A 57,671-nucleotide genomic window follows, 5' to 3' on the forward strand; every position below is an offset into this window, starting at 1 on the left:
CCAGCACGGCGAAGATTTTAATGAGACCCAGGAAAAGCACCGTTTGAATGAAGCATTCGCTTCCCTGCAGCAAGGAGAAAGCAGCGAAGACAGCAGTTCCCATGATAACAGCATTTCCGTACCCGGCATTCCAGCTTCTGAACAGGCCAGTGCCTCTGAATGGAAAAACCTGTTTGAAAAAGCAAAAACATTTTATCACCAGGCACCGTGGGAACGGATCGAAGACCAGGAAATATTCATTGTCCGGGACGAACAGACAGATCAAACAGCGTATTGCAGTATTTTGAAAGGCAATACAAGCGTACACGGCATTGCCGTCTACCATGGAGAAGAAGGAAAAGACGCGCTGTACAGCCTTCTTCACGGAAATAATTACCAGGCCCTGCACCAAAAGTGCATCATATTAACGTTTGACAGCCGTGAGGACCTTGAGACAGAAGATGCCCGTATTATCGACGAATCCGGAGCTGCCTTCGGAGAAGGACAGGAATGGCCTGTTATCCGCAGCATGCTGCCCGGGTATTACCCGTGGTTTTTAACGTCTTCGGAGACGATATTCATGACGAAAGTTCTCGAGCAGGCCGCTGTAGTAGACGAGCATGTTCGAAACGACAGCAGCTTCCTGGAAGAAACACCTAAAAAACAGCGCCGTGCCCGTCTGTATACGAACGGAGCATGGATTGACACAGAGCTTCCCTTTACATCATCAGATGAGCCGCTCCGCTATACCGGCGGCTTAAAAGTAGACCAGTGGACGATGACCCGTCTGCAGCAGCAGCCGCAGATTAAAACAAAGCTTGCGCTTGGCGTATTCACGCTTCCAAATGCTCTTCAAAGCGAAGAAGAAGAACGTCCCCTTCTCGTAGAGAGCTCCATCTGGTTTAACGCAGCCAATGAAAAAATGATCGACCACAAGGAATTTCCTTTCTTAAAAAGAGCTGCGTACCTGCAGAACAAATTAGTAAATATTATTTTCAACCATTTAAAAGGACGCCCTTCCCAGATTTTAGCCGCTGATCCGGAAATCTGCGACATTCTGATGCCCGTTGCTAAACAGATTGGAGTAGAAGTATATTTAACATCCAAGCTGCCTCCAATGGAAAAATTAATGAAGCAGATGGCGAAGTCCAAATAATAAATAAAAAACAAGGTTCAGATTAAAAAATCTGCCTTGTTTTTTTATTTATAAAGCGGGATAGTTAATATATACAAACGTTTTCCTGCGCTTTTTCTCTGTTTGTCACACTATCTTTAATTAAAAAAGGAGGCGGCAGAACATGAAAGCTTTAGAAGGAAAAATTGCCCTTGTAGCCGGAGCTACAAGGGGAGCCGGCCGGGGTATTGCAGTGATGCTTGGAGAAGCCGGGGCCACAGTCTACTGCACCGGAAGAAGCACCCGCGGCGCTCCATCCGACTTAAACAGGCCGGAAACCATTGAGGACACAGCAGAAATGGTCACGGCTTACGGCGGCCGGGGAATCCCTGTACAAACGGACCATACGGTTATTTCTGAAGTAGAATCTTTATTTGCACGAATTGACCGCGAACAGCAGGGCCGGCTCGATTTAGTCGTCAACGACATCTGGGGCGGCGAAAAGTGGACGGAATGGAACACGCCTTTTTGGAAGCACAGCCTGTCCAATGGCCTGATGATGCAGGAACGGGCGGTTCACAGTCATATGATTACCAGCTTCCATGCAGCCCGGATGATGGTCAAAAATCGCAGCGGCCTGATCGTAGAGATTACGGACGGCACCGATTACAGCTACCGCGGTAATCTTTATTATACGCTTGCCAAATCTTCCGTTATTAATCTCGTTACTTCCATGTCCGAAGAGCTTAGTCCTTATAATATCTCCGCCGTTTCTCTCACTCCCGGCTTTCTGCGTTCTGAAGAAATGCTGGATCACTTTGGCGTGAGTGAGAGCAATTGGCAGGATGCAGCCGCTAAGGATTCGCATTTTGCCCAGTCAGAGACACCGTTTTTTATCGGGCGTGCGGTAGCTTCGCTCGCCGCAGATCCAAAAGCTTTTTCAAAAACCGGCCGCTCTCTTTCGAGCTGGGGTCTATCTGAAGAGTATGGATTTAAAGACATTGATGGAAGAAAGCCGCACTGGGGCAATTACTATAAAACCATCAAGCATATGTATTAACCCCCAGAGGGGGGCGGGGAATTATTCTGCTTCCCCTACGATGGTAAAGCGCTCGTTGACATGCTGTGGGTTTTCAATTTCATCAAGCACAGCGATGGCATAGTCGGGATAGCTGATATAGCTGTCCCCTTTTTTATTCATCATAAGGTGATCTTTTCCGGTTTCATAGGAGCCTGTTTTCGGACCGTCCGGGTCAAACATTGCTGCCGGACTCAAGAAAGTCCAGGTAATGCCTTCTGCCTGCTCAAGCTGAGTTAACAGTTTGGCCATACCGCCCGCCATCGGTTTATAGGCATCCGGAAATTCCGGTGTATCAATCAACCGGGTCGTTTTATCTTCGTCCACAAACAAGCTTGCCGCTCCGCCTACCACAATCATTTTGGTATCTATTTTCTGCAGCGCCGGTATAAGTACATGTCCCGCCTGAACATAAGGCTCTCCTTCAAAGGAACCAAACGCATTGACTACTACTTCATAGGGAGCCAGATCTTCTGCTGTTATATCAAAAATATCTTTCTCCACTACTGATACTTCCGGCGTATCAACTTTAGATGAGTTCCGGACAATTGCCGTTACTTTATGTCCTCTGTTCAACGCCTCTTGTGTGATTAATTTCCCTGCTTTACCTGTTGCTCCTATAATTCCAATATTCATCTGTCATCCTCCTATTTGTAACTGCTATTGTTACATTGATGGTTTGAAAAAATCTCTTTCTTAAGAAAAGAGATCGTTCATAATATTCTTCAGTGAGATGCCGGCGAGTTCCTGCTCCATTGCATGCCGGGCGCTTCCGAAAGCCGTATCAAGAGCCCCTTGAATATTCTGTCCCACCGGACAGCGCGGATTGGGACTCGGATGTACCCCAAACAATGCTTCCTCTTCTTTTTGCACTGCCTGATAAATATCCAAAAGCGTGATAGCTTCCGGCTGTGCAGCCAGAGCGAAGCCGCGGATACCTGCCTGGGACTCAAGAAGTCCTGCTTTTTTCAGCATACTTCCAATCCTTCGAATAACGACAGGATTCGTATTCACGCTTCCAGCAATATATTCAGATGTGAGCTTTTCCCTCGGCACCGAAGCAGACAACGCTAAAATATGGACTGCTACTGAAAATCGGGTATTAATCATTGCTTCACCACCATTGTAACCATCTTAGTTACATTACAGTCGTTTGTCAACTGTCTTTATTCATTATTTTCCTCATAAAAAAAGCGCCGTGCAGGCGCTTTTTCTTCTGTTCTTAGCGTGTATTCATTTCACTTGGCTGAGGTCCTTTTCTTTCGCCCCGGTCCAATTCGTTTATTTTCTGCATCTCTTCTGAAGACAATTCAAAATCAAATACATCGAAGTTTTCTTCAATACGGGACGGAGTAACCGATTTAGGAATAACGATGGTATTATTTTGAAGGTGCCAGCGCAGAACGACCTGTGCCGGAGTTTTGCTGTGTTCTTTAGCAATACTCTGAACAGCCTCATCCTTTAAAACATCTCCGCCCTGCATTAATGGGCTCCATGCCTCCACAAAAATATCATGCTTTGCACAAAACTCTTTTACTTCTTTCTGAGCAAGGTATGGATGGCATTCAATTTGGTTGAGCACCGGCTTAACATCACATTCATCCAAAATACGCTGCAGGTGGTCGACATCGAAATTACAGACGCCAATTGCTTTTACCTTCCCATCGTTATACAGCTTTTCCATTGCTTTATACGTATCCACATAATCATCAAATTCCGGAGTCGGCCAGTGGATCAGATAAAGATCGACATAATCCATGCCCAGTCTTTCCAGACTTTCGTCAAAAGCACGGATAGTATTATCGTACCCTTGATCAGCATTCCATACTTTTGTTGTTATAAACAAATCTTCGCGATTAATGCCGCTGTTTTTAATTCCACGGCCTACGCCATTCTCGTTTTTATAAATCATAGCAGTGTCAATAGAGCGGTAGCCTGTCTGAATCGCTTTTTCTACTGCTGAGGCGGCTTCGTCGTCCTCAACCTGCCATACTCCAAATCCAAGCTGAGGCATTTTTAATTTATTGTTCAACGTTACGTGCTGCATCCTATCGCTCCTTTAAATACTATTTCGAATCCAGAAATAACTATACCATTTCTTATTTAAACATGCTTCTTCTTTGATTTTCCGGAATAATTGCCCATTAAACGTTCGTTATAAAAAATTAACAAAATTGAAACATACTGATTAAAACCTTGAAGTGTAAGGGAAATGTCAATACTTTCCCAAAAAATTATTAATAGGCTGTTGTGTTTTATAAAGAACGGGTCTATACTGTCGATACGTTCGTTATAGCGTATTAAAAATAATTTTTTAAAGAACAGGAGATTGAGAATGCCCGCTTGGTTTGAAACATCTAATGAATTTATACAATGGTCGTCCCCGTTTGTTTTTCTTGCTCCTTTTTTATTGTCTTTATTCTGGATAGCAGGAGCACTCGTGTTTGCATGGTACAGAGAGCGCAGAGAACCGCTTGACTTAAATGAGATCAACTGGCCTCACGTTAATATATTGGTACCCTGTTACAACGAAGAAGAAACCATAAGGGAAACAATACGCCTCCTTCATGAACTTCCTTATCCGTCTTTTGATATTATCGCGGTTAACGATGGAAGCAGTGACCATACAAGCGATGCTCTTCATGAACTTGTTGATCATTATCCAAATTTAAGAGTTATTGACTGCCTGGAAAATAAAGGAAAGGCAAATGCCCTTCACATGGCCGCTCATGCTTCTAATGCAGAATATCTTGTCTGCGTAGACAGTGATGCCATTCTTGATCCTTATGCTATTCACCACCTGATCCGGCACTTCTTCCACAGAGGAGAAAGAGTCGGCGCCGTTACGGGGAACCCGAGAATCCGTAATCGCGACACGCTTCTCAGCCGGATGCAGCTCGTAGAATACGCTTCTATCATTGGCTCTATCAAAAGAACCCAGCGCGTTATCGGAAAAATTATGACCGTTTCCGGCGTCGTTGTTGCTTTTCGCAAAAAAGCGCTGATTGACGTGAATCTCTGGGACCGCGACATGATTACAGAAGATATTGCTGTTTCCTGGAAGCTCCAGGCCAATTTCTGGGACATCCGTTTCGAGCCGCGTGCTTTATGCTGGATGCTTGTTCCGGAAACCGTTAAAGGCATCTGGAATCAGCGCGTCCGCTGGGCTCAGGGCGGACAGGAAGTAATGTTCCGGTACTGGTACCTGATGTTCAGCTGGAAGCACCGCAGGCTGTGGCCCATTTATATCGAGCAGTGCATCAGCACGCTCTGGTCTTTTGCATGGGTATCCGTCACTTTCTATTTGATTATGTTCTCGGATTCCCCGCAGGATCTGTTGATCTGGCTGACGTTTACATCGTTCGCTCTTGTCCTTTTATGCCTGATCCAGCTGTTTGTTTCGATTCGTATCGACTCGCAGTATGACCAGATTAAACGTTACTATTTCTGGGCTGCCTGGTACCCGATTTTCTACTGGTTTATCAACGCTTTTGTTGTTGTAGCCGCTATGCCTAAAACAATCAAGTCCCGTCTTAAAGGAGGATATGCTACATGGAACAGCCCAGATCGTGGCCAGCGCAAAACCGATTCATAATCAAGTCCCGCCAATCCTATCTGACCACTTTTGTATCGGTTATTCTTACGCTTGTACTTTGGGCCTACAGCGCAGTGGTCGCATGGTTTTTTCTAAGCGCAGCACTGTTTATTAACGACCCCTACTCCAGTTTGTTAAAGATCACTTTTAAAATAAACAACGGGGAAATACGAATGTTTATGTTGAGTACGCTGATAGCCTTTGTTGCTATGCTCGTGCTGCTTCTACTGTGGAGAAAATACAATTACCATCGTTTCGGCTCACTAAGAAGAAGAAATTATCCGCCTGATTCCACCAAGGCTGATATGGAAGAGCTCGGCCTTATGTCTAAAAAAGATATCAATAAACTAAAAAGTTCCCGCTATGTTACTTTCACGAAAAGTCCAGTAAGAGAAATCTCAAAAGATACAAAAAGTTCCGTAAGAGAAATCTCAAAAGAAAGGAAGCGGTCATGAAATTGAAAAAAGGAATGAGCATACTTCTGGTCATTGCGGTTATAGGAGGAATGGCTGCGTTCCTTATCCCTCATTACCAGGCTGAAAGCGAAAAAATTCATAAGCTTGAGGAGCCTTTGAATGATGAGGGCTGCCTTGGCCTGAACTACCACCGCGTAAAAGATGGCAGCGTCTGGAATAAAGGCGTTCAAGCGATGACCAACTCTGATGAACTGACTACGTATACTGTCTACTCCGATGATTTCGAAGATCAGCTCGATAAAATGATCGAAGAAAATGCCACCTTCGTTACTCCCGATGAACTTCGTGAGTATCAGGAGCAGGGGGAATTCCCTCCTAACTGCGTCTGGATTTCTTTTGATGATGCAGATAAAACAATTGTAGATGAAGCTCTTCCTATTCTCGAAGAACGGGATATCCCCTTCACTGTATTTGTTATCTCCGGACAGGTCGGCGAAAATGATTTCGAAAGCCAGCCGCTTGCAGACTGGGGCGATTTGAGAACTCTCCGCGACAGCGGACTCGCTACGATCGGCTCACATACGCATGACCTTCACAAGCTCGCAGAGGAAAATCAGGATAAAGCAATCTTCCTGGAAAAAGAGAATGAAGATTTATTTGAAGAAGATCTGGCTAAAAGTGTGGAAGTACTGGAATCCCAACTTGATATTGACGTAACCGAATTCGCTTATCCTTTTGGTGAAGGCTCTGAAGACCTTGCAGACATTTCCCGCGCCCAGGGAATCGAGGGCACACACATTCTTGCTCCACGGGTCATTATGCCCGATGAAGACCCTCATTGGACCAACCGTATTCTGTTGAGTACACCATTCTTTGAAGAAAACATTGATCCTTATCTGGAACGAAACGATCCGGAAGCTTCATAACCACAAAAAACAAGAGAAGGCAGCTCAGCTGCCTTCTCTTGTTTCGTTTTTACCATGGAAGCCACTTTTTATAAAAGGGCTTCTTCTTTCTGCCAACGGCTTTCTCTTCATAGAAATAATCGAGTACGTCTCCATCGTCTGCTTTCCATATTCCGATGCCGCCATATCCTCTTGCGGCGGCCATCTTTTCAGCTCTTTCTATCGTAAGTGGGGAAGAAAAATAACAGGCAGCTTCTTCTGTTTCCCAAAAACACTCCCCGTTTTTATACTCTTCGATAAAGGCTTTATGAAGAACAGCTTCTGCCACGGCTTCATGGGTAGTCACATACCTGCCTTGAAAAGAACCATCTTCCTGTTTTGTCCATATGCGTCCAAAAGCGTTGACGCCAACCAGAATTTTATTCCGGTCTTTTTTTTTGATGGAGCGGTCCACGCAGTCATACACCTGTTGATGAAAATGATCCGGGGCATGAGGCTGGGGAGGCTCATCGTCGACTCCCTCGGTATAGGACATAATTTTCAGGGCGTCTGTATGCTCCGCCAGAAATCTATAATCGGCCCATCCGGTCCATTCCTCTAGATCATAGGAAGTGCCGGTTGCAGCTGGAACTGTTTGATGAAGCAGCCTGCCTTTCTGGTGAAGAACGGAAGCTAATTCTTTTATAAATTCATTCATCGGCTGTCTATCACCGGGATAGACCCACTCCAGATTAATGGTGACTCCATCCCAGCCGCCCTGCTCGCATATTTCTGCAATTTGGCTGATATAAGAAGATTTGTCCTGAAGAACGCTGTGGGCAATGGCTCCATCCGGTTCATCCAGTTCAAAGCTGAAGTTGGAAAAAACAAGCAGTATATCTGCTCCGCGTTCTTTAGCCGTCTGCTTATCCTTTTCGTTAATATCTCCCGGCTCAATGTGTCCCCCGTGTTCGAAATAATACGTATCAAACGCTGCATACGAAAAAGAATGAGTATAGAGCGAGGCTGTGCCGGCTGCATCGTATTCAATCGATATCTGTCTTGGAGGCGTTTCCTTCAGGTCTGGTTTTTTATTAAAGAGAAGCCCTGTATACACTTCAAGCTGTCGAAGCAGAGAAGCATTGTCAGCATCCCCATACACCATAAACCTCGGAAGGGCATAACGGTCATGCCGAAGCCCCGGCTCTGCCGGTTTTCCTCTAGGCCGGATTCTTTCCGGATAAACACTCCATCCTGCCTGTATGCTTTCTTTTTTCAACACTTCCCGGATAACAGGGTGCACCATTGTATCCCCTTCGTCGGTTTGAGGATAATAGGCTCCAAACGGAAAACAAAATTGATCAGCCTGATGCTTTCTCTGCTGCGGCACTGACTCCATAAAGGCAAAGGGAACTTCTTCATTTTTGACTGTTAAATATCCCGGATTTGCAGAAGGAATTCCTTTGGTTTCCAATGTTACAACATATCGTTTTCCCTTTTGAAAAGCATACGGTTTTAATACAGCCTCCTCCGTCTCCTCTCCCCATCCAGGCACATACGATGCGGCTTCAACAGGGTCTTTCCCTTCGGCTTCTTGAATCGAAACGGTCATTCGGAATGGATACCAGGATCCTTCCGCTCTGCCCCAGTGGAACTTGATGAGTTCGGCTGTGAAATCAGCCGCCGCTTCATAATAAAAAGAAGTGTGTATTTTTTCTCCGGCTTCACTTGTGCCGGCTGTTTCCTGCTGGTTCGGTGTATGTTTTTCTATTTTCCCTTTATGTTCAGTCCACTCTGCGCCAAGGTAGGCCTGAACGGCAGAATTCCAAAGCTGCATATCTTCTCTAATCAGTTTCTTATAGGCTTTGCTGCTCATTGGAGAGCCCTCACCGCTGCCGAGCAGTCCTATTAATTTTACCGGCCATGGGGCAACTGCTTCAATGTCGGCAGAGACGTCCGTGCTTACAGCGGTGCTGTCCTGTTCTGCATTAAGCCGGGCATGTGCACGGAACGTACCGTTTCCCAGATTTTTAGTGATAAAGCGTACAGTCGTTTCTTTCCCCTGTTTCAATTTCATTTTTTCGCTGAAGGAAAATACTATCCAGTCGTTTTCTGTCCAGTCTGAAGACAGGCTTCCACTAAAGACGGACTTCTCGTTAATCCTTATTTCCACTTCTACTTCGTGCGGGACCCCGGCATGTCCGCAGGCAAAAATAGTAAGATCCTGAACAAGAGCTGTTTTTTTCGGCTGAAAGGTGATGGACGATTCAATCGGCTGCCCGGTTTCCAGATCGGTGCCGAAAATAGGAAAAGCCAAAGAATCTTCCAGAAGTCTCCGCTCATACATTTTCGGTGATCCTTCCTTTTCCTCCCACATTACAATCCCGTCCTCTATCCAGGGCGGCGCTTCAAGAAAAGGGGCGGATGCCGTGCTTCCATCTTCCTTGTTCAAAACGTAATGATGCGCGTCATACGTATGATGGAGAAGTTCAGTCAGCCCGGTATCCACATAAGAAGCGATCTGTTTCCAGGACAAATACCCCTCTTCCGGAATTCGCTTTCGCTGCCTGGAGGCAATAACAGCAATGCCAAAAGGAATGGCTTCCGTTATCAGCCACTGTGCTGCTGTATCCATACTTTCCAATGCATCATCGAAATGAATAACGGCAGGAGGGTTTCCAGAGGTACGTCCCTCATACCATTCCGTAAACTTCGAAGGAGAAACAAATACATATCCCTGGCTCTGAAGCATATTTATCTGCGCTTTTATATCGTCAATATGGGAAACCAGCTCGTCCGTTTCGCTTCTTTTGTCTGTTACGCCGTGATAGCATAAAATAACCGGATATCTGCTCATGCCGGGCCCTCTTTCTTTTTATATCGTATTCTTCTTTTTTACCCATACGCTTACAGCTAAAAACATGAGTCCGGCCAGTACATGGGCAAGGGTCCAGATAAAATTGCCAACGATAAAATAAACCGCCGCTGCAAGACCCAGGTTCCATACCCCGAGCAGAATCCATACTAATACAAGAAACAGCTTAAACTTACTACTTTTCATATAATTTCCTCCTTTTCTTCCTGGCTTCTATGACGTATTCAGGCAGAATTAATGGTAAAATAATGGTATTCATACTGAGAAAGAAGGAATATCTATGCTGCGCTTACTGCTTTTCCCTCTCCTTTCTCTTATTCTTCTGTTGTTTTTGACCGGACTATATTTATTACTTGAACCATACGAACATGCCTTCTTCACGTTTTTTACGCGAGACGTTCTTCTACTGCTCACAGGCGGGGCCCTTGTTCTGTTTTTGTTTTCCATGCTTCCTGCTTTCACAACGCTTTACAGAAAGCGCAGTAACATAAAATCCCAACGAAAGAAGTGAAGATACATGGATTCTTTCATTATATATGTGCTGTTGGGATTTATTTATTTCCTTGCGGCTCTAGCTGTCCTTATTTTTCTGCTTGGAAGCCAGCCTGTCGCGGCCCTGGTTATTTTAGCCATCCTTGCTGTCACCGTCTACCCTGCCAAGAAAACATTGGATGGGTGGAATAGACGCTGGCTCGACAAAAAGCAGCGCTGATAAAAACAAGCAAAGCAGGATCTGTCTGCTTTGCTTGTTTTTTTATTACCGGACCCGGCTCAAGCGTCGTCTGCGTGCCAGCTTATTTCCCTGCACTGTAATAACAGTACATACAATAACCAGCACCAGACCGATCACTCCTGCCAGCCACAGACCTCCGGCCACAGCAAGAATTGTAAACATTGCCGTCATCAGTACATACACCGCAGCAGCTCTCGGCTCCCAGTAAGCGGACCGATTCAACTTAAAGCCGGAGTGGTTCCGCAGGACAAAGAACAAAAGTGCATGCATCAGGATACCGATAATAAACCAGCCTTGAAAATTAGAAAAAGGAATATCATAATACCAGCCTCCTTCATTCCAAAGCCAGTACTCCTGCAGCTTATAGTTAACCGGATCGAGAACGAAATCAATGCCGACTACAAGAAGACCCCCCAGAAAGATAAATCCCGGCGCCCGGCGCCATCTGCTTGCTGCAGGAAGCAGCCAGTAAATATACTTTACAATATTATGCGACGTCGCTACAATCGCCACCCACGCGGCTCCTATTGTGAGCGGCACGCCGAGAATCATCATTCCAAAATCAGAATTATACTCATAGCTCCCAAAAAATAAGTTGTACTGGACTCCAACGCCTTCAAGCGTCATCGAAAAAAAGAAAATGATCAGTGCCAGTACAGTACCAAGCGCTGTTCCATACGTTCTCGCAAGGTAAACAGCACCAATCAGACCGGCTCCCCATAAATAAACGGCATTGGCCCATTCCAGCCAGGAGGGCACCAGGTCAAGCAGAAGAAGGACAACTCCAATACTGTACCAGGCCAGAAAAAATCGAAAAAGCCAGTGATCCCAAGCAGTATTTCTCATCTAATACCCCGCTTTGACTATGTATTGTACTTTCTCTAATATACAGAAGCGTTCGTTATAAGAAAAGCAAAGCGCCGTGAATGTTTTTTGGCAGAATAAAGGATCCCTCCTTGAGGGATCCTCTTCCATTTATTTCTGTGTTGCCTGTGGATGGTTATTTGTAACGATATCCAATTCTGCAGCTTTCGCGTTGGCTTCTACCTGTTCCGGATTTTTGCATCCTGGAATCACTGTAGAAACGGCCGGGTGTTTCAGACACCATGCCAGCGCCCACTGGGACATAGGAACGCCTTCCGGCACTTCCGTATTGTATAACGTTTCTACCATTTCCAGCTTTTTGCGGGTTTCTTCTTTGTCGTGACGGTGACGAACATCATTATCTGCAAATACAGCACCCGGTTTATATTTCCCGCTTAAATAGCCGCTTGCCATTGGAACACGTGCCATGATGCCAAGATCCTGCTCTTCACAGAGAGAGAACACTTCTTCTTCCGGCGTCCGGTCCAGGCGGTTATAAACGACCTGCATGCTTTTGGCGCCAATATCAGCCGCATGTTTTGTCTGGTACGTATTATCGTTTTTACTGATCGACAAGCCGATATGGCCTATTTTTCCAGCCTCCACCTGCTTATCAAGCATTGTCCAAAGCGCATCATTATCAAATTCTTCATCTGTTCCTGAATGAAACTGATAGATATCAATATAATCAGTACGTAGAGCCCTGAGAGAATCCTCCAGCTGCTTTTGCACATCTTCTGCTTTGTAATGGCGGGTGCGTTCATATAAATCATGAAATTTGTGGCCGAACTTGGTAGCAAGCACCCAGCGGTCCCTGTTCTTTTCGATGGCCGCTCCTATGAATTCCTCGGATAAGTGGTCTCCATAACACTCCGCGGTGTCGATAAAATTAATGCCGGTTTCTTCCGCTTTGTTAAAAATGGCATCCACTTCTTTTTGTTTATAATCAATGCCCCATTCTCCGCCAAACTGCCATGTTCCAAGGCCAATAACGGATACATCTAAATTGGTTTTTCCTAATCTCCGGTACTTCATTCTATTCGCTTCCTTTCTATACTAAAGGTCTATTCTATTATATCTTCCCACAAAAGCATTCATCCACACCTTTTCCTAATATCTGTATTCGGCAAAACAAAAACACGCCGCTGCATCAGGGCGTGTTCTGTTCGTTAAGATAGTCCCGGAAGAATACCAGATAGTGCTTGCAGCAGGTACACCATTCCAAGAGCGGTAAGACCAGCGATAAATCCTCCGACAGTCCATGCTTTCAGCGTTTGCGGAATTGTCAGCTTACCAAATTTATTTACAACCCAGAATCCGGAGTCATTTGGAAGAGATAGACCAACAGCACCTGCACATATAGCCAGTCCCAGCAGAACAGGAGAAGCTCCAAGCTCTCCGGCAAGCGGACCGAGAATACTGGACGTTGTAACAAGAGCTACTGTTGCAGACCCTAGAGAGGCGCGTAAAATCTGTGAGAAAATGAAGGCCAGTATAAAAACAGGAATACTCCAGCCTTGCATGACAGCAATTAAATGATCACCAATTCCGCTTTGGTTAATAACAGCGCCAAATGCACCACCGGCTCCTGTTACAAGAATGATCAGACCTGCTGAGCTGATAGCGTCTGAATAAAGAGTCTGACTGGAGGTTGAAATGTAAGGACGCAGCACTACAACAGCGACAATCACACTTATAAATAAGGCCACATTTTTGTCCCCGATAAACCCAATAATAGTAGAGAGTGTTCCCTCTCCAATCCAGAACTGCGATATCGTATTAGCCAGAATTAAAAAGATCGGAAGAATAAGAAGGGCAAAGGATAAAGAAGTGCTGATTTCTTTCTTTGGTTCAGCTGCTACTTTTTCTGCTATTGTTTCTTCTAAATCGACAGCAGATTTTACATGCTTTCCAATAAACATGCCATACAAGTATCCACCAACGATTGTAGCCGGAACCGCGCAGATAATACCGTACAATATAAATAAACCAAGATCTGAATTAGTATTTTCTGCTACAACCAGTGGGCCGGGAGTTGGGGCAATCATACTATGGGAAACAATCAATCCAACTCCTAAAGCGGTTACAAAACTGACAATAGAAATACCTGTTTTTTTCGAAAGGCTTTTAATTAACCCGCTTAAAATAACAAATGCAGCATCAAAAAACACTGGTATAGAAACAGCCGTTCCTGTAAGAGCGAGCCCCATAGGAGATTTCTGGATGCCGAATACTTTCAGAACAGCCTGCGCTATTTTTTCAATAGCACCAGAGGCTGCCAGAAACTGTCCAAATATAACGCCCAGGCCTATTAAAATCCCGACTCCTATCAACGTTTCACCGAAGCCCGTTGTTACCACTCCCGGCACGTCAGCTGCGGGAATACCTACTGCAAGAGCGGTGGCAAAAGCCACCCCTATTAATGCAATAAAAGGCTCAAGCTTGAGCTTTAAAATTAAAAAGAATAAAGCAGCCAGTGATAAGATAAATACAAGAATTAATAAATTACCAGTTAACATCCTTTTTCCTCCTTCAGCTCTGCTCGAGCATCATCACAATCTTTTTCATCGTATCTATCTCTCCAACATTTCCAGGGAAAATAATATAGGGGATATAAGGAAACAGACTTTCTTCCTTCGTCTCCCATACTGGAATCCCAGGGGCAATCTGACCTTTCACTGTAGCTTTTCTTACTCCCAGCCCTTTGGTTCCCACATCACTTGATGTAATGCCACCTTTAGCCAGAATGTAAGCCGGACTTGACGCAGCATTCCGTACAATACTTGTCAGAGCATCTGAAATCCGCACCGATTGTTTCAATTCTTCTTCTTTTCTGCCTTCTCCCATGTCGAGACGCTCGCGATTTGTGTATACAACGGTAGTAATTCCTTCTTTTAACCCGTCATCTACCTGCTTTTGAACGCTTTCTACTTCTTTTTGGAAAACTTCCGGCTCTACAATTAAATGGCTGTCAAAATGAATAAAGCGTAGATCTCCTAATTCCATTAAAGCTTCCAGCTGCTGCGTTGTTTTCTTTACATGGGAACCGATAACAATCAGTCCACCCTTTTGGCTTTCTGCTGAAAGAAGATCTTTTTTTTCAAGCAGCGCCTTTTCAGAAATATCTCCAATAATTTTTGTAAATGTGGCAGCTGTTCGATAGAGGAATTTTTTGTTTTGCCTTAAAGCCCGCATCAGCGCAATCGTGAAAACCCTGACATCTGCTTCTTCTACAGCATTGACGATCACTTTATTAAAATTCTGCACCGCCAGCAGCTGATCAGTTATAGCCTCTATCTGCAACCCTCGAAGAGAAGCAAGGCTTATATATATAGCTTTATCTTTTTTATAGCGCCCTTCCGTTTTTTCCTGCACCCATTCACCAAGATGACTCGAGGTGAAACCGAATGTCCGGTCTTCAGCAAATTCTGTCTTACCGGCAGGAATCAGCTTTTCTCCCTGTTTTACGTAATGAACATTATCGATTGTCAGCCTTCCACCCTGTTTGAAATACGGCAGGATAATTTCTCCATCGACTTTACTGTCCGTCTGCTTTTCGAGCGTATCTTTCAGCACTTCCGTTTCCAGTGGGTAATGGCCCCGCAGAGTAGAATCTCCACGGCTGATAATAAGATAGGGAACTTTCTTCTGCGCAGAGACGCGTTCAATTCTTTCGGCAATTGTTTTGTGCAGATGTTCCGTCTCTTTCGAATCTAAAGCTCGGGAATTGGTCAAAATGAAGAAAATATTTCCCGTTTCTTCAAATCCTTCTTCAATTATTTCTTTTGTCCAATCTGTATAAACCGATACCCCATGCACGGCCTGGACTCCTGTCGGATCATCATCCAGTACGATGATCTGATGGGAAAAAGATGCTCGTTCTGCTTTCCAGAGAGTATTTATTTTTTCTTCATTAATAGGTTCAAAAGAGTTCTGCATATCGTGATAGTCTAGTACTTTCATTACAGTTCCTCCTTACGCTTTACTTCTGTATGAGCTAATTTCTCGTAATACTGTACAAGACCCCCGTGGTCGTCTGCCGCTTTCCCGTCTGCTTTCATAGCATGAAACATTTCCAGCACCTGGCTTGATAAAGGAAGCGGCGTATCCAGAGCATGTGCGGTTTCCATTACATTGGTTAAATCCTTCATGTTAATGTCAATACGCCCCCCTGCTATAAAGTCCCTATCCAGAATTTTAGGAATTTTTGCATCTAATACTGCGCTGCCGGCGAGACCTCCACGAATAGCCTGATACATTTTTTCAATATTGATACCGGCTTTTGCAGCAAGAACAAGTCCTTCTGACATCGCTGCTATGTTTACGTTTACAATAATTTGATTGGCCAGCTTTGCTGTTGTCCCGCAACCGCTGTCTCCAACAAGCGTAATCTCTTCTCCCATTCCTTCAAGCACCTCATATACTTGTTCAAAAACACTTTCTTCCCCTCCGGCCATAATAGCCAATGTGCCATCTATAGCTTTCGGTTCTCCTCCGCTTACAGGCGCATCAATCATATGTATGCTCTGCTCGCTCAGCCTTATAGACAAACTCTTGGAAACCACTGGAGAAATAGAACTCATATCTATTACTACAGAGCCTGCTTTCAGTGACTCCGCCGCCCCTTCCGGTCCAAAAAGAACACTTTCTACGTGTACCGCCTGTGGAAGCATCGTAATGACTATATCTTTCTCTGCTGCCGTTTCTTTTGGTGTGAAAGCAGCCGATGCCCCCTGCCCTGCAAGCTCCTGAACCGCTGTCGTGTTTATATCAAACACTGTAACGTTATAGCCTTTTTTCAGTAAATTTAGTGCCATAGGTTTTCCCATAATTCCCAGTCCGATAAAACCAATATTCATTTTTTTCTACCTCCTAATAATAAAAGCGTTTTCATTCATAAAGCGATTGTACACGCTTACTTATATTTTGTATACATTTTTTTAAAATTGTATACATTTTCTGTTCTTTTCATTCTTTCATGTAGGCTCTATACTAAAAGAAAGACTTATTTATTAAGTATGTTAAGGAGGCGCGACTGAAGGATTGATTTTAAATACTTCAGGAACACAACTATGATGGCTAAACAATCTACTCAGCACGCTTATATAAAAGCTTACGAAATTATTAGAGATAGAATATTGAGCGGAGAGATAGAAGGCGGCACCAAGCTTGTAGAAGAACGGCTTGCTGATGATATTGGAGTCAGCCGTACCCCTATCCGTGAATCCATCCGCCGTCTGGAACAGGAAGGCCTTATTTCGAAAAAGAAAGTCATTCAGCCTACAGAAAGCGATCTGCGCCATTCGTTTCAGGTTCGTATTCTTCTTGAAGGAGAAGCGGCCCGTGCCGCCGCTTCCTATATGACTGAAGAACATTTAGACGCTCTCCGCCAATGTGTAGATATTGGAAAATCAGGTTCAAAAGAAGAAGTAATGGAAGCAAACAAACAGTTTCATGATATTATTATGCAGGCCAGTCGAAACCCCGTTATGATCGGTATTATTGACCAAATGCAATCTATTATTTATCTGTTTCGAAAAACCGTGGTTTATCACCAACGTCCTCTTCTTATCGAAGAGCACGAAAAAATATACGAAGCCATCCGGCAGCATCAGCCTGATCAAGCTGAACAGCTGATGAAAAAGCACCTGCAGGCAGATCTGGATTTTTCTCTTCATGTGTTTTAGAATCAATAAAGAAACCGTCCCGACACAAGGTGTCAAGACGGTTTCTTTATTGATTCAGCCTCTGCTTTTGTCTGTTCCAGGCGGGTCAAAATAATTCCCGGAGACACCTCCAGCTCTTCGGCCTCCTGAAAACCTTCACTCTTATAAAGCGACAAGGCCGGTTCGTTCACGCTCCCCGTGCATACAGTGGCAAGATCCCAGGACGGTTCGCGAAGTACAAATTCAACAAGCTGCCTGCCGATTCCTTTTCGAAAATAGGAAGGGGAAACCACAAGCCGGCAAAGCTCGAGCATACCTTCTTTCAAATGATAAGAGACAAGTCCGATCACTGCCCCCTCGTGTTCATAACCATAAAAAGACTCCCCGCACTTTTTGAGAGCTGACTCGTTATCGCGCATGGGAGGTATATCGTCTGTTTCCATCATATCTGCTTCAATCCGATAGGCCGTGCGCTGCAGCTCCAGAATACGCTGCGCTGTATCGGCGTCTTCCACATTTAATGGAATAATCATATATCCGTGCTCCTTATCCGTCCGCGAAGGCCTTCATGTTATAAAGAAGACCTTCTGAGTAATCATTATTTTATCATATTTTCGCTTTTTCCACATGGACCCGACCGGAAAAAAACGTCGCCCCGCCGCCCATATCTGCCAGCCTGTCCGGCGTCAGATCGTTCACACGTCTGGCCATCCCCGGTTCGTCAGCCCAAAGACCCTGCGTAACGACCACTCCGGAAAGCACAGTATCTCCTACGGAGGCAGGGAGACGACATTCACCCCGTGCATTATATAAGCGCACCATATCATCATTCTGGATACCTAAAACGTTGGCATCTTCTTCATTTAAAAATGCTTTAGGCTTTTTTTCAAGCTTGGTATGCTTTGCGTTATGAGCAAACGTAGAATTCAGGAAATGATGATTAGGTGCCGGAATAAACAGAAAGTCCCCTTCTACATCGGGAAGCGGCTGATATGTGGGCACCCCGGAAAACCCGGCCTTTTCCATTTTCTCTGAAAACAACTCGATTTTTCCGCTCGGCGTAGCAAGATGTTCGAGCCAATCATCCGAACGGTGCGCTTTTATATAATGATCCTGCTTCAAGCCGCCAAGTGTAACATGCGCGGCGCTTTTATTTCCAGTGTTTCTGAAAGCCTGTGCAATCATTTCTTCATCATCCTCGTACAAAGCAGGCTCATCGAACGCCATCGCTTCTGCCAGCAGTCGGAATACTTCGGCATTATTTTTGCTTTCACCGTACGGTTCCATAACCGGCTGCTGCATCTGTACGTAATGATGCCAGTAGGATGTGTAGAAGTCGGTGCTTTCAAAGCTGGAGGCTGCCGGCAGAACAATATCTGCATAACGGGCAGTTTCTGTTGCAAACATATCGTGGACTACCAGAAACAGATCTTCCCGCGCCAGTCCTTGATGAACTTTATTCGTTTCCGGCGCAACAAGCGCGGGATTGCTGTTATAAACATACATAGAACGGACCGCCGGCTCTTTTTTTGTTAACAGAGCTTCTCCGATCTGATTCATATTAATAGCACGCGTTCGTTTATCTGCCAGCAGATCCGGACGCTGCATAGCGGTTGTATTAAAAGCAAGAACGGCACTGTTTCCTTTAATGGCTCCGCCTCCTTTTTTCAGCCACTGGCCGGTGAGAGCCGGAAGACAGGCAATGGTACGCACGCACATACCACCGTTATCATGGTGCTGAATGCCGTTGCCAATACGGATAAATGCAGGCTCTACTCTGCCGTACATCCGTGTCAGTTCGTATAAATCTTTCTGGCTGACCCCTGTAATAGCGGACACCACTTCAGGAGTATAGGAAGCCGCTTCCTGTTTAAGCTCGTCACGCCCAACCGTATATTTTTTCATGAACGCGTGGTCTACAAGATCCTCTGCAAATAAAATGTGCATCATCCCTAAAGCGAGAGCGGCATCCGTACCGGGCTTAATAGGAATAAACCAGTCGGCAAAGCGGCCCGTCTGATTTTTATGAACGTCGATGACGACCACTTTTGCTCCTTTTTTCCTTGCCTTCTGCGCCTGGGTAATCTGATGCATATTGGTACTAACCGCATTGATTCCCCAGAAAATAATAAGCTTCGCATCCTCGGTATCCTCAGGATCAGTCCCTATACTCGATCCCATTGTATAGTTATAACCGACGCCTCCGGCTGTAGAACAGATCGTCCGTTCCAGACGGCTCGCACCCATATAGTGAAAAAAACGGTGCCCCATCCCTTCTGCGCTGAGGTTCCCCATGTTTCCGTAAAAGCTGTATGGCAGAATGCTCTGCGGTCCTTCCGTTTCAATGAGCTTCTTCCATCGCTGCGTTATTTCTTCTATGGCTTCGCTCCACGTAATCCGCTCGAATGCACCTTCTCCTTTTTTCCCCGTCCGCCTTAATGGATGAGTCAGGCGCTTTTCATCATACAGCCGTTCTTTCATATTTCGTACTTTGTTGCATATCGCGCCCTGTGTGACAGGATGATCGGGATCTCCTTCTATTTTTTCAATGCGCCCTTCTTTTTTATGAATCAACAGCCCGCACTGATCGGGGCAGTCGAGGGGACAGACAGATTTATATACGCCATCCTGCTTTACTTTTTCCATTCTGCTTACTCCTCCTCTATTTTCAGTAATACTTCTTCAAGAGAACGGACAGCGGCAGCCAGTGTATCAAGATCTTCCGCTTCCAGGGCCTGCAGTCTTGCCGCTACACTTTCATGAAACCGGCCGTGCTGCACCTCCAGAAAATGCCTTCCTGCTTCTGTGAGGTGTATATACATTACCCGTTTGTCTGTCTCATCCCTGCGCTTTTCCGCCAGCTGGTGTTCCAGAATTTTCTTTAACAGCGGCGTTATATTTGATTTTTGAATACCCATTTCCCTGGCCAGATCCGTCGGTCGTATTCTGCCTTTTTCCTGAAGCGTACGCAGGATCATAAAATGCGTACGATGCAGGCCATCACAATGAAGCGACTGCATAGGCATAAATTTTCTTTTAATCAGCGGGAATACGGCAAGCAGCCGGTCCGCTACCTGCTCTTCTTTTGTTAACGGCATCTTTGCACCTCTATTTTATCCTTCGTTTCTTTTTCTGCCTGGATCAATTGACTTCTTTCTGCAAAAGAGGAATAATTAGTTATGATATCATAACTAATTATAGCAGAAGCGGGTGGCAGAATGAATAACATTATTGAAGTTCGTGAGCTCAATAAAACATATAAAGACAAAACAGCTGTTGATTCCATTGACTTTGATGTAAAAGAAGGAGAAATTTTCGGCTTTCTTGGTCCTAACGGAGCCGGGAAAAGCACAACCATCAACATGATCTGTACCATGCTTGCTCCGACAAGCGGAAGCATCACTATAAACGGCTTTGATGGAAACAAAGACCGCCGCGATGTCCGGAAAAGCATTGGGATTATTTTTCAGGAAAACACGCTTGATGAAAAGCTGACGGCAAAGGAAAACCTGATGCTTCACTGCCGGTTTTATAACGTACCCCGCAGTAAGAGAAAAGAGCGGATCCAGGAAGTTCTCATGATTGTCGACTTGGTAGATGAAAAGGAAAACAGAGTCGAAACGTTCTCCGGGGGAATGAAAAGACGTCTCGAAATCGCCCGCGGCCTGCTTCATTATCCGAAAGTTCTGTTTCTCGATGAGCCGACGGTCGGCCTTGATCCGCAGACGAGAGCACACATCTGGGAATACATTCTCCGTTTAAAAGAAAAAGAAGGCATTACGATGTTTTTAACTACCCACTACCTTGATGAAGCGGAAATCAGTGACCGGATTGCTATTATGGACCACGGGAAAATTATTGCAATGGACTCACCAGAAAACCTGAAAAACACGCTCGGCGGCGACATTATTGAGCTTTCTACGCAGGACAATGAAAAAGCAATGCTTGAAATTCAGGCAAAAGCCCCTGAAGCAGAAGTAACATCCAAAGAAGATATTATTTACCTGAAAGTAGCAAGCAGCGACGCATTTATTTCAGAATTCATTAAAAATCTGGAAGTGCCTTTAACCCGGCTGAATATTCGAAAGCCTACCTTAAATGATGTATTTCTTTCTTTTACCGGCCGGAATATTGCCAGCACTGAACCAGACAAACAATAGAGAGGAGGCACAAATTTATGGAAGGTATATTTGCTATATGGATTAGAGACATGACTCGTTTTTTCCGGGACCGTGCGCGTTTAATCGGTTCTTTTTCCATGCCGATCCTGTTTCTGTTGATTTTCGGCGGAGGCATGGGAGGTACGATGGAAAGCTTGATCGGCAGCAGCATGCCTGATGCCGGAGAGGATTTTCAATACCTGCAGTTTGTGTTTCCCGGTATTGTTTCCATGACTCTCTTGATGACTTCCATTTTTTCTTCATTATCCATTATTGAAGATAAAAACTTCGGCTACATGAAGGAAATTCTCGTTTCCCCGATTTCAAGGGTAAGTATCGCCGTCGGAAAAGTATTAAGTGCCTCAACAATCGCTACTTTTCAGGGGATCATGCTTTTTCTGCTTATTCCGTTTCTCGGCATTAATTACAGCCTGACTTCCCTGCTTCTGGTAATCCCATTTATGTTTCTGCTGGCCTGCGCCCTGTCCTCCTTTGGTCTTTTGATCGCAAGCTTTCTGCGGTCCACACAGGGATTCCAGCTCATTGTCCAGATTTTGGTCATGCCGATGATTTTTCTATCGGGCGCATTATTTCCTATTAACAATATGCCCGGCTGGATGGACGTAGTGGTTAAACTAAATCCGGTTACCTACGGCGTTGACGTGATGAAGAAAATAATGATCGATGTGGAAAGCCTCTCCCCTATGATACGGGACGCCATGGGACTTAACCTTCAGCTTTTCGGCACTACGTTGACTGTTGCTATGGAAATTGCGTTTATTTTCACCTTCACCGTTATTCTTATTCTATTTGCTACGCTCAGCTTCAGACGCGCCAACGCCTAAAAACGGATGCTGCTTTTTTACCAGCGGCATATATAACAGCGGACCTTTGCCTTTTCACAGGTAAATAAAGGTTCGCTGTTTTTTGTTTAAAAAGACTTTTTGAGAAAACCTGAACAAGCAATATTTATAGTACTTATAACCTAAGTTGATTGAAGTGTTTAAAATAATGAAGTTTTGTTTATTGGGCATCAATCTCTTACATAAATATCCTTTAAAGCGTATTTAATTTCAGAAGAAATAAATTAAAGAACACAGCAAACCCTTACAGGTTATAAAGTTGAGGAAATGTATTCCTAAATCACTTTCAGTGAATTATCAGCAGTTTTTATGGATATTTTTTTATAAATATATAATAAATTCCCTTTTTTGTTACATTTTGTTCACTATAGTTGTTACAATTGACGTAATACAAAAGATTAGGAAAGAAATCATCAGTAAAACTATTTCTTTTACTTTTGAAACTAAAATGATTTCTGCAAATTAATAACCAGATAATTGGTTTTATATAGATATACGAAATTAGGAGGCGCTTTACTTGAAAAAATTTGGAATTGGTTGTTTAGGACTTATCGGTATTCTCGTTATCATTGTTATTATTATCGTAGCAGTTAGTGGTGGTGATGAAGCATCTACCTCTAATGAAGATGGGGAAAGTTCCTCTGAGAATTCATCTGAAAGCGATGAAGAAGTTTATTCCATGGGAGAAGAAGCCCAAGCAGGTGATGTTACATATGTTATAAATAATATGGAAACTGCCAACAGTGCTGGTATGGAAGGTATAGAGCAAGAAGCAAACGGAATTTTTATAGTATTGGATGTTGACGTTACAAATAACGGTAGTGAAGCTGTCACTATGGATTCTTCTTATCTTTCTTTATTAAGCAATGGCAATACTTATGAGGCAGATGCAGCTAATTCTGATTTATTTTTGGAACAGATCAATCCCGACTCCTCAAACAGCGGTGAAGTTGTATTTGACGTAAATCCAGATGTAGCAGAATCAGATGATTTACAAGCGCAGCTGAATGAAGGTATGTTTGGCAGCAATTCTGCAGTTGTTAATTTAACAGAGTAAAAAGGTTACTAATTGATCTATTGTAAATTTATGCAAACAAAATAATATGATTGTATTATAGTTGTGAAATTTTATGTATTAGTGGCTATATTATTTATTCAAGAAAATGAAGAAGAAAAAGAACAGGGGTGACTCCAGCAGAACAGCCATAGCAGAAGATAAAGAGGCGTTTTTCCTCTTTAGCTGAGGCATGGCCTGCGGAAAGCACCCCTGTAAAGGTTTTGTATAAAAATACCTATTTTTTGTCTTTTTCAACAACCTAAAAACGGATGCTTATCTCACGTAAGCATCCGTTTTTATTATTATTTTTTTATTATGCAAAAAGTAAAATGGCGCCCTAGACAGGATTCGAACCTGTGACCTACAGCTTAGGAGGCTGTTGCTCTTCCTCTGAGCTACTAGGGCATGGGATTTGGTATTGTACAATCCTTTATGATTATGCGCTATTTTGAAATAACTGTAAACCGAACAATTGTTCTATTTCGAAAGTGATCATCCAATGGTTACCACTCTCCATCTAAAGGGTATAGTGTAGTATACTTTTCTATAAAGGAGCGTGACGGAATTGAATAGATCCAGGGGATACGATAGTTTAATGAACAGTACATTTTTTGTCGCTTTTGCTTCTGCTTTATTAACGAACCTTTTTCTGCATTACATTGTAGACTTAAATGTAAACTGGTTTTTGAATACACTTGTTTTTATCTTCTTCTTTCTGGTTTTCTTTTTTGTTATCAAGTATATATACGTCACGTATTTCACAAAAGACCGAAGAAAATAAACGAAACAGCCGGCCTCCCCTTATGGAGAAGCCGGCTGTTTTTTTTACCTTAAGATACTGCTTTTCTATTTTGAATATCATTTCCCAGTCTCTTTTTGTTGCTCGCGATAATGTAGATAACAAGAAGGAAAATAGCTGCTGTAATTAAGGTACCAAGATTAAAGAATCCTTTTTCCCCAATCCAGACTATCGAATACCCAATCGATCCGGCTAATAATGCATAGTAGAAGAAAGGAAGCAGCGTTTTTCGAATGATGAGTCCTTCTTTTCCTACTAATCCTACTACAGCACAGGCTGCTACTACGTTATGCACGCAGATCATATTTCCTGCTGCCCCGCCTACCGCCTGCAGTGCTACCACCCAGTTCGGGTTAACGCCAATCTGTGTTCCTACATTGTATTGGAATAACGAAAACATCATATTACTTACTGTGTTACTTCCTGCAATAAATGCACCCAGTCCTCCTACAAATGTAGCGAATATCGGCCACAAGTCTCCTGTGATAGAAGCCACACTGTTTGCCAGTACTACCGGCATTTCAGCATACCCGGCCGTGCCCCCGCCGGAGTTTAGAAACACCTGCACCATCGGCACCGTAAAAATGAGAGCGACCGAAGCGGCCAGCATTGTTTTTCCGGACTGCTTCCATGCTCTTGCATAGGACTGACCGTCCATGCCGTGCAGGAAAAATGTAATAACGGATACGAGAATAAAGGTAAAGCCCGGTGAATATAAAGGCTGGAAGCTAGCCGTTATGTCAGAACCGAATATTCCTGGATACTCCAGCGTTAAGGACTGAAGAAGTCCTTGAAACGGCAGAACTGCCTGTCTGGATAAAACAAGGAACAGTCCAATTAATACATACGGTGTCCATGCTTTTACCATGCTCATGCTGCCGCTTTTATGTCCGATATCCTTAATTTCAATACTGCCGGTCCATTCCGGATCCCATTTCGATTTTTCGTCGAAATCCCAGATGTCGTCTCCCTTTGGCATAAGAAATCCTTTTTTGGAAGCCGTAATAACGATAAGCAGTCCAACAAGTCCGCCGATCATAGACGGAAATTCAGGACCAAGCACATTAGCTACGATGACGTATGGAATCGTCATAGCCACTGAGGCAAATAACGCAAATTTCCATATTTTAATACCTTCAGCGAATGATTTGTTTTTTCCAAAAAATCTGGTCATGACTGCTACTACGAATAATGGAATAAATAATCCGGCAATGGCGTGAAGAATCGCTACCTGGCCGGCAATTTCTGTTGTGAGAGCCAGAAAGTTTGATGTAATAGAAGCATCAGCGGAAAGCCCGGTCTGCACTCCTACCAGCATAGGGGTTCCTGCTGCCCCAAAGGACACCGGTGTACTTTGGATAATCATGCCGGCGACTACTGCGGCCATTGCCGGGAAACCGAGTCCTACCAACAGCGGAACAGCTACTGCGGCCGGTGTTCCAAAACCGGCTGATCCTTCGATAAAAGATCCAAACAGCCAGGCAATGATGATAACCTGGACGCGGCGGTCCGGGGAAATATCCGTAAAGCCCTGGCGGATCGTCCGCATGGCCCCGCTTTCCTGGAGAGTGTTCAATAAAAGAATCGCTCCGAAAATAATAAACAACAGCGTTCCGGCAGTGATTAAGCCGTTCAGAGAAGCAGCGGCGACTACGTTTCCCGGAACCCCCCATACAAATAAAGCCAGCACTACCGCTACCAATAAAGACAACGGCATGGCCTTACTTGCCGGCCACCTTAACCCAACAAGGAATATACCTACAACCAGAATAGGAAGCAGCGACAGCAATGCTAGTAAACCTGTACTCATAGTGTTTCCCCCTTCATTTTCGTTTTATAAAATAAATGGTATGTAGTTCATTGTTTCCTAATAAGAAACCTTGTTTCCTTTATAATAAAAGCATACAATGAAAGCGCTTTTATTACAATCCGAATTTTCTCCGTTTTCTGTAAATTTTGGTACCCACACTGTCTTTTTTATCGTAATGTGAACCGTAAAAAATAGATATGTACAAATATACAAATTTAAGCGCTTACATATTGTGCGTTTATATAACACCGAAAAAAAACCGGGAGCATAAAGCATCCCGGCAGATCTTATATCGCTTGAATATAGCCAAGCCTTGAAGATATACGGCTTGTTACATCTATAAGAAGCGGACTGATCTTCTGGATCCGCTCCTTGGACATTCGGATGGAAGGACCGGAAATGCTCACCGCTCCTGTGATCTTTTTTTTATTATCAAATACCGGGGCGGCTATACACGTAATACCCAGCTCATTTTCCTGCTCCTCTACTGCATAACCCCTGTTTCTTACTGCTTCGAGTTCTTTCAGCAAAACTTCTTTATCGGTAATAGTATAGGAAGTGTGTGCCTCCATTCCCTGCTCCCGCAGCACATGTTCTACTTCTTCGGGAGACAAATGGGCCAGAATCATTTTCCCTGCACTTGTACAATGACCCGGTGCCCGTCTGCCTACTTTTGAATGCATACGAAGCGTCTCATACCCTTCCAGCTTGTCGATATATACCATCTGCTCCTGGTCCATCACCACAAGATGAATCACTTCATTTGTCTCCTCTTCCAGCTCCTGCAGAAAAGGGCGGGCAAGTGTCCGAATATCCATGGATTCGAGAAGAAGAGAACTCAGTTCCAGGTATTTGTAGCCGAGCTTGTACTTTTTTGTCGTTCTATCCTGTTCTGCATAACCGTGCTCTACCAGCGTAGTAAGTATTTTAAAAGCTGCGCTTTTTGTTACCCCTATCTTCTCTGCTAAGCCGGTTACCCCTATTCCTTCTTTATGCGTGCTGATAACAGCTATCATTTGCAATGCCCGGTCCACCGACTTAACCATGGGGAAAGCCTCCTCTTATGGCAGCGTTTTTTGGGTCTAGTATAGCACAAGCTGTACAGCTTTCTGCGGCATTAAAATAAATACCGCTCCAGCACGTTATACCACATGCTGTATCCTTTATCGTTTGGATGAACGCCGTCATCAAGAATATCATCAATGTCATAACCCTGTTCCTGCCGTTCTGCTTCTATCTCTGTATAGCTGTCTACATAATTCCATTCGTTCTCTATAATATGCTCCTGGGTCTCCGTTAGATAATCCAAATATGTATTGCCTCTAATATTTGCGGAAGATGTTTCAAGCGGGTTGGGAGAGATAACGACAATTTCTGCTTCCGGCAGCTCTGCTTCCAGCTGCTTCATTAACGTATCAATAGATTCTACTGTTGTATCCAGCGCTTCTCCCTGCCGGTAGCTGTTAATCACGCTCGTTTCAAATACAATAAAGTCAGGACGCGCTTGAATCAGGCTGTCTACTATACCTTGTTCAAGCAGATCCTTCGCTTTATAGCCATTCATTCCAAAATTCCCGAAGGTAATTGTTGTTTCGCTGAGCTCTTCTCTTGATTCGAGATCGCTTTTTAATAAGCCGGCCCAGCTCGTTGCGGTGGAACTTGCTCCCATGCCCCTGGCTACGCTGCTTCCGATAACAGCTACCCGCAGCTCACCGTTTTCCTGGGCCTGCTGCTCAAAAAATTCCATGTAGTCCCCTCTTCCGGTTTCTTCTTCTGCAAGCTGGTCTTCCTGCTGCCTTTGTTCTTCTGCATCACCTTTATAGACCATATGATAGAGGAGATATGCCCCTGCGCCCAGCAGCAGCAGTGCCGCAAAAGCGGCCCATCTTCTTTTTAACACATTCGTTGCTCCTTTATTTTTTCTGCATTCATTAATCCCTGTTATCTTTTTCCCTGAGAGGGAATAGATGCAATACTGTATTCATTTCGTTATTTGTACATGCTATTACATTCATGAAAATATTTCCACCAAAATCCCCAAAGGAGTTTTTACAATGATCATCCGTATTGGCTACGTATCGCAGTCGCTTCATCTCTGGGAAGCAACGCCCGCAAGCACGGTAACCCTTTCCCGATGGAAAGCATATTCCCCTGCTGAAAGGAAAGATAAACTGCATCAGGCTGTCGAAAAAAATTTAACAAACACCATCCGTATGCTTCATTATAACGCAGCCCAGGAAATTAAGCTTTTTCGTTTTTCTTCTGCGCTCGTGCCTCTTGCTACACACAAAGAAGCTGCCTGGGATTACATTACACCATTTACAGATCTATATAAAGAAATCGGTGCACTTGTAAAAAAACACGATATCCGTCCAAGCTTTCACCCCAATCAGTTTACGCTGTTTACTAGTGATAAGCCGGAAGTCACAGAAAACGCAGTTAAAGACATGGAATATCATTATGAAATGATGAAAGCAATGGGAATAGAAAAAGACACTTATATTAACCTTCATGTGGGCGGGGCTTACGGAAATAAAAGTGCCGCCGTGGAAAGGTTTCACGAGAACCTTAAATCCCTTCCGGCCCCTATTAAAAAACAAATGACGCTGGAAAATGACGACAAAACCTATACAACATCGGAAGTGCTCGACATCTGCGAAAAAGAGGACATTCCTCTCATGTTTGATTATCATCACTTTGCAGCAAACCACAGCGACGACGAAGAATTAAGCAGCCTTCTTCCGCGTTTTTTCAAAACCTGGGATAAAACCGGCCTTCCTCCCAAAATCCATGCCTCTTCCCCCAAAACGGAAAAAGAGTTCCGGAGCCACGCGGATTATGTAGATTCAGCATTTCTTGAGCCAATGATGAAAGAGCTCCGTAAATTAAACACGTCGGTCGATTTTATGGTCGAAGCCAAAGCGAAAGACCTTGCTGCCCTTAAGCTGACCGAAGATTTATCAGCCGCGCGCGGAATTAAACGAACCGCCGCTGCCGTCCTTCAGCTCTGATATATTTTACCTATTCAGCCATCTTGTAAAAAGATGGTTTTTTTATTGACTTAAATAAGTTTATGGGGTAAACTTCTTTTAGTTTAGGGGGTATACTAATATGAATCAAAAGCTTCAGCGCGCAACCGAATTATTCAGTGACGTGATGGTATATGGAAAAAACAAAGTATATGAACATATTAATTATGAAATTCAGGGTGAATTTTCTATTGAGCAGATGAAGGTTCTTGAACTGCTTCACACCCACCATTCGCTGACGTCAAAAGAACTGCAGTCGATGCTTGGCATCCATAAAAGCGCGATTTCCAACCGTTTGAAAAAATTAAGCGACCGTGGCGATATCGTATTTATCCAGGAAGATAAAGACCAGCGCGTCAAGCATGTAAAGTTAACAGATCAGGGCACAGAAGCCTACGTCGTCATTTCTGCGCAGGTAGATGAATACTTAAGCCATTTATTAGGTGACATAAAAGACGAAGAGCTTGATCAGCTTATTGCTACGTTTGAAAAAGTGAAAGATATTTTCCAAAAAAACTAATCTATATTTAAAGGGGTTTATCGATGCGTACTATATTAAAATTCAGATGGCTTATTGCCTCTCTTTTGCTGATTATTACGGTTGTTTCTGTTTTCATATCGCCCAGCTTATCGGATATAGCCGGAGAACAGGATGGATTTCAGCTTCCTTCTGACATGAGCTCCCAGATTGCAGGTGATGTGCTCGAGGCTGAAGGAGAAAGCGGCGAAACCATTAGTATTGTTCTTGAATGGGAGGATGCTTTAACCGGGCAGCAGGAAGAAGAGCTGGTCCGCTACATCGAAGATATTCAGAACGGGGAGCTGGTGGCGAACGTCAGCAGCGTAACCGATCCTCTGGAGAGTGAGAACACACGGGAACAGCTCGTTTCTGAAGATGAAAATGTCGTACTGATTCCTATCAGCATTGACGGAGGAAGCGATGAATCCATTGCTGCCTCTGAAGACATTGAGGAGCTGACTGCTCCTGAGGGCGCTGATTCCTATATTACCGGCAATTCCATTATCAGCCATGAAATAGATGAACAGACCCAGGAAGGCCTGGAACGCACAGAGGTTATTACCGTACTGCTGATTCTATCTCTTCTCGTCCTTGTCTTCCGGTCGCTCGTAGCTCCGCTTATTCCACTTTTCTCTGTCGCCATTGCCTTTTTATTAAGTCAGTCGGTGGTAGGATTTCTTGGAGAATGGTTTGGGTTTCCGGTTACCACCTATACGCAGGTATTTCTCGTTGCCGTACTGTTTGGTATAGGTACAGACTATTGTATTCTGCTTCTCAGCCGCTATCGGGAAGAACTGGCATCCGGCAAAGACACACATGAAGCCATTATTCACACCTACAAAACGGCTGGAAAGACGCTTTTCTTCAGCGGACTTGCTGTCTTTGTCGGCTTTGCGGCTTTGGGCTTTGCCGAATTCGCCATGTATCAGGCTACAGTCAGCGTAGCTATCGGCGTATTCATATTAGTATTAGTCCTTTATCTGCTGCTGCCGTTCTTTATGGCTGTTTTAAAGGAGAAAATGTTCTGGCCTTCTAAAAAACCCGCATCACACAGCCATAACAAACTCTGGAAGCAGCTGGGCCGGCTTTCTATTTTCCGCCCTGTCCTTTCCCTGCTTCTTGTAGCAGCGATTACGCTTCCTTTTATTTTAACGTACGACAACAATACTTCTTATAACAATACAGACGAAATAAGCGGCGGCACACAGTCATTGGATGGACTTGAAGTGATCGCAGACGCCTTCGGGGAAGGCCAGGCTCTGCCTCTTGAAATTATTATTGATGGAGATGAAAACCTCATCAATGAAGAAACAATGGCCTATACCGAAGCATTATCTGCAGCTATTGCTGAATCTGAGGATGTATCGAAAGTCCGAAGCGTCACCCGGCCGGCCGGCTCCATTATCGATGAGCTCTATGTTGATAACCAGATGGAGACCGTCTCTGAAGGGCTTGACGAAGCCCGTAGTGGCCTGACGTCCATTGAAGAAGGCCTGGATGAGGCAGACAGCGGCTTTGATGAAACCAGCTCTGGAGCCTCAGACTTAGAAGCTGGAATCGGCGAACTGGAAAACGGGCTGTCTGACCTCGATGCCGGCTTTACCGAGGTCAACAACGGCTTGAACGAAATCACCGGAAGCCTTGGGGAAGTTCAGTCCGGTGCAGAGGAATTGGAAGCCGGACTCGAAAGCATTGAAGCCGGACTTCCTGAAGGGCAGGAAGCAGCCGGCGGAGCACTGGATGAACCTGTAGCAGCGTTGAACCAAATCAACGGCCAGCTCGCAGCCATCCCCGGCCAGCTTCAGCAGGCTCAATCACCGGAGGAAATTACTGCCGTAGCTGAACAAACAGCTGCCCTTCAGGCTGCCCTTGCTGAAGTAGAAGCCGGCCTTGCTGAAGGTAATGAACAGCTGACGGCTCAGCAGCAGCAGGCTTCCGCCCAGCTGGATGCGTTAAGTGACGGTATTAATGAGCTAACGGCAGGAGCCGGTGAACTGGCTGCCGCTCTTGGGGAAATCCAAAACGGACTTGAAGAGGTAACAGCTGCAAATGAACAGCTTGCAGACGGTGCCTCTGAACTGCAGGAAGGTGCAGGCGCACTTGAGGAAGGTGCAGGCGGCCTTGCTTCCGGCATTGAACAGCTTCAGGATGGCGTTGCAGAAGCAAACAACGGACTGGGTGAGGTTAACACCGGACTTGAAGACGCGCAGACGTTTACGCAGGATATTTCTGAAGCATCTTACGTGCGGGGCACCGGTGTATTTGTACCGGAAGAATTTCTTACCAACGATGACTTCCAGGAATCGCTCGATACGTATATCTTTGACTCGGAAGAAGGCATGACTATGAGCGTCAGCCTGGCTGCCGATCCTTATTCCCTTGAAGCTATCGATGCCACCGAAGACATTAAGCAGCTGGTCAGCCAGCAGGTGCAGGGTACGCCATTTGAAAATGCGGAAATTTCCTACAGCGGGGTTTCGAGCTCCAATGCCGATCTGGAGGAAATTTCAAGCGCAGACTTTACACACACGATTACGATTATTTTAATCGGGCTGTTTATTGTTCTGGCCATTTTACTGCGTTCTTTGTTTAAACCGATAGTCATATTGGGTGCACTTCTCCTCACCTACTATACGTCCATGGGCATTACCGAAATGATATTCGTCAATGGCCTGGGCTATCCGGGTATTATGTGGCCCGTTCACTTCTTTACTTTCATTATGCTCATAGCACTCGGAGTCGACTATTCTATCTTCCTGTTCGATAGATACCAGGAGGAAGCCGGCCTGGGTGTCCGTGAAGGCATGATGCAGGCAATGATTAAAATGGGAACCGTTATTATTACAGCCGTTATTATTCTGTGCGGTACGTTCGGCGCCATGATTCCTTCCGGTGTTCTAACACTGATGCAGGTAGGTACGGGGGTAGTCACAGGCCTTCTTCTCTTCGGCCTGATTATACTTCCTTTGTTAGTCACAGCGATTATCAGTTTGGAAGAGCCGAGAACACCTAAAACCAAAAAAGAATAATTGTGCATACCCCGGTCTTTCTAAATAGAAAGCCGGGGTATTTATTTATATACCAATTTGTCATCTTTTGTGTTTTCCTATATAATCTGTTGTTATATTCTGAATATAAAGGAGGTCTATTATGAATGAACCAGCACACCGCCCTAAAAAAAGATGGGAAATGCCTGATACATATGTGATTTTATTTGGCGTGCTGCTGTTTGCTTTTCTTTTAACATATCTGCTTCCTTCCGGCTCTTTTGAGCGGGAAACGGTAGACGGAGTAGAACGGGTGGTACCGGGCACCTTTTCTTTTACCGAAGCCGGCAATGTAGGTCTTATGGATTTTTTCTATGCGATACAAATGGGAATGGTGGAATCGGCTGACATTATTTTTATGGTGCTGTTCACCGGCGGAGCCTTTGAGATTATTGAACGCTCCGGCGCTCTGCGGGGCGGCATTCACCGCGCCGTTTCTCTTACTCAGGGAAAAGAGTTCTGGATGATTGCTTCCATCTGTACTATTTTTGCGCTTGGAGGAGCGGTTGGAGCAGTCGCCAACGCCGTTATCGCTTTTGTTGTTATCGGTATTATTATCGCGCGCACGTTAAAGCTTGATCCTATTGTGGCAGTAGCTATTACGTTCGGAGCTAACTTTGCCGGATTTAATGTAGGTTTTATTAATCCCTATACCCTTGGCATCGCCCAGGATATTGCCGATCTGCCTCTGTTTTCCGGACTTCTGCTGCGTATTATCGTTTTTGTATTAATATTATCCGTAACTATTTTCTACATATGGCGGTACACAAAACGTATTCTTAAAGATCCTTCTAAAAGTTTAATGAATGTGTATGAGGAGGAAGAAACAGAAGGCCTGGAGGCACCCTTTACGCGGCGCCATAAAGCAATGCTCTGCTTTATCGGAGCGGGACTTATCTTCTTTGTATACGGCTCAATTCAACTGGGCTGGACCATCAATCATATGGCGGCATTTTTCGTCTTTCTCGGTCTGAGCTGCGGGGTCATTGCCGGTATGCACTACAATACGATTGCTCTCACATTTCTGCAGGGAATACAAAAGCTCGCATACGGCGCGCTTGTTGTCGGACTTGCCCGCGCTATTATTGTGATGCTGGAGGAAGGAACCGTGCTCGATACAATCGTGTACGGCCTTGCCGTTCCGCTGGAAACCATGCCTCCTGTGCTTGCTGCACTCGGCATGTTTGGCGCCAACGGAGTACTCAACTTTCTCGTAAACTCCGGCAGCGGTCAGGCTATGATTGCGATGCCTATGCTCGTACCTCTGGCAGATATGGTTGGCGTAACCCGACAGGTCGCTGTGCAGGCTTTTCAGTTCGGAGACGGGTTAACCAATATTATTTTCCCTACCTCTGGTATTTTAATGGCAAGTCTTGCTGTCGCAGGCGTACCCTGGACTACCTGGGCACGCTGGGTATTTCCCTTATTTTGTATTTGGACCGGAATAGCGGTCGTTACGTTAACGATTGGTGTTCTTATCGGGTGGGGCCCTTTTTAATGTTTATAAGAAAGAAGGCTGGCATGCATGAAAATATATACAGTTGATGCTTTTACAAATGAACCTTTTGCCGGAAATCCGGCTGCCGTCTGCCTGCTTGAAAAACCCGCAGAAGACGTGTGGATGCAGAAGACGGCTATGGAAATGAACTTATCGGAAAGTGCTTTTTTAGTAAAAGAGCCCGAACCTTTTCATTATCAGCTCCGCTGGTTCACCCCTTCCTCGGAAGTTGATCTATGCGGCCATGCGACCCTCGCCTCCGCTCATATCTTATGGGAGCAGGATTCTGTTCCTTTTGATCAGGTGTTATATTTTCATACGAAAAGCGGATTATTATCTGCTTCTTATGACCAGGGACGGATTATCCTTGATTTCCCGGTAGAAATACCGGGGGAATGCCCGATTCCCGATGTCCTGCTGGAGAGCCTTTCCGTACCTGTTGTAAGCGTAGAAAAAAACAGGCTGGAATATATCGTGGAAACGACCGATGAAGAAGCTGTCCTTCAGGCCAAACCGGATACTCGGCGTTTTCTGGAGCTTGATGCAAGGGGCGTTATCTTAACTGCCGGAAGCAGTCAGGAGAAATATGATTTTGTCTCCCGCTGTTTTTATCCGGCACTTGGCGTAGAAGAAGACCCTGTAACCGGTTCTGCCCACTGCGGACTCGCTCCGTTTTGGGAGAAGCGTCTGCACAAATCTTCTTTTTCAGCCAGACAGGCTTCCAGCCGCGGGGGAGATCTATTCATTACTATTGAAAAAGAGCGCTGTTTGATCGCCGGATCCGCCGTTACTGTTCTAGAAAGTACCCTCTTTTTCTAACGACAAAAAGCTTCCTCTGTTTTATAAATAGAGGAAGTTTTTTTGTATCGCTCTTTCTATTTTCCGTATTTAATTAACGCTTCCCGGGACTTCCCGCCTTCAGCCCTTCCCCCATTTAACAGGAGTTTATGGTATAATAGAGTAAGAATATACACTGGATTTCAGGAGGTTTTCCATGTCAGTCGTCGAGAAAAATAAGGCATTTGATAATGCGCTTGCCTCCATGGAAATGGAAGGCTTCACTTACTCTGCCCATGAAATGAAAATCGCTGAAGATTTCTGCAGAGGTCATATTTCCCGTGAAGAAATTCTGCAGATGATCAAAGAAAAGAAAGCCTGACCGATGACTCAGCACACATATATGTATCCCGGCACTAACGTTCTAAAAAACAAGCTGAACATACGAAACAAAGAAGAACTCGAGCAGGCAGAGAAATATCTCACGCTGAAACGGATGGTGGAGCTTTACAACAGCAGGCGGGTCACAGGCTCTTTTAACAGAAAGCATATTCAGGCCATTCATTATCATATTTTTCAGGATTTATATGAATGGGCTGGAGAATGGCGGACCGTACAGATTCAGAAAGGCTCTACCAATTTTCTTGCCACGTCTTTTCTTCACATTGGACTGGGGGATTTAGAAAAGCGTCTTGTAAAGATGAATGCTGGAGGATTCAAGACAAAAGAAGCATTCTCTGATGCTGCAGCTGTAATTTATACCGATCTGAATTACATTCACCCTTTCCGGGAAGGAAACGGGCGGACGCAGCGGGAGTTTATCCGACAGCTTGCTTTATACCATGGATTTGAAATGGATTATATTGATGAGCGCCGGGAAAAGCTGTTTGAAGCAAGCGTTGTCGATGACTACACTATGGCAAAAGACGCACTTCTGGCTATTATTAAAAATGATACAGTAGATACTGTCTTAAAAGAACGAATCCGCTACAACGACGAAGAGAACAGCTGAAAAGCTGTTCTCTTCTTTATTTAAAAATCTGTCAGCTCTCCGCCTTATTGATTTTCCACTCTTCTGCCAGAATTCCATAGACCGCGTGGTCGACAAAATGATCATACAGCCATTCTGACTGACGTCTTGTGCCTTCATAACTGTAGCCTGCCTTCTCTGCTACGGACCGGCTTTTCTGGTTTTTAACCGCTGCCGAAATTTCCACCCGGTTCATTCCCAGTTCGCTTATGGCATAGTCGGTAAGACCCCGTACTGCCTTTGTCATAATCCCAAGACCTTGAAACGGCTGATGAAGCCAATAGCCAATATAAACCGTGCGGTTACCGGCATCAATCTGGTTAAAACCAGCAACTCCGGCAGGGCGGCCTTGATAGAGAATAAGGGTGTTCATCTGCCTTCCTTCGGCATAGCCGTATAAAGAAGAGCGAATATACGCTTTTGTATCTTCTTCTTTTGTTATAGCGTCAAGCCAGGGAAGCCATTCTCTTAAATACTGCCTCGACTCCTCTGTCATCGCAAATACCGCCGGTGCATCTTCATACGAAAGCAGCTTGAGCTGCAGGTTATTATCCACTTTATAAAGGAACATAGGCCGCCTCCTTTTTTTATGTATAACAAACAGCCGCTGGTTTACAACGGCTGTTGTTTTTTTATTTTTTAGCCAGATAAAAACCAATATTATGGAGCGCCTGTTCCAGCGTTCCGACAATTTTGGTCTGCTTAAGGTCCTCTTTCACATCCATCCCGATGGCTTTAATAGCAAGATCCGGACGAATGCCTGTTAAAATCGGCTCCACTCCAATAAGATCAAGAATTTTAATAATCTTTAACAAATGAGCTCCAACTTGGTTGTTTATGCTTAAAATACCGGAAAGATCGATAATAAGGTAATCGAGGTTATACTCTTTGCTTTTTGTAAGAGCAGTATGAATAATACTGTCTGCCCGCTTTTCATTCACATCACCAATAATGGGCAGTACGGCCACTCCTTTTGTAATCGGAACGAGCGGAGCAGAAAGGCTTAAAATCTGCTCATGGGCCTTTTCGATTTCAATTACGTGAGTCAGCATAGAAGCCATTGCTTTAAATAATTCACGGTGTTTTTCGGTGAACTCAAATTGCTTCGTATCAATGCCGCAGATGGTTCCATAATTTTCTCCATCGCCGTAATAGACCGGTATACCGATAAAAGAGCCTCCGCCAAGCTGCTTGGTTACTTCCAGCTGTCTGGTTGATGCATGGGCGTTTAAATCTTCTATTACATAAACATCCGAGCCCCGCTCTACGCTCAAATAGCAGAACGTCTCTTTAAAGGGAGTAATATCTCCTTCTTCGAGCAGCGGTGCCTCGACATTCAGTACTTTTATCATTTCGTTATGGCTGCCGTCATTTCTAGCAATAAACAACGTATTAATATCTATAAATTCACTCATTAACTGCAGTATATTGGCTGTGGCTTCTTCAAACGTCTGAAGAATCGGGGCGGACGGCTGTGCTTCCGTATTTAATAGCATAATAGGTACCTTTCTTTTTATCATGATAGACTATATATTAGTACTTTGTTTATTTTACTATATTTAGTCTAAATTGTAATACATAACCTCTCAGCCAATTATTTCCTGGAAGAGGGAGCGTAATTTTCCGGCAGCTTTACCTTATACTTCTCTTTTAGACGCCGGTTGCTGTCTACATATTTTTCTTTCAGCATTAAATGAAGCGATTCCGGCAGCATGTAACGCTTATAGTGAATCTTAAAGCTGGTTTTGCTTTGGAGCACACGTCTTGGAGAAACCTTGCCTATTACAGGAAAACGCCGGATCGGAATTTTTCCATTAGGGTTAAGGTTTGTTTTAAACAAGTAATTCAGGCGTCTTCCAACTTTGGCCTGGGCCGCCCCAAAACTCCGGTTTACATGGGTGTTGGAATAAGCAGGGACCATCTCTTCTCCCATATATGCAAGCAGATCCTTGAGACCTTTGTTGATATCCTCATTAAATGTTTCATATACCATACAGTAATAGCTGCCTTGACCAAAAATGTCTTCTACCATTTCCAGGTAACGATCGTAATAAAAATGATCCAGTACCCCGTATTCCTGCATGTCTTTAAAATAATTTTCCGGCTTATTGGTGCCGCCCTGATGAATATACTGGAGATACAAAGAAGTAACCAGCTTTACCTGCTCCCGTATTCCAACAATGATGCGGACATCGTAGGAATCCGCCGGAAACACCCTCCGCAGGTCTTGTAATACAGATTTCTGCTGTTTGGACCGCTTCTGCGAAAAAGGACTGCCGGACAGTCCTTCGTATGAGATTAACAGCGGTTTTCCTTCTTCCCATTTTTCAAAACGTTCCCGTATCAGCTCGATGTTTCCATCTGTTAAGGACTTCAGGCGGATGTCGTAAAGCGTTTCACTGATATGCTTGTTTTTAATATGAGTAACGTTCTGCATTTTTGGATAAATGCGGCGCTGTAAAAACGTTGTGGCTGTTTTATGAAATCCAACATGTATGTATACTTTTTTCATGATCTTTAACCCCTATATAAATAATAGTTTTCTGACTCCTCCTGCTGTCGTTCTTCAGGCGCTGGAGGTTTATTTACGTTATAAAAGCTCTCGGCTTTTGTTTCCAGATGGAAAAACACCGTTCTTCGTCTTTTATTAACTGCCGGTCCTTTTTTGCTGCATAGTAAGTATATACGCCATCTTTTACTGAGGAAGCCTGCTGAAAGTCCAGCTTTTCCATTAGTCGCTGAGAAGAAAGGTTTTCCCTTTTTACAAGTGCAGTAACGACTTCCAGGTTCATCGAACGAAAGCCATACTCTAATATAACATGCATTGCATGAGTCATGATATGAAGCCCCCAGAATGATGGATGAAGTTCCATTGCCACTTCTGCCCGTCCGCTTTTTTGATGCCAATTGTGAAAACCGCAGCTTCCAATTACCCGTTCGTGGTCTTGCAGCACAATACCAAATCGGCACCCGGTTCCATCGGATTCTATATCATGATACCACTGAATTTCCTCCACCGCCTCCTGAACGCTGCGGAGCGGTTCCATCCCATAATGCTTCACTACTTCCGGCCTGGACAAATAGCTCCACACATCAGCTGCATCTTCTTCTTTTAAAGTACGCAGATAGAATAGAGGTTGTTCGTGGAAATAACTTTTTTTCTGTCTCATGGTTTTCCTCCTTCTTGTTTGCGTTCGGACTCTCATCCATCTAATATAGGTATTTTGTCTCATTATATGTTTTATCATAACTAATTTGCTTCTTCTCTACTTTTTTTGTATTTTTATCTGGTATTTTCATTCATATTTTCTTTTATATTCCGATATAACAGGATATACCATACTATTAAAGGAGAATACAATGAGAAAAAAATCCCGGAAAAAATCCTCGAAAAACTTATCATTGCGCAACAAGCTGTTTTTGTCTTTTTTACTTATATTAGTTGTTCCCGGTCTTATTATAGGTTCTTTGTCCTATGCCTCCGCAAAAGAAGAAGTACGTAATCAATTAATCGAGAACATGGATAAAAGTGCCTTGCTTCTGGATGAGCAGGTGGAGAGGGAAATCGCCTCCAAAAAAAATGAAGTCACTTTTTTTGCCTCTGATATAAGCGGAGAGGATTTCGAAGAAAGCGGCGCCGCAATGGAAAAGCTGAACGCCTATATTTCGCAGAACAGTGACGTTCTATCCATATATACCGGGTCCGCTGACGGCGATATGCTGATGGCTCCTGAGGGGGAACTACCCGACGATTACGATCCAACTGTGAGAGACTGGTATACCCTTGCCGCTGCCTCTCCTGATAAAGCTGTAGTCACCGAACCCTATGTTGATGCCGTCACAGGAAATTTAACTATTACCATTGCAAAAATGCTGGAAGACGGATCGGGTGTCGCAGGTATTGATTATGACCTGACAGCTCTTATGAGTTTTGCAGACAGTAATACAATAGGTGAAGAAGGCTATATGATTATCACTGACACAACAGGAAACTACCTTTACAATCCGGACGCTGAGCCCGGCACTCCCCTTCAGGAGAATGTTTCAGCCGGCCTGACCGACGCTGAAGAAGGGATCTTCAGTTACAAAATTGACGGCGAAGACAAAGTTATGGATTTCACGACGAATGAAGCCACCGGCTGGAAAATCGGCGCCACCATGTATGAACATGAAGTCACAAATGCAGCTTCCGGTATTCTAAAAGAAATGGCTGCCGTTATCGGTATTTCTATTCTACTAGGATCTCTCATCGTGTTTTTCATTATCCGTTCCATCATTCAGCCGCTCCGTCGTTTATCAAACAGCGCTGAGCGCATCAGTGAAGGAGACTTGACAGAGTCGGTGGAAGTTAATTCTTCTGATGAAATCGGCCAGCTCGGCACAAGTTTCAATAAAATGGCTGACTCGCTCCGGACGGTGATTACGAAATTAAATAACTCCATTGACCAGATGAGCTCGTCTTCCGAACAGCTTCTTGCAAGCTCCGATCAAACCGCTGCAGCTACAAGAGAAGTGGCTTCAGCCACCGAGCAGGTAGCAAGCGGCGCAGAAAACCAGACGGTGAAAATTGAACAAACGAACGGGGAAATTGAACAGGTTTTCCTTGGCGTACAGACGATCGCAGAGCGCTCTTCCCTCGTGTCGGAACTAACTTCCGCCGCCTCAGACCGTGCCAAAGAGGGCGAAAAACATGTGAAACACAACCTGGAGCAGATGGAATTTATTCATCAGTCCGTTACCAGCTCTAATACAGTTATCCAATCCCTGGCCGAGCGCTCTAAAGAAATAGGAAATATTCTGGAAGTGATCAGCGGTATTTCCAGCCAGACAAATCTGCTGGCGTTAAACGCCGCTATAGAGGCAGCAAGAGCCGGCGAACAGGGTAAAGGATTTGCGGTTGTTGCTGATGAAGTTCGAAAGCTCGCAGAACAGTCTTCTGAGTCTGCCAAGCAGATCGGCACGCTGATTACGAGTATTCAGCAGGATACCGAACAGTCTGTCCAGCAGATGGGCGCGGTTTCGGTTAATGCAGAGCAAGGCCTTGTCGTAACAAAGGAAACATCGAATCAGTTTCAGGAAATTCTGCAGAGCATGGAGCAGATTGCCCCGAAAATAGAAGATGTCTCTTCGACAGCCAAGCAAATCACAGACCGTATCAGCGGCGTAACCGCTTCTGCTGAAGACATTTCCACCATTGCCCAGGAAAATGCAGCTTCTTCCCAGGAAGTTGCTGCTTCCACCGAAGAACAGCTGGCTTCCATGGAGGAAATCAATGCGGCAGCCCAGTCGCTCAACCGCATGTCTGCTGAACTTAAAGATTTAGTCAATTCGTTTAATATTTAATAAACTAAAAGAAATTCCAATGCCGCGCTGCCGCGGATGATTGGGATTTCTTTTTTTAGTCAGCCTTCTCTCGTCCAATAAAACATAAAATAAATACCCCTGACGAAACAAGCGTTTCGAAAAGGAGTACAGAGTCAGTCTTATGTTTCCTCCGGGAAAAGTTCGGGCATTAGCGGTCCTTCTTCTTCAGATTCCGTTTTCTTATCGTTTGGCGTAACGTGCATGGAAGATTTCCGATATTTAAATTCCTCTATCAGCCGTTCTCCCTGAAAGCCTTCTGCGATAAGCTGTTCTAGTATTTCTTCTGACACATCTTCCAATGGTTCCCGGTAAGGAGTAATGACCAGCTTTTTATTATCGACATTTTCAATCATTATTTCTTCTTCAATATCCAGTGCCTCAAAAAACTCCTTCGGGATACTCATCTGTCTTTTGGATGATACTGCAATTCTTTTGATTTTCCGCTCTTTTCTTTTTTCTTCCATGCTATCCGGCCTCTCTCTGCCGCTTTGCGGCTCCTTCTTACAACTAGTTTATCATAATGACGTCCCTAATCTCCAAGCCTGCTGCTGCTTTTTACCCGGTAACTTCCTGTTTTAATTGATTTTTATTCAGAGGATGGTAATGATAATACCCCTGGGCCTGCCTGCAGCCGGCCTCTTTTAAGAAGCGAAGCTCTTCCTCTACTTCAATTCCTTCGGCAAGAACATCCATTTTCAAATCATCGGCCATGCGGATAATGAACTGAACAATATGCTGTTTTCTTGAATTCATATGAACGTTCTGGATAAATTCTCTCGGAATTTTAATTTTATCGAGTGGAAAGCTCTGCAGGACATATAAAGACGAATAGCCGGTGCCAAAATCATCAATCGCGATGCGGACTCCATTCAGCCGAAGCATCTGCAGCTGTGTCCGGGCTTCTTCCATATGAAGCGCCAGGACATGTTCAGTAATTTCCAGCTCCAGCGAATCCGGTGGGAAATTTGTTTCTTTTAAAATAGCGAGAACACTTTCTGCAAAGCCGGCATGAGTAAGCTGCTGCGGAGAGATATTAACAGCCACTTTGATCTGTCCGTCTGCCGCCCATTCTACTGTCTGTTTACACGCTTCCCGAAGCACCCAGTCGCCAAGTGGATGAATAAATCCGTTCTGCTCTGCAATAGGTATGAACGTTTCCGGGGAGACAAAGCCATTTTCCGGCTCTTCCCAGCGTATTAATGCCTCTACGCCCGTAATTCTGCCTGAACCCGTTTCGCACTGCGGCTGAAACAGCAGGCTGAATTCTTTCTGCAGGGCTTCCGGAGTCATTCGATTGGTAATGAGCATTCTGTACTGTGATTCTTCCGACAGCTCCTTTGTACATACCACGGCCTGACCGCCCCCCTGGTGCTTGGCTTCTCTCAGGGCATATTCAGCGCTTTTCATAACATATGCTGCATCTGTTCCCACCTGGTCTGACGGTGCCATTCCCACGCTGGCCTTCAGCTTAAACTGATGATTTTTATATTGAATCGGTTCATAAATAGATTGAAGCAGACTTTCTTCCAGGCCTTCATACTTTTGATGCAGCTTTTCAGACAGGTACACGAGAAAGTCATCTTGATGTCCTCTTGCAACATAGGCTTCTTTTGGCAGCACATCATTTATTCGTTGTTTTATCTGATACAGCACATTATCACCTATTTGATAACCTGCAATTTCATTAATAACATGAAACCGGTCTATATTGATGATCCATACCTGAAAATGATGTTCTTCCTTCCATTCTTCAAGCCTGCGCTCAAAAGCCCGTCGGTTGGGCATGTGGAGGGTGCTGTCAGTTAAAGAAGCATTCTCTATCTCTTCTGTGTAGGCAAGCATTATACGCTCTTTACCGATAGACAATGTGTTAATCCAAAAAGCAATCAGAAGGGAAATAATAATTAATGACATTCGGGCAATGTGATCAGACATCTGCAGATAGAGCGTTGCTTCCGGGAGATACCACCAAAGCACGGCAAGAGTGAATAAACCCGTGACGCCTGCGGAAATGAGCGGAAGTCTCGACAGCGAAAACAGGGAAAAAATAATAAAAACAAAGATCAGTGCCCAAATCGTCTGCCCGCCAACCATTGCATAGCGGAAGTTCAATAAAGGAACGATTAAAGCTAATAAAGAAATGACATATGTCTGTACTTTTGGAGACAGGCTGCTCTGCGTGACCCACAAAACGATCAATGCCAATACAATAATACTGCCGCCTATTAGTATAGAATAAGGCATATCAGAAAAATAATAATCAACGACTGCAAAGGAAACCGCTCCAATAATTAAAGCGGTACCTATAATCTGCCCCAAAGCTTTTGTATGGCTGCGGAGAAAAGCCTCTTTTCGTTTCGAATAGGATTCAATCTGCTTCATTTTGGAACTCCTTTGGGCTTTTCCTTTTTCTTCTATCCTCTGCTCTTATATCTTCCGGCACCAGGCCGCCCCCGGTTCCCCAGACCACATGAGTAACGGTGCCCGGATCAATAGCGTACTTCTCGAAATAGCCGGATGCGGCTGTTTTTTCCGGGCCTGCCATACCAGCCAGAGCAGAAGGCTCTAAATAAAACTGTTCTGTGTTCATTAACAGATCCAGATACTCATACAGTCTGTCGTCTTCTATCGTATAGGCACCGCTTAATAAAGGCTCCATCACTTTAGATGCCAGAGCGGAAGGACGTCCAACAGCCAGGCCGTCCGCTTCCGTCTGGTTATCCAGCCCCAGATCCTGTACACATATCTTTTCATGTTCTCTTGTAACAAGCCCGAGGAGCATCGCCGGGGAGTGGGTGGGTTCTGCAAAGAAACAGTGAACGTGTTTACCAAATAAACGCTTTAAACCAAAGGCCACCCCGCCCGGACCACCTCCTACACCGCAGGGCAGATAAACAAATAAAGGATGGTTTTCATCCGGATACAGACCTGCCTGCCGCAGCTGCACTGCCAGCTCGGAAGCTGCTGTAGTATAACCTGCAAAAAGCAGCGTGGATCGTTCATCATCAACAAAGTGGCAGGTCTCATCCTTCAAACACTGCCGCCTGCCTTCCTCCACCGCTCTGCTGTAATCGCCCGTATATTCCAGAACACGGGCCCCGCTGTTTCTCAATCTGTCTTTCTTCCATTTTTTAGCATCATTTGACATATGAACCGTTGATTGAAAGCCAAATGATGTTCCCATTATGCCGATACTCATGCCTAAATTGCCGGTTGATCCTACTGCTATCGTATAAGATGAAAACAGTGCCTTCGCTTCCGGTGTATTTAATCTGCGGTAATCATCCGACCATCCTGTAAGCAGGTGATGCTTTAAAGCCAGCTGTTCTGCCCAGGCAAACACTTCATGAAAACCTCCACGCGCTTTAATTGACCCTGCCACAGGGAGTTCGCTGTCCTGTTTAATAAACAGCCGTCCGGGAATCTGCAGCACGTGCTGGAGTTTCCTTACTTCAGTAAGCGGCGATTGATATGGTTCATCGATGGAAAAAACTTCCTGCATCCACGGCTTAAAGCGCAGAAACCTTTTTTCAGATTCTTCTACTATACTTTCTCTAATGGAAGTCCTATGTACAGAATGAAAGGGAGAAAAAGAAGGATTGAGCCATATTATTTCTTCTGCCGCCGCGACCCGCCGCAGCAAAGGAAATTTTTCTGTCCATTTTTGGCTGTTCATGACACATCTCCCATTCTTTTCACATTTTTTTTAATCAGATGATTACATTTATTAAAGGAAGGGTAAAGATATAAAATAGAGATCAGTATTTAAAATATCTATTACTCAAAAGGAGACTAACAATGGCAAAACAAACAAACACAAAAGCTGGAAGCAAAATCGGCTTAGGTATTGTAATTGGTGCATTAAGCGGTGTAGCTTTTGTACTATCGAATTCAGCTTCAAGGGAAAAAGTAAAATCAAGTTCATCCAAGCTTAAAGAATCAGGCAATAAAATGGTTCAGGATTACAAGCAGGATCCGGAAGGCAGCAGAGAGCGTGTTAAAAACCGCACTCAGAATACGGTTACGATCGTAAGAGAAGCTGTTACCAAACTACAGGAGATATTAGATGAAAGAGGATCAGAGCTTAGCGAACAGGCTCAAAAAGTAAAAGACGATTCTCAGGATATTATGTCTTCTGCCAAAAGCACAGAACAGGAATTAAAAGATGTAGGAGAAAAAGTAAAAGAAGCAAAAACAGAATTGAGCGGAGATGGTTCAGCATCAACGTCCAGCTCATCTGAAACAAACGCTTCCGGCACAAGCTCTTCTAATGAGAATACATCAAGCGGATCATCAAACGACAGTTCGTCTGATGAATCTTCGGATGACGATAGTACAGATCACCACGTGACAAATCGTCCCGTTTAATACAGTATATGGGATAAAGCAGCCTTTTAACAGGCTGCTTTTATTTGTCGTCCATTTGTTTTTTTAAAAAGGAAGCAATCTGTTTTTTATATTCCTGCTCGTCTTCGCTGAAGGCCTGACCGTGTCCGGCTCCTGTTGCTACATACAGGCTTTTTTCTGCACTGGTTTGTTCATGGAGCTTATATACCATTGATGTGGGCACATAATAATCTTCTCCTCCATGAATATATAAAATAGGTACAGAAGCCTTTTTGACCTGTTTTAAGGCAGAAGCTTCCTTGAAAAAATGGCCGGCATACCATTTGTTAATAAGGCTTGCTGCAGGCATTAAAGGAAATGGTGGAAGCCCGAATGACCGTTTAAGCTGATGAGCGAGCTGATCATGCATAGAGGTAAACGCACAATCTGAAATAATACCTTTCACCTGCGCAGGAAGAGACTCTCCGCTCACTGAAAGAACGACGGCTCCTCCCATTGAAACACCATGCAGGACAATTTCTGCCTGTTTCTCTCTTTCTATTATCAGATCTATCCAGCCGAGATAATCTTTTCGATCCGTCCATCCAAACCCAATGATATTTCCCTCGCTGGCTCCGTGGGCGCGGTTATCTGGACAGAGCACGTTGAAGCCGAATTCTTCATGGTACATTCTAGCCAGGGAAGCCATATCGCGCAGGCCGACTTCTGCTCTATACCCATGGGCCAGTATAACAGTCCGGCTGGTTTTGTTTTCAGCCCGGAGAAAGGACGCCCTGAGCTGAAGGCCGTCAAAGGAGATAATCTGCAGAGATTCCGGTACCAGGCTGAGTGCCCATTCATAATCCCGGCGGGACTGTTCATTCATTTCTTCTACAGCAGCAGAGGCTTTTCCTTCTGCCTGTTTTATCATCGTTCTATTTTGCCTGGAAAGCGCATAGCTGTGCATATACCACCCTGCTCCGCCAAGAAGAAAGCTGCCTCCCGTTATCAATCCTGCTGCCCAGAACCGCTTCATGTGACTCCACACCCTCTCGTTATTGAAAAATCTCCTCCAGCATTTTGTTTTCTTTTTGATATATCTTATGCATAAAATACATTAAAATAATCAGCGCAAACATGGACGTATTCTCTTCTATTTCTTCACTCACTTCATAGGTTACTTTAAAAAAAGTAGTTCCCGGATAAAAAGAAGCAAGCTTTCGGCCTTTTATTGATAAATCCAGACCTTCCCTCCAATTTTCTTCTATAACAACCAGACGTTTATCAATTTTGCCTTCCATTCGAAAATACAAAAACGACGTCCCGGTTTTGCTTTTTAAATAATATGTACGTTTTTCTCCTGTGAATCCATACGAAGCGGATAATATAGGAAATCGGGAAGGTTTTTTTCCTAAATAATAGCTTCTGCCTTCGGCATTACGATAAGTGAATCCTTCTTTATCTTTGTATCCGCGCCGGTCTTCCTGCTGGATAGAACCAATCTGTTTTCCTTCGCTGTTCTCAACCGTAATTGTTGTAAGATTGGATAGAAATATACTGTCTTTGAATAGATATTCCCGCATTTCTTCCCCCCTTCTGCTTTTTCTTCCATATACCCTTTTTAAAATAGAGTACAAACCCGTACTGGTTCCTCATTTGTCAGCTGAAAAACCGCTGGGGTACTGCTGCCCAGCGGAAGTTGCTACATATAGGAATTTACGGATACCGAGCTGCCGTTGGAAGGCGGGCTTTCCAGCAGTCGCTCGAGAGCTTCAGCTACTTTTTCCGGGGGAAGCAGCATGCCTTCTTTTTTGTAGGATTTAAATTGTTCCAGATCACGAAAGTTGTCTTTACTGACTGACCGGATCGATTCCTGCATAGGGGTATCAACAATGCCCGGCGAAAATGCATACACGGAAACGGGATAAGACGTATCCTGCTGTTCCATTGCCGCTGTTTTTGTAAACTGTTCGAGCCCAGCTTTTGAACTGCTGTAGGCACTCCATCCAAATATAGTGGAATGGGCGGCTCCAGATGAAATGTTTATAATAGTTTTTAATCCTTTATTGTCTTCCAGGCTTCTCATAAAGTGAGCAGCACATACAATGGGAGCAGATAAGTTCAGTTCCATATGCCTGGATACATCCTCACTCCTATAGGAGATGGAAGGACCAACCGGTTCAACCATTCCTGCATTGTTAATGAGGACCGCTTCTTCCGGATTGTCCCGGCGGATTTCCTGTCCTGCGGCTTCCATCATCTTATCTGCTTCCCCGCTTATCGACAAATCTGCCCGAAAAACGGAAACCGAGGCTCCCTTCTCTTCGATCAGCGGAACCAGATCCTCCAGATTTGACCGGGCGGATAAAAACAGATGAGTACCTTTTTTGGCGAACTGCAGAGCTGCGGCCCGGCCAATACCTTTGGAAGCTCCGGTAATAATAATATATTTCATCCTAATTTCCTCCTTTATAAAAAAGCCTCTACATTAAAGTATAGGCTTTCTATCAAACCATTCTACAGCATTATCCAGATTCCGGGTCTTTTTCATTACTTCCGAGCGCTTTTACAAAGTACGCGGAAGACAGCAAAACAAAAAAACAGCTTATAAAACAAAGCTGAGTCAGAACCATTTTTTATGTGTTTTATTCGTTAAAAAATAATACAGATTTGATGCTAATAAAATAATTATACCCATTGATACTGTTGAAATCATAAGGGCTTCTCTCTCCTCTATCTTTCCTGCCCTGAAGAAGAGAGAGAAAACCCTCTATTTGTGTTTATAAACGTTTCTTAATTTTTTCCTGTGTACTCTTTAAGCGCTGCAAGAATTTCTTCTGCACCTTCGGGACTCAATACAATTTGTCCGTTGGCAAGCGAGATGTTGTCATCATCGACATCCCCTGTCACAATGCAGGCATGATTCGCTTTGTACTTCTGCAGAATAATCTTATCCCCATCCACATAAATTTCCAGAGGATCCTTCTGTTCAATGTCGAGTGATCTTCTTAATTCTCTTGGAAGCACGACTCTTCCTAATTCATCTACTTTACGAATGATGCCTGTTGATTTCATGAATAACTTTCACCCTTTATCTTTCTATTCAAGTACTCTTTGTTCTGTATTTTCCTCTGTTTCTGTTTTTTCAAAACCGAGCTTGCCTTCTCCTTCAGAATCAATGTCTGAAACAGCCATTGTAAACTCTACCAGCTCAAGCCCCGTCATTTGAGCCAGATTTGCTTTAATTTTTTGTTTTGCTTCGTCATATACCTTCGGAACGCTGGATCCATATTTAACGACAACACTTACATCAATGGCTGCCTGCTTTCTGCCTACCTCTGCGGTAAGACCTTTGGTCAGATCTTTTCTGCCCAGCCGCTCCGTAAGATTACTCCCTGCTCCACCATCCATTGATAGAATGCCTGGAATTTCATTCAAAGTAAGAGCTGCTATTTTTTCTATTACTCTATTCTCAATGTGCAGATCACGCTGATTTGTGTGTGCTTCAGTCATAAGGATCCATCCTTTGCTATTGAATTTTCTACTGATTTTTTTACCCGCAGAACAAAAAACAAGCTTTTCGTATTCCCCCCTCTCCTATGATCTCAATGTAACAAATGCCCTTTTGAAAGACCAATCCGCCTTTGGAGTATATAAGAACCTATAAAAATCACTGCCTCCCGGCACTTCTTTCAATTAGAGCAAACTTACATTTTCTCCTGTATGCTCTCGTTTACATCCACTTATAAGCGTGAGAGCACACAAAAGCCACTGAATGGACACATGTTCTTTCTTTCTATTTCTTACGCTTAGTATATAACACATCCAATTGTATAAAAAGAAATAATTCAGAATATTCAATTCAAAATAAGGAAAAACTTCCCTTTAAAAGGGAAGCCTTTTACGAATCATAAGCATTTAATGCATTTACACCGTGGGCCAGCGCTGATCCCGCTTTAAGCGCTGCAGCTACCATTATAATTTCCGCCGTATCCTCCAGCGATGCGCCTGCAGCTTTTGCCGCTTTTGTATGCACTTCTATACAGTAGGGACAGCCGGTTGTGTGAGCTGTGGCAACGGCAATCAGTTCCTTTTCTTTAACAGAGAGGGTTCCCCCCTTTACCGCTTCGGCATCAAATGCTGCAAAGGATTGAAAAGCCGTCGGAACAAGTTTTGAGAATTCCGAAAGCCTGTTGAAATATTCTTTTTTATAGAGAACGTCATCTTCTTTTTCATCATAGGCATTTAATGCATTTACACCGTGAGCCAGTGCTGATCCCGCTTTAAGCGCTGCAGCCGTCAAAATAGCCTCTCCCATTTCTTCTTTGGAGGCTCCTGCTGTTTTGGCATTTCCTACATGCAGTTCAATACAATACGGGCAGCCCGTCGTATGGGCAACCGCAATAGCAGCAAGTTCTTTTAATTTAAGATCGAGCGAGCCGCTTTCCATTACCTGCTGGTCAAAAGCAATAAACGTACGAAATGCCTCCGGTGCTAACGATGCAAATTCCTCCAGACGGGTAAAATACTCCTTCTTGTACAATATTCCCTCTTCCATTTTTCCACCTCTTTCTTCTTATTGATTGCACACCTATCTTTTGCAAGAGCCGTGCCACCCTGCCGGACCGGCAGGAAAGGCCGGCTTCAATAAGAAGAAAACTGCTGCACTCACAGAAGACAAATTATCGGCTGGATCCGGCTTTATTTCGGCCTGCTCCGCCTGGAAGGTTCAACATGAACATGGACATCATATACGTCGAACCGCTGAACAAGCACGTCTTCCACCTGCGTGGAAATATCATGGGCACTTTCAATGCTGAGATCCGGAGGAACACTTAGCACAATGTCCACCACCGTATTGTTTCCGTATTTTCTTGCACGTATATCGCGTACTCCGGACACTTCCGGTACAAGGCAGGCGGCTTTTTTATAGGAGGTGAGTTCCTCTTCACTGAACCCATCCGTTAAATAATGGGACGTTTCTCTAAATATTCCCCATGCGGTTTTGCAGATTAATAACCCAACGGCGAGCGCTGCCACCGAATCCAGCCACGGCAGATAAAAACGGGCTCCTAAGATTCCAATGACCGCGCCGATGCTGACCCATACATCAGATAAATTATCTTTTGCTGCCGCTTTAACAGCCTGGCTGTCTATTTTTTCTCCGAGACGGCGGTTGAACCGGTAAATGCCATACATAAAGACAGCACAAAAAGCCCCGGTAGATGCCGCTGCCCAATCCGGCGTGACATACTCTCCGGACCAAACCGACATGACCGCGCCGAATAACACCTGGATACCCACCGCCATCATAATAAAAGAGGCAAGAAGTGACGCAATTGATTCTGATTTCCAATGACCGTACGGATGATTACTGTCTGCAGGTTTTCGGGATATCATTAAACCAACTAAAATAGCGGCAGAGGCCGCTATATCGGTTACGTTATTCCATCCATCCGCCGTTAATGCTTCAGAATTTGCGGATTCCCCTACCACCAGCTTAATAGAAGCTAAAAACAGATAAGCCGCTATGCTGAGCATTGCCCCCCGTTCACCCATTTTTATTTTTTTGTATTTTTCTTCATTTTTCATAACTACTCCTCCGCTCTTTATTATTCTATCAAGCGGAGTTCTGGTGGGGATACAGCAACGTTTTGTCTTATTACTTACTTATTATCCAGCTGCTAACAATGTTTCATTCAGCCAAAAAAAAACCGATGCAGCCATTCGTCTGCACCGGTTGTATATTAGCTGTCTGTCATTCTTTTAGTGTAAACGATCCATGCGGCAGCGAGTGCTGCAGCAAACCATGCTGTAATGATTAAAAGGGGCTGCCATGCTTCCGCAAATCCGCCTCCTGCTTCCATCTGAGCAGCCAGCTCAATCAGCTGCATATTAGGCATATATTCTAAAAAGGAGAGGGCCGGATACTGATTAATAATGGCATCGATTAAGGGAGTCAAGCCAAAGACAAACATGACCGGCAATAAAGCAACAGAGGCTTCCATCACCGTTTTTGTCACCAGACCCAGCAGCGTTCCCAGCGCTGTATAAAATAAGCCCGATAGGAATAATGCTGCTATGATCACAGGAGCATTGGGAATTTCATAGCCGACAAGGAAAATACTAAGCGCCAGCGTAATACCCGTAAAAGCTAACGTTAATAGACTTTTCCCAATGAGTATCTCTCCAGCGGAAGCCGGCGAGAGCATCAATCCCCGGAGCGTATTTTTTTCCTTTTCTTCTGCAATGATCGCGGCCTGGACAAAGACAGCTACTATAGAAAACGTAAAGTTAATAATAAGATAATACATATCTAATTGAATATTATCCATTCGTCCGTAAAAGAAAGCCAAAATAATAGGGGTCAATGCAGTAGTAGAGATATACATATTCTTCGATACGTCTTTCATGTCTTTTTGAAAAATAGCATACATTCGTCTCAGCGCCAGTGTCATACGAGCTCCCTCCCTGTTAGTTTTACAAAAATATCTCCCAGTGTCGGTTCGTTTGTGTGTACGGAAGCAACCTGCTCATCAGCCATATAGGCATACATTTTTTTGGCATTTTCCGGAACATTGTCTAACGTAATTTTTTTGCCGGTTGTTAACTCTATTGTCATCGTATTATCAGCGAACCTGCGGCGCAGCTTCTGCGGGGCGTCCAGCAGCTGTATCTTTCCGTGATCGAGAAAGGCGACCCGGTCACACAATGTTTCCGCTTCGTGCATATTATGGGTCGTCAAAAAGATAGTCGTTCCTTTTTTGTTCAGTTCCCGCAGACTCTTATAAATGTGTGCTGCGTTAGTGGGATCAAGTGCAGACGTTGGTTCATCCAGAAACAAAAGCTCCGGCGCATGTAGAAAAGCACGGGCGAGCATCGCGCGCTGAGTCATGCCTTTTGAAAGCTTACCAACCGCCTTTTTACCTGTATCTTCGAGATTTACCATTTCGAGTGCTTCTTCAATACGGCTGTACGACAGATCATAAAGATCACAGTATAGCTTCAAATTTTCATAAACACTCAGTCTTTCGTACAAAGCACTGTTATCAGTTAGTACTCCCATCCGCTGTTGGAAATCATCTTTCCAGTTCCTGGCCATGGACCGGCCTAATACCAGGGCTTCTCCATCTGTCGGCCTAAGCTGGTTCGTCAGCATCTTAATCGTCGTCGTTTTCCCGGCTCCACTGGGACCGAGAAAACCAAAAATTTCTCCAGTGGCCACTTTAAAATCAAGGTTCTTCAATGCTTCATAATTACTGAAAACCTTGGACACATTATTCACTTCAATACTGTATTCCATTATTATCCCTCCTGGATGTCAGCTGGTATGCTGCTGATTCCAGAATAAAAGAAATGCCGGCGCCCCGCCTTATATTTACGGTAAACAGCGCCGGCCGGTATGTGAATGGAGCAGATCCCGGGATGAATGAAACACTATTTCATGCCGATCATCGCTTTCAGCTCTGCCATTTTTGTTTTAGACAGCGGAATTTCTGTTTTTTTCTCGTCATCCAGAATGAGCGTATAGCTGTTTCGTGTCCACGTAATCACTTCTCTTACTTTCTGCAGGTTCACGATGTAGGAACGGTGGCACCGGAAAAAGCCAAATGGCTGCAGCCTGGTTTCCAGTTCAGTTAGGGTAAAAACGCCTGGAAATCCTTCCCCCTTTATATGAATGAGTACCTGACCAGCTGACGTTTCCACAAACTCTATTTCTGTAGGATCAAATAAAATAATTTTGTCGTCAATCTTTGTTGGAATTTTATCAAACTGAACTACCGGCTTGATTTCTTCAATAGAATTTTCCTCTTCTTGGCCTGCCTGAACATTCTCTTGTTCCATTTCAATAGAATGACATCCAGTTTCATCGAGCCTGTAGACATGATCAGCCATTGTAATGGCACTTTCCATGTTGCTTGTCAGGAGCAGAACAGTTTTCCCAGCCTGCTTTAACTCCTGAATAAGCTTGATAAAAATACGTTTTGTTTCCATATCTACATTCTGGTCCGCTTCTTCCAGCACAAACAAGGCGGGATTCTGGAATAAGAGACGTCCTGTCTGCACACGGCGCTGTTCTGAATAAGAAAGGTGCTGGACCCGGACTTTATGCTTCGTTTCAAGCTGCAGCATGTGAAGAACTTCCGGAATGGTTCTGCTGGAGTTGTAAAGACCCCGGTAAAACGTAAAAACATCTTTTACCGTAAGCCTGTCATACAGTCCGTCGTCCAAATAAGAAACGCCGATACACGTATAATCCGGCTTCGTAAATGTGGAAATCGGTTTATTCAGGACGTGAATATCTCCATTCGACCCCGTCATATCTCCATTCAGCATGCGCAGAAGAATATTTCTTATGTTTGTATTGGAATGGAGAGCCACTGCCTGGCCCTGTGACACTTCCAGTCCAAACGCCGGGAAAATAACCGTGTCTTCAGTTTGTTTTTCCAAAGCTTCAATTCTTAACACCGACATAAAAACATCTCCTGTTTTTTATTTAATCGAAGCATGAGCATGATGGATGGCGAGGCTTTGTGAAATAATGCTTTTATCCTTTTACACATATTTATTGCGGCCGGCACCAATGCCTGCCGTCATCTGGCAGACCGCGATAACCATTAAGAAAATCAGGCCCGCACTCCATGCCCCCGTCCAGTCGTAAAAAACGCCTACGACCAGCGGGCCGAATGCAGCCAATAAATACCCGACCGACTGCCCCATACCTGAAAGCTCTGCTGCCTTGCCGGCCGTTTCTGCACGAAGGCCAAACAAAGCCAGCGCCAGGCTGATGCTTGCTCCTTGTACGAGTCCTATGCAGAGTACCGCTGCAATAAGCATAGAAAAAGAAGAAGCTGTAAGCAGAAGGCTGAGCCCTGTTAATGCTGTAATGCCTATCGTAATAATAATTCCAACCTGGTGACGAAATCGTTCTGCTAAAATCGGGGTGATAAAGGATGCCGGGAGACTGGCTGCCTGCATCATAGCTACCATCCAGCCGGCACTCGTTAACGCGACGCCGCCGGTTTCTACAAGAATGTCCGGAAGCCATGTAATCATGACGTAAAAGCCGATGGACTGAAAGCCCATAAACAGCGTTACCTGCCAGGCAAGAGGTGACTTCCAAATAAGAGTAGTGCGGTCGATTTCTTTAACCGGCGGTGCTTTTTTCTTTTCTCCATGTAAAATAAATGCCCATAAAATGATGCCGGCTAATGCCGGAAGCGTCCATAAAAGAAGCGCACCCTGCCACCCTGTGCCTGACTGTTCTGCAATAGGCGCGGAGAGTCCGGAAGCAAACGCAGCGGAAATGGCCATACATGTTGTATAAATGCTCGTCATCAGCCCCATCTTCGCTGGGAAGGACCATTTAATGACGCCCGGCAGCAACACATTACAGACTGCAATGCCGGCTCCTACCGCAATGCTTCCCGCGTATAAAAACCATAAATTGGGTACCGTTCGTATAAGAATACCCGCCACCAGTACGATCAGCCCTAAAAATAAGGCTCTCTGATGCCCCACTCTGTTTCCAAATCTGTATGCTATCGCCGAAACACCAGCAAACGTAAGCAGCACCATAGTGGTCAACACTCCGACCGAGCTGTGATCGACGCCGAGATCTTCCCGGATAAAGCCAAGTACCGGGCCGACTGATGTAATAGCTGCGCGGAGATTAAAAGCAATCAGTACAATTCCTATAACAAGAAGAATTCTGTATTTTTTGTTCTGTTCTTTTTCCTGCATCGTTTCTAATGACATGACGTTCCCCGCTTTTTCTCATAAAGCTGAGCTCTATTTTATTTTCAGCATTCTACTTTTCTATCATAACAAAAAGCATCGAATTTCTCCGATGCTTTTCCAAATTAGGCCTGTGCTGCTTTTGATTTCTTTCTCTCTGTAGAAACAATCACATCTTCTCCTTCAATCTTGATCATAAACTCCTTGAGCTTACTACGGTCCGGAGTCAGCGTATTTCCACCATCCGTGATATCAAATTCTCTGCCGTGCCATGGGCAGCGGAGAATTTCTCCTTCACGCTGAAAGCAGTACTCGCCGGGATTTTTGGTTGCAGCAGGAGATCCTCCAATTTTCCCTTTTGATAAGAGAGCTCCTTGATGAGGACAACGGTTAAGAAATGCATAAATTCCCTGATCCGAGCGGCAGATAATGATGGATTTTCCGGAAAACGTTCGTTCAATCATATCTCCCGGCCCCAGATCCTGCATCGTGCACACCTTTTCTTCCATTACATATCCCTCCTTTTCAGCTTCGGATAAAAACGAAGAGCATTCTCCACCATAATCTTATGGCGGACCTCTTCGCTTAACCCGTTAGGCAGCGCCTGCTCAGGAGAATCATAGTCCCAGTGCGGATAGTCTGTGGAAAATACAATAATATCGTCGGTGCCCATCTGCTCGACCAGGTTGTTCCATTCCCGTTTCGTCATTTCTTCGAGAGGCTGGGTCGTGAAACAAAAGTGATTTTTGATCGTTTCGCTCGGCATTTTGGTTACCCAGGGCACCTCGTGACGGAGGTCTTTATACTGCTGGTCCAGCTTTTTCATTAAAAATGGAACATAGGTAAAGCCGCCTTCGATCATCATGACTTTCAGCTTAGGATATTTTTCGAATACGCCGTTCAGGATCATATTGGTTACTTGAATCATGTGGGAGGTTGGAATAAGCGCATGCCATTCGATGAAATAACGGGGCCATTTGCCAAACTGGACGGGCGGCTCATTGTGATGCATGCCAATCACCAGATCGTGTTTTTCTGCGGCTTCATAAATCGGATGATACATAGGATCCCCCCAGGCAATATCATCTATTGGCAGGAGAACCTGCAGCATTTTCGGATGACCGCCGATGCGTTCAATCTCTTCTACTGCTGTCTTCGGATCCTGGGCCGCAATGTGAATAGAACCGTACAGTCTTTCTTCTTTTTCAAGCCAGTGCTCAATCTGCCAGTCATTGTAGGCTGTGGCCAGTGTAGCAGCCATTTCGTACCAGCCATGCATAGAAGAAGGAGAAGGATCCAGTGCCCCTGTTAAAATACCGATATCGTGTCCGCATGCATCCAAAAGCTGTTCACGCATAAACGGAAGATCCGACCCGGCATCCCGTCCGTCCGGAAGCATCGCATCGGCACGATTTACACCTGCCACCGCCGGCTGTGTATAGGGCATATGCTTTTCCTGAACCCAGTTGGCATCAGCAATATAGCGTTTCCAGGGCTGCCCCAGATAGGGCAGTAAATCTGCGTATGTTACTTTTTCATGAATATCCGCGTCAATCAACCTACAGGTTTTCCCATCAAATTCTTTCAAATAAACCCTCCTCCTAGTATACGTTTATATACTTAAGGTACCATTCATTTACCTTTCATAACAAATTGCATTAACGGCCTTCAGAACCAGTGAGATACAGGAACAGTGCTCAGTGATCTCCAGTGGGCATGAGTGGCTGTTTATCATATTTTATAGAATGTATGTAAAACAACCTGCCAAACATAAGGTAAAATACAATACCTTCTATACAATAAAAGAAAATAGATCTATTTTACATATTGTCCATTGGAGGTGATCTTGTGCCGGTCCACACCCCTGTCATTCATACGACAATCCGCCATATCCTGGAACGCCCGCATTTTCAAAAGGCCGTAGTCATAGGAGATGAGACTTCCCTTAATCGGACAGTTACCTGGGTTCATATTATCGAAGTCACCCGCCTGGACGAATTGTTAAACGGAAACGAACTTGTACTGACCACGGGACTTGCCTGGCATGAAAATGAAGCCCTTTCCCTGTCATTTCTGCAGCAGCTTATTGCCAATAATGTTTCCGGCCTGTGCATTGAGCTTGGCACCTATACGGAGTCACTGCCTGCTGCGATGATCGAATTTGCTGAACGGCATCATTTTCCTTTGATTCTTTTTCATGAAAAAGTCCGGTATATTGATATTACGCAGGATCTGCATAGTTTATTTATCCACCAGCATTACCAGATGGTCAAAGAGCTCGAAGACCTGTCTTCCTCGTTTAATCAAATTCTGCTGGACGGAAAAGGAATTGAAGAAATTTTGTACGAATTCCACCGCCGCACGAGGATCAACGTTTGCTACCTTCCAATTCAGGGGGAAAGTTATTTCTATCCCGCGCTTTCTTTAAAGGAGCAGGAAAAACGGGTCA

At 44.5% G+C, this 57,671-nt stretch carries 56 protein-coding genes and 1 tRNA gene (2 of these 57 only partly in view); 20 read left to right on the forward strand and 37 right to left on the reverse strand.

Annotated elements, in window-relative coordinates:
- Together ATL39_RS08750 and ATL39_RS08755 are read left to right on the forward strand one after the other, a co-directional pair.
- A protein-coding gene (locus tag ATL39_RS08750; protein WP_170146881.1) for a DUF7309 domain-containing protein crosses the window boundary here: on the forward strand, positions 1–1,135 show its 3' portion. The gene continues 335 nt to the left of window position 1, outside the view; the window shows 1,135 of its 1,470 coding nt (coding positions 336–1,470); the start codon falls outside the window, past its left edge; it ends in the stop codon at positions 1,133–1,135.
- Between the two features lie 142 nt (positions 1,136–1,277).
- Positions 1,278–2,153 (forward strand): SDR family oxidoreductase, encoded by an 876-nt coding sequence (locus tag ATL39_RS08755; RefSeq protein WP_120192965.1) that lies wholly within the window; start codon positions 1,278–1,280, stop codon positions 2,151–2,153.
- A 21-nt stretch (positions 2,154–2,174) separates the two neighbouring features.
- On the opposite strand, the gene ATL39_RS08760 is transcribed toward ATL39_RS08755, so the two are convergent.
- From ATL39_RS08760 to ATL39_RS08770, 3 genes are all read right to left on the reverse strand, one after another.
- Positions 2,175–2,807, reverse strand: a complete 633-nt coding sequence (locus ATL39_RS08760) for an NAD(P)-dependent oxidoreductase (RefSeq protein WP_120192966.1) — start codon at positions 2,805–2,807, stop codon at positions 2,175–2,177.
- A gap of 60 nt (positions 2,808–2,867) precedes the next feature.
- Positions 2,868–3,281, reverse strand: a complete 414-nt coding sequence (locus ATL39_RS08765) for an Rrf2 family transcriptional regulator (protein WP_120192967.1) — start codon at positions 3,279–3,281, stop codon at positions 2,868–2,870.
- A gap of 112 nt (positions 3,282–3,393) precedes the next feature.
- Positions 3,394–4,218, reverse strand: a complete 825-nt coding sequence (locus tag ATL39_RS08770; protein WP_120192968.1) for an aldo/keto reductase — start codon at positions 4,216–4,218, stop codon at positions 3,394–3,396.
- A 288-nt stretch (positions 4,219–4,506) separates the two neighbouring features.
- On the opposite strand from ATL39_RS08770, the gene pgaC reads away from it, so the two are divergent.
- The 3 genes from pgaC to ATL39_RS08785 are packed head-to-tail and all read left to right on the forward strand — an operon-like array spanning position 4,507 to position 7,108.
- Entirely contained in the window at positions 4,507–5,766 is a 1,260-nt protein-coding gene (pgaC, locus tag ATL39_RS08775; protein WP_120192969.1) for a poly-beta-1,6-N-acetyl-D-glucosamine synthase, read from the forward strand.
- Complete coding sequence (gene pgaD, locus ATL39_RS08780; RefSeq protein ID WP_120192970.1) at positions 5,724–6,221, forward strand: poly-beta-1,6-N-acetyl-D-glucosamine biosynthesis protein PgaD; 498 nt, start codon at positions 5,724–5,726, stop codon at positions 6,219–6,221. The genes pgaC and pgaD overlap by 43 nt, the downstream gene beginning before the upstream one ends.
- Positions 6,218–7,108 carry a polysaccharide deacetylase family protein gene (locus ATL39_RS08785; protein WP_120192971.1) on the forward strand — a complete coding sequence of 297 codons (891 nt, stop codon included), beginning with the start codon at positions 6,218–6,220 and terminating at the stop codon, positions 7,106–7,108. Before pgaD ends, ATL39_RS08785 begins: the two co-directional genes overlap by 4 nt.
- A gap of 49 nt (positions 7,109–7,157) precedes the next feature.
- On the opposite strand, the gene ATL39_RS08790 is transcribed toward ATL39_RS08785, so the two are convergent.
- Positions 7,158–9,923 carry a glycosyl hydrolase family 18 protein gene (locus ATL39_RS08790; protein ID WP_120192972.1) on the reverse strand — a complete coding sequence of 922 codons (2,766 nt, stop codon included), beginning with the start codon at positions 9,921–9,923 and terminating at the stop codon, positions 7,158–7,160.
- An 18-nt stretch (positions 9,924–9,941) separates the two neighbouring features.
- On the reverse strand, positions 9,942–10,127 hold the full coding sequence (locus ATL39_RS08795; protein ID WP_120192973.1) for a hypothetical protein: 186 nt from the start codon (positions 10,125–10,127) through the stop codon (positions 9,942–9,944).
- A 331-nt stretch (positions 10,128–10,458) separates the two neighbouring features.
- On the opposite strand from ATL39_RS08795, the gene ATL39_RS08805 reads away from it, so the two are divergent.
- Positions 10,459–10,653 carry a hypothetical protein gene (locus ATL39_RS08805; RefSeq protein WP_120192975.1) on the forward strand — a complete coding sequence of 65 codons (195 nt, stop codon included), beginning with the start codon at positions 10,459–10,461 and terminating at the stop codon, positions 10,651–10,653.
- Between the two features lie 45 nt (positions 10,654–10,698).
- Here the strand turns inward: ATL39_RS08805 and ATL39_RS08810 are convergent, their stop codons facing one another.
- From ATL39_RS08810 to garR, 5 genes are all read right to left on the reverse strand, one after another.
- Positions 10,699–11,520 carry a carotenoid biosynthesis protein gene (locus ATL39_RS08810; RefSeq protein WP_120192976.1) on the reverse strand — a complete coding sequence of 274 codons (822 nt, stop codon included), beginning with the start codon at positions 11,518–11,520 and terminating at the stop codon, positions 10,699–10,701.
- 129 nt (positions 11,521–11,649) lie between these two features.
- Entirely contained in the window at positions 11,650–12,573 is a 924-nt protein-coding gene (locus ATL39_RS08815; protein ID WP_120192977.1) for an aldo/keto reductase, read from the reverse strand.
- Between the two features lie 134 nt (positions 12,574–12,707).
- Positions 12,708–14,057 carry a GntP family permease gene (locus ATL39_RS08820; protein ID WP_120192978.1) on the reverse strand — a complete coding sequence of 450 codons (1,350 nt, stop codon included), beginning with the start codon at positions 14,055–14,057 and terminating at the stop codon, positions 12,708–12,710.
- A gap of 13 nt (positions 14,058–14,070) precedes the next feature.
- The gene (locus tag ATL39_RS08825) at positions 14,071–15,501 is read right to left on the reverse strand and encodes a four-carbon acid sugar kinase family protein (protein WP_120192979.1); all 1,431 of its coding nucleotides are present in this window, start codon (positions 15,499–15,501) and stop codon (positions 14,071–14,073) included.
- Positions 15,501–16,397: a 2-hydroxy-3-oxopropionate reductase gene (garR, locus tag ATL39_RS08830; RefSeq protein ID WP_120192980.1), complete on the reverse strand. Its 897-nt coding sequence runs from the start codon at positions 16,395–16,397 to the stop codon at positions 15,501–15,503. Before garR ends, ATL39_RS08825 begins: the two co-directional genes overlap by 1 nt.
- A 216-nt stretch (positions 16,398–16,613) precedes the next feature.
- Between garR and ATL39_RS08835 the strand changes: the two genes are divergently transcribed.
- The gene (locus ATL39_RS08835; RefSeq protein WP_120193163.1) at positions 16,614–17,225 is read left to right on the forward strand and encodes a GntR family transcriptional regulator; all 612 of its coding nucleotides are present in this window, start codon (positions 16,614–16,616) and stop codon (positions 17,223–17,225) included.
- Between the two features lie 32 nt (positions 17,226–17,257).
- On the opposite strand, the gene ATL39_RS08840 is transcribed toward ATL39_RS08835, so the two are convergent.
- The 3 genes from ATL39_RS08840 to ATL39_RS08850 all read right to left on the reverse strand — a co-directional run bounded on the left by ATL39_RS08840 (position 17,258) and on the right by ATL39_RS08850 (position 20,302).
- Entirely contained in the window at positions 17,258–17,737 is a 480-nt protein-coding gene (locus tag ATL39_RS08840) for a GNAT family N-acetyltransferase (RefSeq protein WP_120192981.1), read from the reverse strand.
- Positions 17,738–17,810: 73 nt separating this feature from the next.
- Entirely contained in the window at positions 17,811–19,850 is a 2,040-nt protein-coding gene (locus tag ATL39_RS08845; protein ID WP_120192982.1) for a molybdopterin-dependent oxidoreductase, read from the reverse strand.
- Between the two features lie 5 nt (positions 19,851–19,855).
- Complete coding sequence (locus ATL39_RS08850) at positions 19,856–20,302, reverse strand: MarR family winged helix-turn-helix transcriptional regulator (RefSeq protein ID WP_120192983.1); 447 nt, start codon at positions 20,300–20,302, stop codon at positions 19,856–19,858.
- A gap of 120 nt (positions 20,303–20,422) precedes the next feature.
- Here ATL39_RS08850 and ATL39_RS08855 point away from each other — a divergent pair, with 120 nt between their 5' ends.
- The 3 genes from ATL39_RS08855 to ATL39_RS08865 all read left to right on the forward strand — a co-directional run bounded on the left by ATL39_RS08855 (position 20,423) and on the right by ATL39_RS08865 (position 23,284).
- The gene (locus ATL39_RS08855; protein ID WP_120192984.1) at positions 20,423–21,364 is read left to right on the forward strand and encodes an ATP-binding cassette domain-containing protein; all 942 of its coding nucleotides are present in this window, start codon (positions 20,423–20,425) and stop codon (positions 21,362–21,364) included.
- Positions 21,365–21,381: 17 nt separating this feature from the next.
- The gene (locus ATL39_RS08860) at positions 21,382–22,209 is read left to right on the forward strand and encodes an ABC transporter permease (RefSeq protein ID WP_120192985.1); all 828 of its coding nucleotides are present in this window, start codon (positions 21,382–21,384) and stop codon (positions 22,207–22,209) included.
- A gap of 535 nt (positions 22,210–22,744) precedes the next feature.
- Entirely contained in the window at positions 22,745–23,284 is a 540-nt protein-coding gene (locus ATL39_RS08865; protein WP_120192986.1) for a DUF4352 domain-containing protein, read from the forward strand.
- Positions 23,285–23,614: 330 nt separating this feature from the next.
- Here the strand turns inward: ATL39_RS08865 and ATL39_RS08870 are convergent.
- The 4 genes from ATL39_RS08870 to ATL39_RS08890 form a co-directional block, all read right to left on the reverse strand.
- Positions 23,615–23,689: transfer RNA gene (locus tag ATL39_RS08870), tRNA-Arg, on the reverse strand.
- A gap of 425 nt (positions 23,690–24,114) precedes the next feature.
- Entirely contained in the window at positions 24,115–25,893 is a 1,779-nt protein-coding gene (locus ATL39_RS08880; protein ID WP_120192988.1) for an L-lactate permease, read from the reverse strand.
- A 287-nt stretch (positions 25,894–26,180) separates the two neighbouring features.
- Positions 26,181–26,939 (reverse strand): IclR family transcriptional regulator, encoded by a 759-nt coding sequence (locus ATL39_RS08885; RefSeq protein WP_120192989.1) that lies wholly within the window; start codon positions 26,937–26,939, stop codon positions 26,181–26,183.
- Between the two features lie 71 nt (positions 26,940–27,010).
- A complete protein-coding gene (locus ATL39_RS08890; RefSeq protein WP_120192990.1) occupies positions 27,011–27,793 on the reverse strand; it encodes an SGNH/GDSL hydrolase family protein in 783 nt (260 codons plus the stop codon).
- A gap of 154 nt (positions 27,794–27,947) precedes the next feature.
- Here ATL39_RS08890 and uvsE point away from each other — a divergent pair, with 154 nt between their 5' ends.
- The 7 genes from uvsE (at position 27,948) to ATL39_RS08920 (ending at position 35,776) form a co-directional block, all read left to right on the forward strand.
- On the forward strand, positions 27,948–28,904 hold the full coding sequence (uvsE, locus tag ATL39_RS08895; protein WP_120192991.1) for a UV DNA damage repair endonuclease UvsE: 957 nt from the start codon (positions 27,948–27,950) through the stop codon (positions 28,902–28,904).
- A gap of 100 nt (positions 28,905–29,004) precedes the next feature.
- Entirely contained in the window at positions 29,005–29,442 is a 438-nt protein-coding gene (locus ATL39_RS08900; RefSeq protein WP_120192992.1) for a MarR family winged helix-turn-helix transcriptional regulator, read from the forward strand.
- Between the two features lie 23 nt (positions 29,443–29,465).
- Positions 29,466–32,471 carry an MMPL family transporter gene (locus ATL39_RS08905; RefSeq protein ID WP_120192993.1) on the forward strand — a complete coding sequence of 1,002 codons (3,006 nt, stop codon included), beginning with the start codon at positions 29,466–29,468 and terminating at the stop codon, positions 32,469–32,471.
- A gap of 121 nt (positions 32,472–32,592) precedes the next feature.
- Positions 32,593–33,987: a YfcC family protein gene (locus ATL39_RS08910; protein WP_245960962.1), complete on the forward strand. Its 1,395-nt coding sequence runs from the start codon at positions 32,593–32,595 to the stop codon at positions 33,985–33,987.
- A 27-nt stretch (positions 33,988–34,014) separates the two neighbouring features.
- Positions 34,015–34,806 carry a PhzF family phenazine biosynthesis protein gene (locus ATL39_RS08915; protein ID WP_120192994.1) on the forward strand — a complete coding sequence of 264 codons (792 nt, stop codon included), beginning with the start codon at positions 34,015–34,017 and terminating at the stop codon, positions 34,804–34,806.
- Positions 34,807–34,981: 175 nt separating this feature from the next.
- Positions 34,982–35,146 (forward strand): antitoxin VbhA family protein, encoded by a 165-nt coding sequence (locus ATL39_RS17420; RefSeq protein ID WP_170146882.1) that lies wholly within the window; start codon positions 34,982–34,984, stop codon positions 35,144–35,146.
- A 3-nt stretch (positions 35,147–35,149) separates the two neighbouring features.
- Complete coding sequence (locus ATL39_RS08920) at positions 35,150–35,776, forward strand: Fic/DOC family protein (RefSeq protein WP_120192995.1); 627 nt, start codon at positions 35,150–35,152, stop codon at positions 35,774–35,776.
- A 31-nt stretch (positions 35,777–35,807) separates the two neighbouring features.
- On the opposite strand, the gene ATL39_RS08925 is transcribed toward ATL39_RS08920, so the two are convergent.
- The 4 genes from ATL39_RS08925 to ATL39_RS08940 form a co-directional block, all read right to left on the reverse strand.
- Positions 35,808–36,365, reverse strand: a complete 558-nt coding sequence (locus tag ATL39_RS08925) for a GNAT family N-acetyltransferase (protein WP_120192996.1) — start codon at positions 36,363–36,365, stop codon at positions 35,808–35,810.
- Between the two features lie 61 nt (positions 36,366–36,426).
- On the reverse strand, positions 36,427–37,290 hold the full coding sequence (locus ATL39_RS08930) for a GAF domain-containing protein (RefSeq protein ID WP_120192997.1): 864 nt from the start codon (positions 37,288–37,290) through the stop codon (positions 36,427–36,429).
- Positions 37,291–37,388: 98 nt separating this feature from the next.
- The gene (locus ATL39_RS08935; RefSeq protein ID WP_120192998.1) at positions 37,389–38,306 is read right to left on the reverse strand and encodes a hypothetical protein; all 918 of its coding nucleotides are present in this window, start codon (positions 38,304–38,306) and stop codon (positions 37,389–37,391) included.
- Between the two features lie 73 nt (positions 38,307–38,379).
- Entirely contained in the window at positions 38,380–38,964 is a 585-nt protein-coding gene (locus ATL39_RS08940; RefSeq protein WP_170146883.1) for a GNAT family N-acetyltransferase, read from the reverse strand.
- Between the two features lie 190 nt (positions 38,965–39,154).
- On the opposite strand from ATL39_RS08940, the gene ATL39_RS08945 reads away from it, so the two are divergent.
- Positions 39,155–41,137 (forward strand): methyl-accepting chemotaxis protein, encoded by a 1,983-nt coding sequence (locus ATL39_RS08945; RefSeq protein WP_120193000.1) that lies wholly within the window; start codon positions 39,155–39,157, stop codon positions 41,135–41,137.
- Positions 41,138–41,277: 140 nt separating this feature from the next.
- Here the strand turns inward: ATL39_RS08945 and ATL39_RS08950 are convergent, their stop codons facing one another.
- From ATL39_RS08950 to ATL39_RS08960, 3 genes are all read right to left on the reverse strand, one after another.
- The gene (locus ATL39_RS08950) at positions 41,278–41,622 is read right to left on the reverse strand and encodes an AbrB/MazE/SpoVT family DNA-binding domain-containing protein (protein ID WP_120193001.1); all 345 of its coding nucleotides are present in this window, start codon (positions 41,620–41,622) and stop codon (positions 41,278–41,280) included.
- A gap of 91 nt (positions 41,623–41,713) precedes the next feature.
- Positions 41,714–43,540, reverse strand: coding sequence for a putative bifunctional diguanylate cyclase/phosphodiesterase (locus ATL39_RS08955; protein WP_120193002.1), 1,827 nt, complete (start codon positions 43,538–43,540; stop codon positions 41,714–41,716).
- Entirely contained in the window at positions 43,527–44,834 is a 1,308-nt protein-coding gene (locus ATL39_RS08960) for a D-serine ammonia-lyase (RefSeq protein WP_120193003.1), read from the reverse strand. Before ATL39_RS08960 ends, ATL39_RS08955 begins: the two co-directional genes overlap by 14 nt.
- 122 nt (positions 44,835–44,956) lie before the next feature.
- Here ATL39_RS08960 and ATL39_RS08965 point away from each other — a divergent pair, with 122 nt between their 5' ends.
- The gene (locus ATL39_RS08965; protein ID WP_120193004.1) at positions 44,957–45,526 is read left to right on the forward strand and encodes a hypothetical protein; all 570 of its coding nucleotides are present in this window, start codon (positions 44,957–44,959) and stop codon (positions 45,524–45,526) included.
- A gap of 40 nt (positions 45,527–45,566) precedes the next feature.
- Here the strand turns inward: ATL39_RS08965 and ATL39_RS08970 are convergent, their stop codons facing one another.
- The 13 genes from ATL39_RS08970 to ATL39_RS09030 all read right to left on the reverse strand — a co-directional run bounded on the left by ATL39_RS08970 (position 45,567) and on the right by ATL39_RS09030 (position 56,810).
- On the reverse strand, positions 45,567–46,520 hold the full coding sequence (locus ATL39_RS08970) for an alpha/beta hydrolase (protein ID WP_120193005.1): 954 nt from the start codon (positions 46,518–46,520) through the stop codon (positions 45,567–45,569).
- A 19-nt stretch (positions 46,521–46,539) separates the two neighbouring features.
- Positions 46,540–47,067 (reverse strand): hypothetical protein, encoded by a 528-nt coding sequence (locus ATL39_RS08975; RefSeq protein WP_120193006.1) that lies wholly within the window; start codon positions 47,065–47,067, stop codon positions 46,540–46,542.
- Positions 47,068–47,186: 119 nt separating this feature from the next.
- Positions 47,187–47,939: a (S)-benzoin forming benzil reductase gene (locus tag ATL39_RS08980; protein WP_120193007.1), complete on the reverse strand. Its 753-nt coding sequence runs from the start codon at positions 47,937–47,939 to the stop codon at positions 47,187–47,189.
- 338 nt (positions 47,940–48,277) lie between these two features.
- Entirely contained in the window at positions 48,278–48,559 is a 282-nt protein-coding gene (locus ATL39_RS08985; protein ID WP_120193008.1) for an AbrB/MazE/SpoVT family DNA-binding domain-containing protein, read from the reverse strand.
- Positions 48,560–48,583: 24 nt separating this feature from the next.
- Entirely contained in the window at positions 48,584–48,997 is a 414-nt protein-coding gene (locus tag ATL39_RS08990) for an Asp23/Gls24 family envelope stress response protein (protein WP_120193009.1), read from the reverse strand.
- A gap of 388 nt (positions 48,998–49,385) precedes the next feature.
- On the reverse strand, positions 49,386–50,042 hold the full coding sequence (locus ATL39_RS08995) for a carboxymuconolactone decarboxylase family protein (RefSeq protein WP_120193010.1): 657 nt from the start codon (positions 50,040–50,042) through the stop codon (positions 49,386–49,388).
- Positions 50,043–50,185: 143 nt separating this feature from the next.
- The gene (locus ATL39_RS09000) at positions 50,186–51,076 is read right to left on the reverse strand and encodes a cation diffusion facilitator family transporter (protein WP_120193011.1); all 891 of its coding nucleotides are present in this window, start codon (positions 51,074–51,076) and stop codon (positions 50,186–50,188) included.
- A 155-nt stretch (positions 51,077–51,231) separates the two neighbouring features.
- The gene (locus tag ATL39_RS09005) at positions 51,232–51,942 is read right to left on the reverse strand and encodes an ABC transporter permease (protein ID WP_120193012.1); all 711 of its coding nucleotides are present in this window, start codon (positions 51,940–51,942) and stop codon (positions 51,232–51,234) included.
- Positions 51,939–52,787: an ABC transporter ATP-binding protein gene (locus tag ATL39_RS09010; protein ID WP_120193013.1), complete on the reverse strand. Its 849-nt coding sequence runs from the start codon at positions 52,785–52,787 to the stop codon at positions 51,939–51,941. Before ATL39_RS09010 ends, ATL39_RS09005 begins: the two co-directional genes overlap by 4 nt.
- 134 nt (positions 52,788–52,921) lie before the next feature.
- Complete coding sequence (locus ATL39_RS09015; protein WP_120193014.1) at positions 52,922–53,959, reverse strand: LytTR family transcriptional regulator DNA-binding domain-containing protein; 1,038 nt, start codon at positions 53,957–53,959, stop codon at positions 52,922–52,924.
- An 81-nt stretch (positions 53,960–54,040) separates the two neighbouring features.
- Positions 54,041–55,243, reverse strand: coding sequence for a CynX/NimT family MFS transporter (locus ATL39_RS09020; protein ID WP_120193015.1), 1,203 nt, complete (start codon positions 55,241–55,243; stop codon positions 54,041–54,043).
- A gap of 104 nt (positions 55,244–55,347) precedes the next feature.
- On the reverse strand, positions 55,348–55,731 hold the full coding sequence (locus ATL39_RS09025; RefSeq protein WP_120193016.1) for a Rieske (2Fe-2S) protein: 384 nt from the start codon (positions 55,729–55,731) through the stop codon (positions 55,348–55,350).
- Positions 55,731–56,810 (reverse strand): amidohydrolase family protein, encoded by a 1,080-nt coding sequence (locus ATL39_RS09030; RefSeq protein WP_120193017.1) that lies wholly within the window; start codon positions 56,808–56,810, stop codon positions 55,731–55,733. The genes ATL39_RS09025 and ATL39_RS09030 overlap by 1 nt, the downstream gene beginning before the upstream one ends.
- Positions 56,811–57,070: 260 nt before the next feature.
- Here ATL39_RS09030 and ATL39_RS09035 point away from each other — a divergent pair, with 260 nt between their 5' ends.
- Positions 57,071–57,671: the 5' portion of a PucR family transcriptional regulator gene (locus ATL39_RS09035; protein WP_147419345.1), read on the forward strand. It continues 1,010 nt past the right edge of the window; 601 of the gene's 1,611 nt are visible here — the first part of the coding sequence; the start codon lies at positions 57,071–57,073; the stop codon falls past the right edge of the window.

The sequence above is a fragment of the Sinobaca qinghaiensis genome (assembly GCF_003610495.1).
Classification (GTDB): Bacteria; Bacillota; Bacilli; order Bacillales; family Marinococcaceae; genus Sinobaca; species Sinobaca qinghaiensis.

Coding starts and splice junctions, on each gene's coding strand:
- ATL39_RS08820 (WP_120192978.1), bottom strand. CDS start 14,057: ATGTTAACTGGTAATTTATTAATTCTTGTATTTATCTTATCACTGGCT.
- ATL39_RS08985 (WP_120193008.1), bottom strand. CDS start 48,559: ATGAAATCAACAGGCATCATTCGTAAAGTAGATGAATTAGGAAGAGTC.
- ATL39_RS08760 (WP_120192966.1), bottom strand. CDS start 2,807: ATGAATATTGGAATTATAGGAGCAACAGGTAAAGCAGGGAAATTAATC.
- garR (WP_120192980.1), bottom strand. CDS start 16,397: ATGAATATTGGTTTTATCGGACTGGGAATTATGGGAAAACCTATGGCA.
- pgaC (WP_120192969.1), top strand. CDS start 4,507: ATGCCCGCTTGGTTTGAAACATCTAATGAATTTATACAATGGTCGTCC.
- ATL39_RS08950 (WP_120193001.1), bottom strand. CDS start 41,622: ATGGAAGAAAAAAGAAAAGAGCGGAAAATCAAAAGAATTGCAGTATCA.
- ATL39_RS08765 (WP_120192967.1), bottom strand. CDS start 3,281: ATGATTAATACCCGATTTTCAGTAGCAGTCCATATTTTAGCGTTGTCT.
- ATL39_RS08755 (WP_120192965.1), top strand. CDS start 1,278: ATGAAAGCTTTAGAAGGAAAAATTGCCCTTGTAGCCGGAGCTACAAGG.
- ATL39_RS08980 (WP_120193007.1), bottom strand. CDS start 47,939: ATGAAATATATTATTATTACCGGAGCTTCCAAAGGTATTGGCCGGGCC.
- ATL39_RS08835 (WP_120193163.1), top strand. CDS start 16,614: ATGGCTAAACAATCTACTCAGCACGCTTATATAAAAGCTTACGAAATT.
- ATL39_RS08845 (WP_120192982.1), bottom strand. CDS start 19,850: ATGGAAAAAGTAAAGCAGGATGGCGTATATAAATCTGTCTGTCCCCTC.
- ATL39_RS09010 (WP_120193013.1), bottom strand. CDS start 52,787: ATGGAATACAGTATTGAAGTGAATAATGTGTCCAAGGTTTTCAGTAAT.
- ATL39_RS09000 (WP_120193011.1), bottom strand. CDS start 51,076: ATGAAAAATGAAGAAAAATACAAAAAAATAAAAATGGGTGAACGGGGG.
- uvsE (WP_120192991.1), top strand. CDS start 27,948: ATGATCATCCGTATTGGCTACGTATCGCAGTCGCTTCATCTCTGGGAA.
- ATL39_RS09020 (WP_120193015.1), bottom strand. CDS start 55,243: ATGTCATTAGAAACGATGCAGGAAAAAGAACAGAACAAAAAATACAGA.
- ATL39_RS08790 (WP_120192972.1), bottom strand. CDS start 9,923: ATGAGCAGATATCCGGTTATTTTATGCTATCACGGCGTAACAGACAAA.
- ATL39_RS08935 (WP_120192998.1), bottom strand. CDS start 38,306: ATGAAAAAAGTATACATACATGTTGGATTTCATAAAACAGCCACAACG.
- ATL39_RS08945 (WP_120193000.1), top strand. CDS start 39,155: ATGAGAAAAAAATCCCGGAAAAAATCCTCGAAAAACTTATCATTGCGC.
- ATL39_RS08850 (WP_120192983.1), bottom strand. CDS start 20,302: ATGCCGTTAACAAAAGAAGAGCAGGTAGCGGACCGGCTGCTTGCCGTA.
- ATL39_RS08815 (WP_120192977.1), bottom strand. CDS start 12,573: ATGAAGTACCGGAGATTAGGAAAAACCAATTTAGATGTATCCGTTATT.
- ATL39_RS08955 (WP_120193002.1), bottom strand. CDS start 43,540: ATGAAGCAGATTGAATCCTATTCGAAACGAAAAGAGGCTTTTCTCCGC.
- ATL39_RS08885 (WP_120192989.1), bottom strand. CDS start 26,939: ATGGTTAAGTCGGTGGACCGGGCATTGCAAATGATAGCTGTTATCAGC.
- pgaD (WP_120192970.1), top strand. CDS start 5,724: ATGGAACAGCCCAGATCGTGGCCAGCGCAAAACCGATTCATAATCAAG.
- ATL39_RS09005 (WP_120193012.1), bottom strand. CDS start 51,942: ATGACACTGGCGCTGAGACGAATGTATGCTATTTTTCAAAAAGACATG.
- ATL39_RS08805 (WP_120192975.1), top strand. CDS start 10,459: ATGGATTCTTTCATTATATATGTGCTGTTGGGATTTATTTATTTCCTT.
- ATL39_RS08900 (WP_120192992.1), top strand. CDS start 29,005: ATGAATCAAAAGCTTCAGCGCGCAACCGAATTATTCAGTGACGTGATG.
- ATL39_RS08840 (WP_120192981.1), bottom strand. CDS start 17,737: ATGATTATTCCATTAAATGTGGAAGACGCCGATACAGCGCAGCGTATT.
- ATL39_RS08990 (WP_120193009.1), bottom strand. CDS start 48,997: ATGACTGAAGCACACACAAATCAGCGTGATCTGCACATTGAGAATAGA.
- ATL39_RS08785 (WP_120192971.1), top strand. CDS start 6,218: ATGAAATTGAAAAAAGGAATGAGCATACTTCTGGTCATTGCGGTTATA.
- ATL39_RS09015 (WP_120193014.1), bottom strand. CDS start 53,959: ATGTCGGTGTTAAGAATTGAAGCTTTGGAAAAACAAACTGAAGACACG.
- ATL39_RS08825 (WP_120192979.1), bottom strand. CDS start 15,501: ATGAAAGTACTAGACTATCACGATATGCAGAACTCTTTTGAACCTATT.
- ATL39_RS08860 (WP_120192985.1), top strand. CDS start 21,382: ATGGAAGGTATATTTGCTATATGGATTAGAGACATGACTCGTTTTTTC.
- ATL39_RS08855 (WP_120192984.1), top strand. CDS start 20,423: ATGAATAACATTATTGAAGTTCGTGAGCTCAATAAAACATATAAAGAC.
- ATL39_RS08940 (WP_170146883.1), bottom strand. CDS start 38,964: ATGAGACAGAAAAAAAGTTATTTCCACGAACAACCTCTATTCTATCTG.
- ATL39_RS08920 (WP_120192995.1), top strand. CDS start 35,150: ATGACTCAGCACACATATATGTATCCCGGCACTAACGTTCTAAAAAAC.
- ATL39_RS08905 (WP_120192993.1), top strand. CDS start 29,466: ATGCGTACTATATTAAAATTCAGATGGCTTATTGCCTCTCTTTTGCTG.
- ATL39_RS08960 (WP_120193003.1), bottom strand. CDS start 44,834: ATGAACAGCCAAAAATGGACAGAAAAATTTCCTTTGCTGCGGCGGGTC.
- ATL39_RS08880 (WP_120192988.1), bottom strand. CDS start 25,893: ATGAGTACAGGTTTACTAGCATTGCTGTCGCTGCTTCCTATTCTGGTT.
- ATL39_RS08795 (WP_120192973.1), bottom strand. CDS start 10,127: ATGAAAAGTAGTAAGTTTAAGCTGTTTCTTGTATTAGTATGGATTCTG.
- ATL39_RS08965 (WP_120193004.1), top strand. CDS start 44,957: ATGGCAAAACAAACAAACACAAAAGCTGGAAGCAAAATCGGCTTAGGT.
- ATL39_RS08970 (WP_120193005.1), bottom strand. CDS start 46,520: ATGAAGCGGTTCTGGGCAGCAGGATTGATAACGGGAGGCAGCTTTCTT.
- ATL39_RS08995 (WP_120193010.1), bottom strand. CDS start 50,042: ATGGAAGAGGGAATATTGTACAAGAAGGAGTATTTTACCCGTCTGGAG.
- ATL39_RS08915 (WP_120192994.1), top strand. CDS start 34,015: ATGAAAATATATACAGTTGATGCTTTTACAAATGAACCTTTTGCCGGA.
- ATL39_RS08975 (WP_120193006.1), bottom strand. CDS start 47,067: ATGCGGGAATATCTATTCAAAGACAGTATATTTCTATCCAATCTTACA.
- ATL39_RS08925 (WP_120192996.1), bottom strand. CDS start 36,365: ATGTTCCTTTATAAAGTGGATAATAACCTGCAGCTCAAGCTGCTTTCG.
- ATL39_RS08810 (WP_120192976.1), bottom strand. CDS start 11,520: ATGAGAAATACTGCTTGGGATCACTGGCTTTTTCGATTTTTTCTGGCC.
- ATL39_RS08910 (WP_245960962.1), top strand. CDS start 32,593: ATGAATGAACCAGCACACCGCCCTAAAAAAAGATGGGAAATGCCTGAT.
- ATL39_RS09025 (WP_120193016.1), bottom strand. CDS start 55,731: ATGGAAGAAAAGGTGTGCACGATGCAGGATCTGGGGCCGGGAGATATG.
- ATL39_RS08930 (WP_120192997.1), bottom strand. CDS start 37,290: ATGCTATTAAATACGGAAGCACAGCCGTCCGCCCCGATTCTTCAGACG.
- ATL39_RS17420 (WP_170146882.1), top strand. CDS start 34,982: ATGTCAGTCGTCGAGAAAAATAAGGCATTTGATAATGCGCTTGCCTCC.
- ATL39_RS08770 (WP_120192968.1), bottom strand. CDS start 4,218: ATGCAGCACGTAACGTTGAACAATAAATTAAAAATGCCTCAGCTTGGA.